General features: G+C 72.0%; 41 protein-coding genes, 1 pseudogene and 1 riboswitch. Of the genes and pseudogenes, 18 read left to right on the forward strand and 24 right to left on the reverse strand.

Annotated features, from left to right (window positions below; genetic code table 11):
* Positions 1–272 precede the first annotated feature (272 nt).
* The 4 genes from ACZ7GZ_RS16180 to ACZ7GZ_RS16195 all read right to left on the reverse strand — a co-directional run bounded on the left by ACZ7GZ_RS16180 (position 273) and on the right by ACZ7GZ_RS16195 (position 3,631).
* The gene (locus ACZ7GZ_RS16180) at positions 273–1,340 is read right to left on the reverse strand and encodes a hypothetical protein (protein ID WP_471024581.1); all 1,068 of its coding nucleotides are present in this window, start codon (positions 1,338–1,340) and stop codon (positions 273–275) included.
* Complete coding sequence (locus tag ACZ7GZ_RS16185; protein ID WP_471024583.1) at positions 1,340–2,002, reverse strand: RNA polymerase sigma factor; 663 nt, start codon at positions 2,000–2,002, stop codon at positions 1,340–1,342. The genes ACZ7GZ_RS16180 and ACZ7GZ_RS16185 overlap by 1 nt, the downstream gene beginning before the upstream one ends.
* A 531-nt stretch (positions 2,003–2,533) precedes the next feature.
* The gene (locus ACZ7GZ_RS16190) at positions 2,534–3,166 is read right to left on the reverse strand and encodes an RNA polymerase sigma factor (protein WP_471024585.1); all 633 of its coding nucleotides are present in this window, start codon (positions 3,164–3,166) and stop codon (positions 2,534–2,536) included.
* Positions 3,167–3,256: 90 nt separating this feature from the next.
* Entirely contained in the window at positions 3,257–3,631 is a 375-nt protein-coding gene (locus ACZ7GZ_RS16195) for a hypothetical protein (protein WP_471024586.1), read from the reverse strand.
* Here ACZ7GZ_RS16195 and ACZ7GZ_RS16200 point away from each other — a divergent pair.
* Positions 3,572–3,763: pseudogene (locus ACZ7GZ_RS16200) on the forward strand (hypothetical protein); the annotation flags it as partial. The gene ACZ7GZ_RS16195 and the pseudogene ACZ7GZ_RS16200 overlap by 60 nt on opposite strands.
* Positions 3,764–3,968: 205 nt before the next feature.
* Here ACZ7GZ_RS16200 and ACZ7GZ_RS16205 read toward each other — a convergent pair.
* The 3 genes from ACZ7GZ_RS16205 to ACZ7GZ_RS16215 form a co-directional block, all read right to left on the reverse strand.
* Positions 3,969–4,355, reverse strand: coding sequence for a hypothetical protein (locus ACZ7GZ_RS16205; RefSeq protein WP_471024587.1), 387 nt, complete (start codon positions 4,353–4,355; stop codon positions 3,969–3,971).
* Between the two features lie 169 nt (positions 4,356–4,524).
* The gene (locus tag ACZ7GZ_RS16210; protein ID WP_471024589.1) at positions 4,525–5,094 is read right to left on the reverse strand and encodes a hypothetical protein; all 570 of its coding nucleotides are present in this window, start codon (positions 5,092–5,094) and stop codon (positions 4,525–4,527) included.
* Positions 5,095–5,186: 92 nt separating this feature from the next.
* Positions 5,187–6,848: a beta-N-acetylhexosaminidase gene (locus ACZ7GZ_RS16215; protein WP_471024590.1), complete on the reverse strand. Its 1,662-nt coding sequence runs from the start codon at positions 6,846–6,848 to the stop codon at positions 5,187–5,189.
* 154 nt (positions 6,849–7,002) lie between these two features.
* On the opposite strand from ACZ7GZ_RS16215, the gene ACZ7GZ_RS16220 reads away from it, so the two are divergent.
* The 7 genes from ACZ7GZ_RS16220 to ACZ7GZ_RS16250 all read left to right on the forward strand — a co-directional run bounded on the left by ACZ7GZ_RS16220 (position 7,003) and on the right by ACZ7GZ_RS16250 (position 12,581).
* Positions 7,003–7,575, forward strand: coding sequence for a 2-oxo-4-hydroxy-4-carboxy-5-ureidoimidazoline decarboxylase (locus ACZ7GZ_RS16220; protein WP_471024592.1), 573 nt, complete (start codon positions 7,003–7,005; stop codon positions 7,573–7,575).
* 193 nt (positions 7,576–7,768) lie between these two features.
* Positions 7,769–8,149, forward strand: coding sequence for a succinate dehydrogenase, cytochrome b556 subunit (gene sdhC, locus ACZ7GZ_RS16225; protein ID WP_076087831.1), 381 nt, complete (start codon positions 7,769–7,771; stop codon positions 8,147–8,149).
* Between the two features lie 5 nt (positions 8,150–8,154).
* Positions 8,155–8,634 (forward strand): succinate dehydrogenase hydrophobic membrane anchor subunit, encoded by a 480-nt coding sequence (locus ACZ7GZ_RS16230; protein ID WP_471024594.1) that lies wholly within the window; start codon positions 8,155–8,157, stop codon positions 8,632–8,634.
* Between the two features lie 19 nt (positions 8,635–8,653).
* On the forward strand, positions 8,654–10,408 hold the full coding sequence (gene sdhA / locus ACZ7GZ_RS16235) for a succinate dehydrogenase flavoprotein subunit (protein WP_471024596.1): 1,755 nt from the start codon (positions 8,654–8,656) through the stop codon (positions 10,406–10,408).
* Positions 10,408–11,187: a succinate dehydrogenase iron-sulfur subunit gene (locus ACZ7GZ_RS16240; protein ID WP_360081380.1), complete on the forward strand. Its 780-nt coding sequence runs from the start codon at positions 10,408–10,410 to the stop codon at positions 11,185–11,187. Before sdhA ends, ACZ7GZ_RS16240 begins: the two co-directional genes overlap by 1 nt.
* Before the next feature lie 111 nt (positions 11,188–11,298).
* A complete protein-coding gene (locus tag ACZ7GZ_RS16245) occupies positions 11,299–11,709 on the forward strand; it encodes a VOC family protein (RefSeq protein ID WP_471024597.1) in 411 nt (136 codons plus the stop codon).
* A 131-nt stretch (positions 11,710–11,840) separates the two neighbouring features.
* Positions 11,841–12,581, forward strand: coding sequence for a TetR/AcrR family transcriptional regulator (locus tag ACZ7GZ_RS16250; protein WP_471024599.1), 741 nt, complete (start codon positions 11,841–11,843; stop codon positions 12,579–12,581).
* 73 nt (positions 12,582–12,654) lie between these two features.
* On the opposite strand, the gene ACZ7GZ_RS16255 is transcribed toward ACZ7GZ_RS16250, so the two are convergent.
* Positions 12,655–14,199: an ABC transporter substrate-binding protein gene (locus tag ACZ7GZ_RS16255; RefSeq protein ID WP_471024600.1), complete on the reverse strand. Its 1,545-nt coding sequence runs from the start codon at positions 14,197–14,199 to the stop codon at positions 12,655–12,657.
* A 786-nt stretch (positions 14,200–14,985) separates the two neighbouring features.
* Positions 14,986–15,225 carry an SCO4848 family membrane protein gene (locus tag ACZ7GZ_RS16260; protein WP_061920469.1) on the reverse strand — a complete coding sequence of 80 codons (240 nt, stop codon included), beginning with the start codon at positions 15,223–15,225 and terminating at the stop codon, positions 14,986–14,988.
* 91 nt (positions 15,226–15,316) lie between these two features.
* Here ACZ7GZ_RS16260 and ACZ7GZ_RS16265 point away from each other — a divergent pair, with 91 nt between their 5' ends.
* Positions 15,317–16,564 (forward strand): D-alanyl-D-alanine carboxypeptidase family protein, encoded by a 1,248-nt coding sequence (locus ACZ7GZ_RS16265; protein ID WP_471024601.1) that lies wholly within the window; start codon positions 15,317–15,319, stop codon positions 16,562–16,564.
* Here ACZ7GZ_RS16265 and ACZ7GZ_RS16270 read toward each other — a convergent pair.
* Complete coding sequence (locus ACZ7GZ_RS16270) at positions 16,512–17,432, reverse strand: YihY/virulence factor BrkB family protein (RefSeq protein ID WP_471024603.1); 921 nt, start codon at positions 17,430–17,432, stop codon at positions 16,512–16,514. The two genes, ACZ7GZ_RS16265 and ACZ7GZ_RS16270, sit on opposite strands and share 53 nt — an antisense overlap.
* Positions 17,433–17,548: 116 nt before the next feature.
* On the opposite strand from ACZ7GZ_RS16270, the gene ACZ7GZ_RS16275 reads away from it, so the two are divergent.
* Complete coding sequence (locus ACZ7GZ_RS16275; RefSeq protein ID WP_471024605.1) at positions 17,549–18,904, forward strand: FAD-binding protein; 1,356 nt, start codon at positions 17,549–17,551, stop codon at positions 18,902–18,904.
* 29 nt (positions 18,905–18,933) lie between these two features.
* On the forward strand, positions 18,934–19,686 hold the full coding sequence (locus ACZ7GZ_RS16280) for an SDR family NAD(P)-dependent oxidoreductase (RefSeq protein ID WP_471024607.1): 753 nt from the start codon (positions 18,934–18,936) through the stop codon (positions 19,684–19,686).
* A gap of 6 nt (positions 19,687–19,692) precedes the next feature.
* Here ACZ7GZ_RS16280 and ACZ7GZ_RS16285 read toward each other — a convergent pair whose 3' ends face one another.
* From ACZ7GZ_RS16285 to ACZ7GZ_RS16295, 3 genes are all read right to left on the reverse strand, one after another.
* Positions 19,693–20,277: a 2'-5' RNA ligase family protein gene (locus ACZ7GZ_RS16285; protein WP_471024608.1), complete on the reverse strand. Its 585-nt coding sequence runs from the start codon at positions 20,275–20,277 to the stop codon at positions 19,693–19,695.
* A 188-nt stretch (positions 20,278–20,465) separates the two neighbouring features.
* Entirely contained in the window at positions 20,466–21,482 is a 1,017-nt protein-coding gene (gene trpS, locus ACZ7GZ_RS16290; protein ID WP_471024610.1) for a tryptophan--tRNA ligase, read from the reverse strand.
* Between the two features lie 142 nt (positions 21,483–21,624).
* Positions 21,625–23,076 carry a glycine hydroxymethyltransferase gene (locus ACZ7GZ_RS16295; protein ID WP_471024612.1) on the reverse strand — a complete coding sequence of 484 codons (1,452 nt, stop codon included), beginning with the start codon at positions 23,074–23,076 and terminating at the stop codon, positions 21,625–21,627.
* 32 nt (positions 23,077–23,108) lie between these two features.
* Positions 23,109–23,198, reverse strand: a riboswitch (ZMP/ZTP riboswitch).
* 114 nt (positions 23,199–23,312) lie between these two features.
* Between ACZ7GZ_RS16295 and rocD the strand changes: the two genes are divergently transcribed.
* The gene (gene rocD, locus ACZ7GZ_RS16300; RefSeq protein ID WP_471024613.1) at positions 23,313–24,518 is read left to right on the forward strand and encodes an ornithine--oxo-acid transaminase; all 1,206 of its coding nucleotides are present in this window, start codon (positions 23,313–23,315) and stop codon (positions 24,516–24,518) included.
* Positions 24,519–24,560: 42 nt separating this feature from the next.
* Here the strand turns inward: rocD and ACZ7GZ_RS16305 are convergent, their stop codons facing one another.
* Together ACZ7GZ_RS16305 and ACZ7GZ_RS16310 are read right to left on the reverse strand one after the other, a co-directional pair.
* Complete coding sequence (locus ACZ7GZ_RS16305; protein WP_471024615.1) at positions 24,561–25,745, reverse strand: glutathionylspermidine synthase family protein; 1,185 nt, start codon at positions 25,743–25,745, stop codon at positions 24,561–24,563.
* Positions 25,746–25,771: 26 nt separating this feature from the next.
* On the reverse strand, positions 25,772–26,128 hold the full coding sequence (locus ACZ7GZ_RS16310; RefSeq protein ID WP_471024616.1) for a hypothetical protein: 357 nt from the start codon (positions 26,126–26,128) through the stop codon (positions 25,772–25,774).
* A gap of 116 nt (positions 26,129–26,244) precedes the next feature.
* Here ACZ7GZ_RS16310 and ACZ7GZ_RS16315 point away from each other — a divergent pair, with 116 nt between their 5' ends.
* A complete protein-coding gene (locus tag ACZ7GZ_RS16315) occupies positions 26,245–27,072 on the forward strand; it encodes a DMT family transporter (RefSeq protein WP_471024618.1) in 828 nt (275 codons plus the stop codon).
* 226 nt (positions 27,073–27,298) lie between these two features.
* On the opposite strand, the gene pdxR is transcribed toward ACZ7GZ_RS16315, so the two are convergent.
* Positions 27,299–28,693 (reverse strand): MocR-like pyridoxine biosynthesis transcription factor PdxR, encoded by a 1,395-nt coding sequence (gene pdxR, locus ACZ7GZ_RS16320; RefSeq protein ID WP_471024619.1) that lies wholly within the window; start codon positions 28,691–28,693, stop codon positions 27,299–27,301.
* Positions 28,694–28,740: 47 nt separating this feature from the next.
* On the opposite strand from pdxR, the gene ACZ7GZ_RS16325 reads away from it, so the two are divergent.
* Genes ACZ7GZ_RS16325 through ACZ7GZ_RS16335 form a run of 3 tightly spaced genes read left to right on the forward strand, consistent with a single transcriptional unit; the run spans position 28,741 to position 30,435 of the window.
* Positions 28,741–29,250 carry a carboxymuconolactone decarboxylase family protein gene (locus ACZ7GZ_RS16325; protein WP_471024620.1) on the forward strand — a complete coding sequence of 170 codons (510 nt, stop codon included), beginning with the start codon at positions 28,741–28,743 and terminating at the stop codon, positions 29,248–29,250.
* Positions 29,247–29,690, forward strand: coding sequence for a carboxymuconolactone decarboxylase family protein (locus ACZ7GZ_RS16330; RefSeq protein WP_471024621.1), 444 nt, complete (start codon positions 29,247–29,249; stop codon positions 29,688–29,690). Before ACZ7GZ_RS16325 ends, ACZ7GZ_RS16330 begins: the two co-directional genes overlap by 4 nt.
* A gap of 22 nt (positions 29,691–29,712) precedes the next feature.
* A complete protein-coding gene (locus tag ACZ7GZ_RS16335) occupies positions 29,713–30,435 on the forward strand; it encodes an isocitrate lyase/PEP mutase family protein (RefSeq protein ID WP_471024622.1) in 723 nt (240 codons plus the stop codon).
* A 6-nt stretch (positions 30,436–30,441) separates the two neighbouring features.
* On the opposite strand, the gene ACZ7GZ_RS16340 is transcribed toward ACZ7GZ_RS16335, so the two are convergent.
* From ACZ7GZ_RS16340 to ACZ7GZ_RS16360, 5 genes are all read right to left on the reverse strand, one after another.
* Complete coding sequence (locus tag ACZ7GZ_RS16340) at positions 30,442–31,404, reverse strand: ABC transporter substrate-binding protein (RefSeq protein ID WP_471024623.1); 963 nt, start codon at positions 31,402–31,404, stop codon at positions 30,442–30,444.
* Between the two features lies 1 nt (position 31,405).
* Positions 31,406–33,364 carry an ABC transporter permease gene (locus tag ACZ7GZ_RS16345; protein ID WP_471024624.1) on the reverse strand — a complete coding sequence of 653 codons (1,959 nt, stop codon included), beginning with the start codon at positions 33,362–33,364 and terminating at the stop codon, positions 31,406–31,408.
* On the reverse strand, positions 33,364–34,638 hold the full coding sequence (locus ACZ7GZ_RS16350) for a quaternary amine ABC transporter ATP-binding protein (protein WP_471024625.1): 1,275 nt from the start codon (positions 34,636–34,638) through the stop codon (positions 33,364–33,366). Before ACZ7GZ_RS16350 ends, ACZ7GZ_RS16345 begins: the two co-directional genes overlap by 1 nt.
* Positions 34,638–36,167, reverse strand: coding sequence for a GMC family oxidoreductase (locus ACZ7GZ_RS16355; RefSeq protein ID WP_471024626.1), 1,530 nt, complete (start codon positions 36,165–36,167; stop codon positions 34,638–34,640). The genes ACZ7GZ_RS16350 and ACZ7GZ_RS16355 overlap by 1 nt, the downstream gene beginning before the upstream one ends.
* Positions 36,168–36,254: 87 nt before the next feature.
* Positions 36,255–37,775, reverse strand: coding sequence for an aldehyde dehydrogenase family protein (locus ACZ7GZ_RS16360; RefSeq protein WP_471024627.1), 1,521 nt, complete (start codon positions 37,773–37,775; stop codon positions 36,255–36,257).
* A gap of 231 nt (positions 37,776–38,006) precedes the next feature.
* Between ACZ7GZ_RS16360 and ACZ7GZ_RS16365 the strand changes: the two genes are divergently transcribed.
* Positions 38,007–38,897: a GNAT family N-acetyltransferase gene (locus ACZ7GZ_RS16365; RefSeq protein WP_471024629.1), complete on the forward strand. Its 891-nt coding sequence runs from the start codon at positions 38,007–38,009 to the stop codon at positions 38,895–38,897.
* On the opposite strand, the gene ACZ7GZ_RS16370 is transcribed toward ACZ7GZ_RS16365, so the two are convergent.
* Positions 38,886–39,809: a LysR family transcriptional regulator gene (locus ACZ7GZ_RS16370; protein WP_471024631.1), complete on the reverse strand. Its 924-nt coding sequence runs from the start codon at positions 39,807–39,809 to the stop codon at positions 38,886–38,888. The two genes, ACZ7GZ_RS16365 and ACZ7GZ_RS16370, sit on opposite strands and share 12 nt — an antisense overlap.
* Before the next feature lie 102 nt (positions 39,810–39,911).
* Between ACZ7GZ_RS16370 and ACZ7GZ_RS16375 the strand changes: the two genes are divergently transcribed.
* Positions 39,912–41,306: an MFS transporter gene (locus tag ACZ7GZ_RS16375; RefSeq protein ID WP_471024633.1), complete on the forward strand. Its 1,395-nt coding sequence runs from the start codon at positions 39,912–39,914 to the stop codon at positions 41,304–41,306.
* Positions 41,307–41,408: 102 nt separating this feature from the next.
* Here ACZ7GZ_RS16375 and ACZ7GZ_RS16380 read toward each other — a convergent pair whose 3' ends face one another.
* Positions 41,409–42,398: a malate dehydrogenase gene (locus tag ACZ7GZ_RS16380; protein WP_471024634.1), complete on the reverse strand. Its 990-nt coding sequence runs from the start codon at positions 42,396–42,398 to the stop codon at positions 41,409–41,411.
* A 321-nt stretch (positions 42,399–42,719) separates the two neighbouring features.
* Positions 42,720–44,225 carry a helix-turn-helix domain-containing protein gene (locus ACZ7GZ_RS16385; RefSeq protein WP_471024636.1) on the reverse strand — a complete coding sequence of 502 codons (1,506 nt, stop codon included), beginning with the start codon at positions 44,223–44,225 and terminating at the stop codon, positions 42,720–42,722.
* Positions 44,226–44,524 lie beyond the last annotated feature (299 nt).

Raw genomic sequence — 44,524 nt, forward strand, 5'->3', positions numbered from 1 at the left:
ACCGCGCCCTCCCCTCTCCTTGCACATGCGGGCGCGGGCCCTCACTCCCCCTCCCCCCTCCGCCCCCACGTGGTGCGTAGCCCGCCCCCCCCCCCCCCCCCCCCCCCCCCCCCCCCCCCCCCCCCCCGCCAGGTGCACGAGCCGTGGGTACGGGGGGAACCCCGGCTCAGTGCGACGGCCGATGACCAGTCGGCTCACTCAGTACTGCGTACCGGGCTCCGAAAACGTCACACCTTGCGCCAAGAAATTTTCGCGCACCACGAAACCGCAGGTCACAGGCGGTTCGCCGAGGTCGGCTTCGGGGCTGGAACGGACACGGCGCCGTCGCCGTGCCGGGCCGTGACGCGGGCACCGCCCGTGCCGGGGTGACCGCCGCCGCCCCCCTTGCCCGGGTGACCGGGGCGGCCCCGGCCGGGGTGGCCGTCGTCGTCGCCCCCGTCCTTGCCCCCGCCTTTGCCCTTGGCCTTCCCGCCGTCGCCGCCCTCGTCACCCTTGCCGCCGCTCTTCGTGCCGTCGGCCAGGTCGGCGACGGACAGGACGACCTTGCAGTACCGGCTCACCCGCGCGCTGCCGCCCGCGAGGTTCTCCAGCGCGCGCCGGCGGCCGGCCTCCAGTTCCCTGCCGTCCCGGAGGTCCCGGCAGGCCGCGGCCGCGTCCTTCCACCGGCGGCCGGGGGTGCCGGAGGGTTCACCGGCACCCGGGGCGTGGCTCCTGCCCGTGTGGTCGCGCGGTCCCGCGGCCTCGCTGGAGCCGCCGGGGCGCGCGCCCTGGCTGCCGCTCGGCGCGCCCGGACCCTGATTCGTGCCCGAGGTGCCCGGGGACGGGACCGGGGCGAACGGCGCCGTGGAGGTCGCGTCGGCGGAGACGGAGGCGGCGGGGCCGGGCTTCTCGGGCCCGAACGGCGTACGCAGCATCCCGCTCCCGGCGGCCATGGCGACGCCGCCGAGCGTGCCCGCGGCCACCACGGCGGCGAGCGCCAGGCGCACCGGGCGGCCCCAGCGGGACCGGCGGGCCGGGGTTCCGGTACGGCCCGGGGCACCGATGCGGATCAGGCCCGCGTCGGCACCGGGCACGGGCCGCCGGGAGGTGCCGCCGGCGGGGGCGGGGGCGGTCCGTTCGGCCCCGGCGGCCTCGCGGGCCTTGCGGAACGCGGCCAGGGCGGCCTGTTCACCGGGGAGTTCACCGCTGGCGGGGGCCGCCTTCGCGGCCAGCGCGCCGAGTGCCTGGGAGAGGCGTTCGGCCTGGTCACGGGCGGGCGCGTCGACGGCTTCCAGCGACTCACCGCGCAGCAGGCGTTCCGCGGTCTCACGGTTCAGCCACTTGTCCTGCTCGTCGGCCATCACATGTCCTTCTGCGTCCGCGTACGCGTATGCGTCACAGTTGCGGACGACACCGCGCGACCGCGCGGTTCTCGCTGGGGCGGGAGCGCGTCGAGCACGCCCGCCGATTCCGGATCCTCGCCGATCAGCTCCGCGAGCCGCTTCAGACCGCGGTGCGCCGCGGTGCGCACGGCACCGGCGCGTTTGCCGAGGGTCTCGGCGGCGCTCTTCGCGTCGAGGCCGACGACGACCCGCAGGACGACCGCCTCGGCCTGGTCCTGGGGGAGCCGCGCGATGAGGGAGAGGGTGCCGTCGGTGGCCAGGGCCTCGATGGCCTCGCCGGCCGTGTCGGACTCGGCGGCCCGGCCGGTCAGCTCCGTCTCGTCGCCGCCTATGGCAGGGCGGCGACCGCGCATGCGTATGTGGTCCAGAGCACGGTTGCGGGCGATCCGCGCGGCCCAGCCGCGGAAACGGTCGGCGTCTCCGCTGAACCGGTCCAGGTCGCGGGCGATCTGCAGCCAGGCCTCGGACGCGACGTCCTCGGCGTCCGGATCCCCGACCAGTGTCCGCACGTATCCGAGCAGCCGTGGCTGCACGGAGCGGTACACCGTACGGAACGCGGTCTCGTCTCCGTCCTGTGCCGCACGCACCGCGGCGGTCAGCTCCGCGTCGTCCCCCAGCACCGCACTCCCTTTACGCCTGGTTGCCGGTCGGCGCGAAAGGCACGTTACGGCGTGAAACCGCTCCCCGTCCATGTCTGTAGAAGATGCAACTAACTCGTGACCGGGTGCGGGTGTGCGCAGGGTGAGGGGCGACCGGGTCGGGGTGTGACAGAAACCGCACTCCTGACGCTGAAGGAAGTACGGGCCGCGCGCGGCCCGTCCGCGCGACGGCCGGGGCCTCTCCTGTGGGGGGTGGCGGCCCCGGCCGTTCGCACTGCACGAGGGCGCCAGGTGACGAGGTTCACTTCCTCCCGGCGGTCTTACGTGCCGAATCGTCGCCGCTTCCCGCGTTCTCGCCGCTCTTCTTCCCCTGCATCGGCTGATTCCCCCGCTTCCCCTGAGGCGCATGAAGGGGCCCCGGCCGCCGTGCCGTTCACCCATGCCTGTTCCCGTCCTCGTCCGGCGCGCCGGAGACCGGCGGCTTCCCGTGGCACGCACGGGCCCCGGGGCCGACGGCTCCCATGTGTCCGTACGGCCCACGATCGGCGCTGTTCACATCGACTCACCCAGCGTCCGGGGGCCGTCATCCGTCATGCCCGCGCCCGCCGCGCTCCCGGCGCCCAGGTGCCGGGCGAGACGCTTCAGCCCGCGGTGCGCGGCCGTGCGGACGGCGCCGGGGCGCTTGCCGAGGACGCGCGCGGCGGCCGGGCCGTCCAGGCCGACGACCACCCGCAGCAGCACCGCCTCGGCCTGGTCGCGCGGCAGTCCGCGCACCAGCTCCAGCGCCCGCTGCGTGGACAGCGACTCCAGGGCCTCGTCGTGGGTGCTGTGCCGGCCGGGCAGCTCCAGCGCGTCCTGTTCCAGCGGCGCGGCCCGGGGCCGTACCCGCCGGCGGCGCAGGTGGTCGAGGGCGCGGTACCGGGCGATGGTCGCGGTCCAGCCGCGGAAGCCGGCGCCGTCGCCCTTGAACCGTCCGAGGTCGCGGGCGATCTCCAGCCAGGCGTCGGCGGCCACGTCCTCCGCGTCCTCGCCGACGAGGCCGCGGAGACAGCCCAGCAGGCCGGGCTGCACGATCCGGTAGGCCACCGCGAAGGCGGTCTCGTCGCCCTGCTGGGCGCGCGCGACGGCCTCGCCCAGCTCCCCGTCCCGCGGCTGCGGGCGCCGGGGTCGCCCTCCCTGGCCCAAGACGTCCTCGTGGCTCGTCCCTCACGGTCCGACACGCTCAGGCCGTGTCTCCGCCTTCCGCGAGGATCAGCGCCGCGCCGCACAGAAATGTCACAGCGTCCGTGGCGCCGGACCGCCCGCACCCGGCGCCGCCCCGGTCAGCCGATGGTGATCCGCGGATGCGCGCCGGGCCGTGTTCGCGGCCGGTGCGGGCCAGGGCGGCGACTTCAGCATCCGGCTGACCGGCGGCGCCACCGCGCCCGGCACCTGACCACGGCCACCGGTTCCGTCACCTACCTGGGCGCCGCGACCGGCGACTTCAACCGGGACGGATACGCCGATGCCGCCCTCGACCACCGCGATACGGGCGGCGCTTCCCGGGTGGTCCGGTTCGCCGGCTCGGCGAGCGGACTGACCGGAGCGGGCGTGCTCGGCGTCAGGGGCGGCCGGTCCGCCGCCGCGGCCGACTTCGACTTCGACGGCCACGACGACCTGGTCATCGGCCAGCCGTACGCGGACACCGGCGGGGTGCCGGGTGCGGCCGAGGACGGTGACGCCATGGACCGGTCGGTCGCGGCCGGCGACTACAACGGCGACGGCTACCCCGACGTCCTGACCGGTGTTCCCGGCGAGGACCTCACCCGCGACGGTGTGAACCGCGTCAACGCCTCGGGCGTGCCCGGCGCCACCGAGAGCGGCGACCAGCTCGGCACGGCGGTGTCGCTGACCGACCTGTCCGGGTACGGGCGGGCCGATCCGGTCTCCGGCGCGGGCGGCGAGGACGGTGGCGACGGCATTCTGACGTACCTGCCGGGCAACACGGTCAGCGGGAGCCCGTCGCGTCCCGGCACAGCAGGCGCAGCGAGCCGCCGCCGCCGTAGACGCGCCGGGCCTCGTCGATGGGGTCCCAGAGCCTGCCGTCGGGGGTGCGCACCCAGTGGTCGCCGCCGGCCGCCCACCACTCGGCGCCGGTCTGGCGGACGATCACCTCACCGGCGTAGGCGCCGAAGCCGCGCAGCACGCCCTCGACGGCGGCGTACGGCGGTCCCTCGCGGCTTATCTCCTCGATCATCCGGTCGACCCGCCACAGGCTCTGCGCCGAGTAGTCGAGCCGTACCCGGGCGCCCTCGCGCATCGCCGCCACGGCGTCCGCGGCCCACCGCACGGGCTTCGCCGCGGCGTGCGGCCTGGTCTCCTGCTGTGCTGTCACGTACTGGGTCGTCACACAGGGGACAGCGATCCGCTCCGCTTCGGCGTCACAGGGTTCGGAAGCGTTTCACCAACCGTCGCGGAACCGGCTCAAGCCCACCGCAGGATGCTTACAGGACTCGTGCAGCCAGGGCGTTTGAGCGCCCACCCGCCATGGCGCGCCGCGTTTCTCAGGCGCCGGCTCCGGACTCGGTGCGTGCCCGCCGGGACACCACCGCCCGCAGCACCCGGCGCCCCTCGATCGACAGGTCCAGCGCGCGGCGCAGGCCGTGCGGGCCGTGCTCGGCCAGGAGTTCCAGTACCGCCGTCTGCCGACGCAGCTCCGCCGCGACCAGCGGAGGCAGGTCAGCCGTGTCTCCCGCGCGCCCGGCGTCCAGGCCGTCCCCGACCGCCGCACCGTCCGCCGCCGGATCCAGCAGCCGGTGTATCCGCAGCGAGGCGACCGAGCAGGCGTCGGCCCAGGGCCGCACCGCGTCGGTGGTGCGCTCGGCCGGAGCCGCCTGCAGCATCCGGCGGACCAGCCGCACGACCTCGTCGTCGCCGGCCCTCTCCACGCCGAGCGCCCCCCGGGCCTTCTCCAGGCTCGCGCCCCAGCCGGAACCGTCGGCGAGGCTCGCCCACAGGGGCCGCAGCAGCTCGTCGTCGGCGCCGAGCAGAGGCAGGCACCGGTCGAGACAAGCCAGCCCGCTGGCGGCCAGTCCGCGGTCGTCGGCCTGTCCGATCAGTTCCACCAGGCTCATGAAATGTCTCCCTCGCCAGGGCGCCGCCCCATACGGAGCCCGCACTTCCCCTTACTGCGTGCAACGGCGCGGGAGTGTCACAGCAGATGTTTTCAGCCAAGTCGGTCCGCGAGATTCCGGAAGTCGGTCCAGGACAACGCGGGCCTGCCCGGGTCCCACAGTTTCTGCGCGGTGGCCCGCAGCGGCATCCGGATCCCGGCCGCGACCTGCGCCTGCGTCTGCGCGTTCGGGAAGTCGGACCACACCGCGAACGAACCGCCGAGGATCTGCCCGTCGTAGCCCGCCGGTACGGCGCTCGTGCCGCGCAGCACCCGCGGGTTCCACTGCTCGTAGATCCGCTGCCCGGTCGGATAGACGAAGGTCTGCGGCTGGCCGAGGACGTAGTAGAGGAACTCGTCGTTGTAGTTGAGCACCTTCCGCCCCGCGCTCAGGTACTCCGCGGGCTGCCGGGCGCCGATCTCCTTGCCGGTCCAGTAGGCGGCCTGGAGGTCCTTCGCGGCCTGCACGGAGGTCCCGCGGTAGAAGCCGTCGTTCCAGGCCCGCATGGTCCTGCCGTGGGCGCGGACGGTGGCGGCGCGGTCGTTCAGCCAGCCGGTGGCGAGGTCGGCGACGGTGCCGCCGGAGCCGTACTTCTGCCGGGCGGCGGCGGCCAGCTGCGGATAGGAGGCCTGCGCGTTCTTCACGGTCAGCGCCTGGTACTCGTCGCCGCCGAGGTGCCACTGGCCGCCGGGGAACAGCCCCGCGTACTCGTTCAGCAGATCGTCGACGATCTTGGCGGAGGCGGGCTTGGAGATGTCGATCGCGCCCTTGGTGGCGATCCCGGCGGCGTTGCGCAGCTGGAGGTCGGGGTGGGCGGCGAGGACGGCGCCCAGGTGCCCGGGCGAGTCGATCTCGGGGACGACGGTGATGTGCCGGCTGTTCGCCAGGTCCACGATCCGCCTGACCTGTGCCTTGGTCAGATGGTCCGGGGAGACGATCTCGGGATGGCTGCTGGACTCGATCCGGAACGCCTGGTCGTCGGAGAAGTGCAGCCCCAGCTCGTTGAACTTCAGGTCCCCCAGCTCCCGTATTCGGTCCTCGATCCAGGACTCGGAGTACGGTTTGCGCGCGATGTCCAGCATGAACCCGCGCACCGGCTTGGCCGGCTCGTCCCGCACGGCCCCCTCCGGCGCCGTACCGCCGCCGTGGACCTCCTGCTTCAGCGTGCGGCTGCCGTAGAAGACACCGGCCTCACCGGGACCGCTGATGTCCACCCGCCCGTCGCGGACGGTCATCGTGTACGACTCCTGGTTCCCGCCCCCGCCGCCGAGCGCGAGCCGGACGTCCCCCGCCCGTACGTCGTCCTTCTGGCCCGCGTAGCCGATCCCCAGCTCCCCGGCTATCAGCCGCCCCTCGTCGGCCAGCTCCCCGTCGCTGATCACCACCCGGTCCGCCTTCTGCGGCTTCCAGCCGGGCCCGCGCGCCGGAGTGTGCGAGCGCACCGCGGGTATCGTGCGCGGCGCCTGCGACAGCGGATAGGACCGGCTGGGCCGCGGACTCGCCGAGGGCTTGGCCGCCTCGCTGGAGGCGCTGCCGGCCACCCGGCCGGACGGCGACTGCTGCCGCGCGCCCCCTTCCGGCTGCCCGCCGCCCCCGCTGGAGGCCCACACGCCGACGCCCGTGCCGAGCGCGACGGTCCCGACGAACGCGGCGGCCACCACCGCCCGCTTCCGTATCACCTGCTGCGCCGAAGCACGGCGCTTGTGCTGGGTCACCCTGCCAACGTACGACCGATCGGGGTTTCCTTCGTCATCGAGGTGTTCTGAAACTCTGCCGTCCGAGTGAATTCCGGGCATCACAGGGACACACAGTGACCACTCTCGATAACCTGACGACACACCTTTCACAGCATCCCCTGCCACGCCACATGTGACGCGAGGACCCACGCTGCCCGCCCACCGTCTCCCGTATCTCCCCACGCCCCTCGACGCCTTCAACACCGCCCCCGGCGACGAGGCCCGCGCCCTCCTGCTGCACTGCCTCGACAGCCTGCGCTGGTCCCATCGCATCGCAGACCACCGCCCCTACCCCGACCTGGAGTCCCTCCTGGCCGCGGCGGACGAGGCGGCGTACGACCTGTCGCCGGCGGATCTGGCGGAGGCCCTGGCCGGGGAGTCGCTGCTCGAGCTGCCCGAGGACACCTACTCCGCCGCATCCATGGCCCTGAGCGCCGCTCATGCCGCCTACGAAGCCCGGTTCGGACACGCGTTCGTCATCTACCTGGGCAACATCCCCCCGGACGAGGCCCTCGATCACACCCTCGAAGCCATCCGATCACGATTGACGAACGATCCGGAGGAGGAACGGGTCATAGCGGCGGAGGAGCTGCGGCGCCTTGCAAGAGGGCGGCTACTGGACCAGCTCAGGGGCGCGGGGCCGCATCCGTCAGCGGCTCCGCCACGGGGCGCGACCAGCCACAACGCACCGGCAGTCGGCAAATAACAGGACACACCACCCCCCATAGCCACAAGCCCCCTAACCCATCCGGTGCCAGTTTGATCACACCGGTAGGCCCCCCGTAAGGCACGGCGCAGCGTCTCGCTACGATGCTGGGGGCCGGTGGACCGTACCCGGCCGGGCCCGACCGACACCGAAGCCGGCGCGGCCCTAATCCCCGCTCCCGGAGGGTTCTTCCGTGCCGGCTGGAACGCTGTACCGCGGCCGGGAAGGAATGTGGTCCTGGGTGGCTCACCGAGTCACCGGCGTCCTCATCTTCTTCTTCCTGTTCGTTCACGTGCTGGACACCGCTCTCGTGCGTGTCTCCCCCGAGGACTACGACAAGGTCGTAGCCACGTACAAGACGCCGATCGTCGCGCTGCTGGAGTACGGCCTCGTCGCCGCCATCCTCTTCCACGCGCTCAACGGCCTGCGCGTCATCGCCGTCGATTTCTGGTCGAAGGGCCCGCGCTACCAGAAGCAGATGTTCTGGACCGTCATGGGGGTCTGGGTCGTCCTGATGGCCGGCGCGATCTACCCCGTGCTCGGCCACGCCGCTCGTGTCCTGTTCGGGAGCTGACGCCGATGTCCACGACTGAAACCACCGCATCCGGCGTCGGCCCCGTCGAGGGCGCCGCCTACGACGTCGACAACCCGGCCCCGCTGATCGAGGCGCCGCGCAAGCGCACCAAGAAGTCCCCGAAGTCGACCCGGGGCAACTTCGAGCTGGCGGCCTGGCTGTTCATGCGCCTGTCCGGCATCGTGCTGGTCGTCCTGGTCCTCGGCCACCTGCTGATCCAGCTCGTGCTGGACGGCGGTGTCTCCAAGATCGGCTTCGCCTTCGTGGCCGGCCGCTGGGCGTCCCCCTGGTGGCAGGTCTGGGACCTGCTGATGCTCTGGCTCGCGATGCTGCACGGCGCCAACGGCCTGCGCACGGTCATCAACGACTACGCGGAGCGCGCGAGCTCCCGCATGTGGCTGAAGGCCCTGCTGTACACCGCCACGGTGTGGACCATCCTGCTGGGCACGCTGGTGATCTTCACCTTCGACCCGAACATCCGCTAGGCACGGGGCTGCGAGAATCATGAAGATCCACAAGTACGACACCGTCATCGTCGGCGCCGGCGGCGCGGGCATGCGTGCCGCCATCGAGGCGACGAAGCGCAGCCGCACCGCCGTGCTGACCAAGCTCTACCCCACCCGCTCCCACACGGGCGCCGCGCAGGGCGGCATGGCCGCCGCGCTGGCCAACGTGGAGGAGGACAACTGGGAGTGGCACACCTTCGACACGGTCAAGGGCGGTGACTACCTGGTCGACCAGGACGCCGCCGAGATCCTGGCGAAGGAGGCCATCGACGCCGTCCTCGACCTGGAGAAGATGGGCCTGCCGTTCAACCGCACCAAGGACGGCACCATCGACCAGCGCCGCTTCGGCGGTCACAGCCGCAACCACGGCGAGGCCCCGGTCCGCCGGTCCTGCTACGCCGCGGACCGCACCGGCCACATGATCCTCCAGACGCTGTACCAGAACTGCGTCAAGGAGGGCGTGGAGTTCTTCAACGAGTTCTACGTCCTGGACCAGCTGATCACCGAGGTCGACGGCGTCAAGCACTCGGCCGGTGTCGTCGCCTACGAGCTGGCGACCGGCGAGATCCACATCTTCCAGGCGAAGGCCGTCATCTACGCCTCCGGCGGCTGCGGCAAGTTCTTCAAGGTGACCTCCAACGCGCACACCCTCACCGGTGACGGCCAGGCCGCCGTCTACCGCCGGGGTCTGCCGCTGGAGGACATGGAGTTCTTCCAGTTCCACCCCACCGGCATCTGGCGCATGGGCATCCTGCTCACCGAGGGTGCCCGCGGCGAGGGCGGCATCCTGCGCAACAAGGACGGCGAGCGCTTCATGGAGAAGTACGCTCCCGTCATGAAGGACCTGGCGTCCCGTGACGTCGTGTCCCGCTCCATCTACACCGAGATCCGCGAGGGCCGCGGCTGCGGTCCCGAGGGCGACCACGTCTACCTGGACCTCACCCACCTGCCGCCGGAGCAGCTGGACGCCAAGCTCCCGGACATCACCGAGTTCGCGCGCACGTACCTCGGTATCGAGCCGTACACGGACCCGATCCCGATCCAGCCGACCGCGCACTACGCGATGGGCGGCATCCCGACGAACGTCGAGGGCGAGGTCCTGTCGGACAACACCACGGTCGTCCCGGGTCTGTACGCGGCCGGCGAGGTCGCCTGTGTCTCCGTGCACGGCGCCAACCGCCTCGGCACCAACTCGCTGCTGGACATCAACGTCTTCGGCCGCCGCGCGGGCATCGCCGCCGCCGAGTACTCGGCGAAGGCCGACTTCGTCGAGCTGCCGGAGAACCCGGAGACGTTGGTCGTCGAGCAGATCGAGCAGCTGCGCAACTCCACCGGCAACGAGCGGGTGGCGACCCTGCGCCGTGAGCTGCAGGAGACCATGGACGCCAACGTCATGGTGTTCCGCACCGAGCAGACGATCAAGACGGCGGTCGAGAAGATCGCCGAGCTGCGCGAGCGCTACAAGAACGTGGCGGTCCAGGACAAGGGCAAGCGGTTCAACACGGACCTGCTGGAGGCCATCGAGCTGGGCAACCTGCTGGACCTGGCCGAGGTCATGGCGGTGTCCGCCCTGGCGCGCAAGGAGTCCCGCGGCGGTCACTACCGCGAGGACTACCCGAACCGCGACGACGTCAACTTCATGCGCCACACCATGGCGTACCGCGAGGTCGGCGCCGACGGCTCGGAAACCGTCCGTCTCGACTACAAGCCGGTCGTCCAGACCCGCTACCAGCCGATGGAGCGTAAGTACTGATGGGTACCCCTGTTCTGGACAAGGCGGACGCGGCCGGCCAGCCCGAGCCCGGCTTCGCCGACTCCCCCTACATCACGGTCACCTTCCGCGTCCGCCGGTTCAACCCGGAGGTCTCGGCGGAGGCGGCCTGGGAAGACTTCCAGCTGGAGATCGACCCGAAGGAGCGTGTCCTCGACGGCCTCCACAAGATCAAGTGGGACGTCGACGGCACCCTCACCTTCCGCCGCTCGTGCGCGCACGGCATCTGCGGCTCGGACGCGATGCGGATCAACGGCAAGAACCGCCTTGCCTGCAAGACGCTGATCAAGGACATCAACCCCGAGAAGCCCATCACGATCGAGCCCATCAAGGGCCTGACGGTCCTGAAGGACCTGGTCGTGGACATGGAGCCGTTCTTCCAGGCGTACCGGGACGTCATGCCGTTCCTGGTCACCAAGGACACGAACGAGCCGACGCGGGAGCGGCTGCAGTCCGCCGAGGACCGCGAGCGCTTCGACGACACGACGAAGTGCATCCTCTGCGCGGCCTGCACCTCCTCCTGCCCGGTGTTCTGGAACGACGGCCAGTACTTCGGTCCGGCCGCGATCGTGAACGCCCACCGCTTCATCTTCGACAGCCGTGACGAGGCGGGCGAGCAGCGCCTGGAGATCCTCAACGACCGTGACGGCGTGTGGCGTTGCCGTACGACCTTCAACTGCACGGACGCCTGCCCGCGCGGTATCGAGGTCACCAAGGCGATCCAGGAAGTGAAGCGCGCGCTCATCACGCGCCGCTACTGATCTTCCCGGTCAACCGCATCCGGCCCGAGGGCCCCGCTTCCGATCCTCCGGAAGCGGGGCCCTCGGGCGTTTTTGTCGGATTTCGCCGACCCGCGGTTCTAATCTGACGACATGTCAGACAAAGAGTCGTACGAACTGCTCGGTTTCGACAACGTGCTGCTGCCCGTCGGTGACCTCGGCGAGGCCGTCGACTTCTACGAGCGGGCCGGGTTCACCGTGGGGTTCCGGTTCGACGAGGCCGGGATCGCGCTGCTGAGGGTCGGCGCGGAAACCCCCGGGCTCCTGCTGCGCGCCGAGGAGGCAGTGGGGCACCGGACACCGCCCTGGCCCTCGCCGCGCATCTGGCTGGAGGTGCCGGACGCGCGGGCGGCGGCACGGGAGCTGGCCGCGGCCGGCATCAGGACGCTGGACGAGGTGTTCCGGGTGGTCACCGGCTGGACCGTGGAGATCGCCGACCCCTGGGGCAACGTCCTCGGGTTCACGGACTACACCAAGCGCCCGGAACTGGGCCGCAGAAACTGACGTGGACGCCCCGAAGGGGCGCGGCCGTGTCCGATACGCACTACCGCCGCGGGCGCGACCAGCCACGACGGCGCCACAGACGGCCGACAGCCCATCACGGACTCCCGGCGGAGCGCATAGGCTCTTCTACCGTGCCCGCGAAGAACGACGGTCCCGAGACGGCCGGTTCCCCCAGCAGCAAGTCCGAGCAGACCCGCGCGCTGATCCTGGAGACCGCGATGCGGTTGTTCCAGGAGCGCGGGTACGACAAGACCACCATGCGGGCCATCGCCAAGGAGGCCGGGGTCTCCGTCGGCAACGCCTACTACTACTTCGAGGGCAAGGAGCACCTGATCCAGGGCTTCTACGACCGGATCGCCGCCGAGCACCAGGCGGCGGTCCGCGAGATCCTGGACCGGGAGACCGACCTGGAGGCGCGGCTCGCCGGCGTGCTGACCCGCTGGCTCGACATCGCCCGGCCGTACCACGAGTTCGCCGTGCAGTTCTTCAAGAACGCCGCCGACCCCGACAGCCCGCTCAGCCCCTTCTCACCGGAGAGCGAGCACGCCCGCGAGCAGGCCATCAGCGTCCACCGGGAGGTGCTGGCCGGCTCGAAGTCCAAGGTCGCCCCCGAACTGCGGGACATCCTCCCCGAGTTGATGTGGCTCTCCCAGATGGGACTGGTCCTGTACTGGGTCTTCGACCGCACCGAGGGCCGCGAGCGCAGTTACCGGCTGGCGCGGCGGGGGGCGCGACTGACCGCGCGCGGCGTGTCCCTGGCCCGCTTCCGGGTGCTGCGCCCGCTGGTCCTGGAGGTCCACGAGCTGTTCACGGACTTCCTGCCGGGGATGACGAAGGTGCTGCCGGATCCGGAGCGCAAACGGGCCGAGTGATCACGGTTGCACGGCGCGGAAAGCAACGTCGTCCAGGGTGTTCATCAGGGCCGGGCAGACGAAGGCCGACTGGTCAGATCCAGTTCAGACGCCACAGGCGGAACACGCCCGTGCCGTCGTCCAGGTACTGGCTGCCGCCGACGTCCTCGGTGCTGACCACGTACTCCTTGCTCTGCCACAGCGGGATCAGCGGGACGTCCTGGGCGACGTCCGCCTGGATGTCCTTGAAGTCGCTTGCGGCCCGGCCGCGGTCGGGGTACTGCTGGCTGTCCAGGACGAGCTGGTCGACCAGCTTGTTGCTGTATCCGGTGCTCATCGTGGAGCCGGTGCCGACGAGCGCGGCGCCGAAGGTGTCCGGGTCGGGATAGTCGGCCACCCAGCCGACCGCCCACGCGTCCATCTTCCCGGTGGCCCAGCGCTTCTGGAAGTCGGTCCACTCGTACCCCTGGACGTCCACCTTGAACAGGCCGCCCGCCTCCAGCTGCTTCTTCAGCGCCGCGGCCTCCTCCTCACCGGCGCCCCGGTTCCTGCCGTAGCCGAAGGTGAAGTGCACCGGCAGGCTCACCCCGGCCTGGGTGAGCAGCTCACGCGCCTTCTGGACGCTCTGCGTCGGGTAGTCGTCGAAGAAGGAGGTGGTGTGGCCGGTGATGCCGGCCGGGATCAGCGAGTAGAGCGGGTCGACCGTGCCCTCGTAGACCGTCGCGGCCAGCTTCTCGCGGTCGACCAGCCAGGCCATCGCGCGGCGCACCCGTACGTCGTGCAGCGGGGAGGACGCGCGGGTGTTGAGGTACAGGTTGCGGGTTTCGGCGCTGTCGGACTCGGTGACGCGCTGCCTGGGGTCGCTCGGGTTGAGCTGGGAGAGCACGTGCGGCGGCAGGTCCCGGGTGGCGACGTCCACCCGGCCCGCCTTCCAGGCGCTGTCGAGTTTCGCCGAGTCGGCGTAGTAGCGCAGCTCGACCGGGCGGCCGGTGCCGCCGAGGTAGCCCTTGTACCGCCCGTTCGGCCTCAGTTCGGCCTGCCGGCCCTTGGTGTACGAGGCCAGGGTGTACGGGCCCGTGCCGTCGACCGCGGTACCGGTGCGCAGGGAGTGGGCCGGGTAGGTGTCCTTGTCCACGATCGACCCGGCGCCCGTGGCGACCTTCAGCGGGAAGGTGGCGTCGGGGGACGACAGGTGGAAGGTGACGGTCGTGGCGCCGTCGGTGGTCACCGAGGCGAGCGTGGAGAACAGCGACGACGGTCCGACGTCGGAGTTGATCTTCTTGACGCGGTCGAAGGAGTACTTCACGTCCTCGGCCGTCATCGCGCGCCCGCTCGGGAAGGTGATCCCGGACCGCAGCGTGCACTGGTACGTCCGCAGGCCGCCGCCCTGGAAGGCACAGCTCTTCGCCGCGTCCGGGACCGGCTCGACACCGCCCGGCTCGAACGTCAGCAGCGACTGGAAGACATTGCTGAACAGGGCCCAGGAACCGGCGTCGTAGGCACCGGCCGGGTCGAGGTTCGTGACGGCGTCCGTCGTCCCGACCGTGATGGTCTTGTTGTTGTCCCCCTGCGACGGCAGCAACTGCCAGCCGCCGATTCCCACGACCGCGAGCACGAGCAGTGTCATGAGAACGCGCATGCGAACAGATCGCATGGTGGTGCCCTCCCCCAGGCCTGCGAAGGCCCTACCCCTGGCCCAGCACGATTCCGCCACTCCCCTAAGTGACGCGGCTCACCTAATCACAGGAGTTTCACCGGGGGGAAGGGCTTTCTGACCAGTTGTGGCAAGAACGCGCCGAGGCGCTGCGAACCGGGATCGGCGCGTTCCTCTTCCGTTCTCCAGTGCTCTAGGTGTTGGCGCAGACAGCGACGAGTTGCAGCGTAAGGGGGGAGGTCTGGTTGTTTTCCACTCCCACTTCCCAGCCAGTGCCGCCCGCCGATGGTTCGGATGTCCGGACGTCTACCGCGTTGCCCTGGCCCCCACCACTGAGCTGAGTCGAGTACCCTCCGCCCAGGACGTGCTTCCCAGCCGGGCACGGCAGCTGGAAGAAGGCGCTGGAGCCCGGGGGTTGCGTCTGGGGAGTGCTGGTCACCACCTGGTAACCGCTGATCGGCCGAGCCGGGGGGTCTACCGGCGGGTCTGCTGGTGGCTGCGCAGCGCTCTGGTTGCAGGCGGCCCTCTGACATGGTGCAGCGGCGTCGGACTGGGCCACAGCGTCAGTCGCCCACGTGACGACCGCCAGCACGGCGCCTGCCACTGCCACGGCGATTTTCCTCGTCTTCATGCTCGTCGCTCCTAACGGTGACCGAGAGTGACCCCACCTAACTACTCCCTCGGTACCGACCCGCGTCCGCCACTCATAACGTGGTAGCAAGATCCACCCGTTGAGCGCACGAGCCACTTCTCACCCATGCCCGTGCGCCGCTATGACGTCCGGCGCAGTGCGCGCAGGCCGCGCAACCCGATGACTCCGATGACCGTCCCCAATACGAAGGAAACGACCGCCAGCAGCAGGTGCACCCAGAAGTACGCGGTCGGGTGGCCGTGGTCGAAGGCGAGCCCGCTGCTGTCCTTGACCAGGTTCTTGACGAAAGTGACCCAGATGACCCAGGACCACACCCCGAAAGCGAGCAGGAACCAGGAGACCGGGCGGCTGAGCTTCATGGCACCAGTATCACCGCCCGCTGTCCGGTTCCCCGTCGGGGGTGACCTGGGTCATGGGACTTCACGGCCGACAAAAGGTACGTTCTCGACCGTGCCCGCACCGAAGAAGACCGGCCGGCGTTCCCTGCTGGTCACCTCCACCGCTCTGCTGTCCCTGTCCGTCAGCGCGCCCGCCGCCCTCGCCGCCCCGACCCCGCCGGCGAGTCCGCCGGCGAGTCCGTCGGCGACGCCCCCGGCCCGCATGTCCACCGTGGGCGGGGAGCGGCTCGGGCAGCCCGGCACGCAGGTGAACCTGGCCCCGGGTGTCCCCGTGCTGCCGAAGGACCTCACCGCCCGCTCCTGGATCGTCTCCGACGCCGAGTCCGGCGAGGTGCTCGCCGCGCACAACGCGCACTGGCGGCTGCCCCCGGCCAGCACACTGAAGATGCTGTTCGCGGACACCCTGCTGCCCAGGTTCCCCCGGGCCATGGAGCACAAGGTGGCGCCGGCCGACCTCGCGGGCGTGGGCGCCGGCTCCAGCGTGGTCGGGATAACGGAGGGCCACACCTACACCGTGCAGGACCTGTGGCTCGGCGTCTTCCTGCGCTCGGGCAACGACGCCGTGCACGTGCTGTCCGCGATGAACGACGGTGTCGAGCAGACCGTCAGGGACATGCAAAGCCACGCCGACGAGCTCCAGGCCCTGGACACCCACGTCGTCTCCCCCGACGGCTACGACGAGCCGGGACAGGTGTCGTCGGCGTACGACCTGACGCTGTTCGCCCGGTCCGGGCTGCAGAAGAAGGACTTCCGCGACTACTGCTCGACCGTCAGCGCGAAGTTCGAGTCCCGTGAGATCCGCAACACCAACCGGCTGCTGAGCGGCGACACCGACGTGCCCGTCTACCAGGGCATCGCCGGCGTGAAGAACGGCAACACCACCAACGCGGGCGCCACGTTCACCGGCGTCGCCGAGCGGAACGGCAAGGTGCTGCTGGTCACGGTGATGAATCCGCAGAAGCACGAGCACAACGAGGTCTACAAGGAGGCCGCACGGTTGTTCGACTGGGGCTTCCGGGCGGTCGGCAAGGTCAACGCGGTGGGCGAGCTGGTGCCGCCGAAGAACGCCGTGCCGAGCCCCGCGCAGTCCGGGCCCGGCGCCTCCGCCGGACCGTCCGCGGGGTCCGGCGGCCCCGGCTCCAGGCCAGTGGCCGGTGCCACCACCGGCTCGGGCTCCCGCGGCGTCGGTGTCGCCGCGGCCATCGCGGGCGGAGCGCTGGTGCTGCTCGCGGGCGCGGCGTTCCTGATCAACCGCCGGTGGCCACTGCCGGACCTGATGCGCCGGCGCACCCGTCCGTGACCTCGGCGGGTACGGCCTCCGCGCTCCGCGTCGCCGTCCAGGAGGCGCAGAACAGGATGAGCTTCGCGGTGAAGTTGATCCACAGCAGCAGCGCCACGGGCACGCCGAACGCGCCGTACATGCTCTTCGCGGCCACGCCCTGGATATAGCCGCTGAGCAGCAGCTTCAGTAGTTCGAAGCCGACCGCGCCGAGCAGCGCGGCCACCAGCAGGCGGCGGCGTGGCGGCTCGACCCCGGGCAGCAGGGTCAGGACGTAGAGCAGGACCAGGAAGTCGCCGAGCACGGCGACGGCGAACGCCGCGATCCGCAGCAGCACACTGCCCCAGCCCCGCTCGGCCAGGCCCAGCTCACGCGAGACCAGGCCGACGGCGGCCGAGGCGAGGGTGGACGCGGCGAGGGTGACGAGCAGCGCGCCGCCGAGGCCGAGGAGGATGCCGGCGTCCTTGGCCTTGGCCACCAGCGGGTTCTGCTGCTGGTCCGGCAGCTCCCACACCGCCCGCAGGCAGTCCCGCGTCTGCCCGACCCAGCCGATGCCGGTGAGCAGCAGCACGGCGCCCGCGATGACGCCGACGGTGCCCGCGTTGTCGACCAGCGAGGTGAGGTCCAGCCGGCTGGAGACGACGCCCGGGAACTGTTCGGCGATCTTGTGCTCGACGGTCTTCTGCCGGGCCGGGCTGAGCGTGGCGGCGCTGACCGCGGCGGCCACGGTCAGCAGCGGGAACAGCGCCACGAAGCTGACGAACGTCATGGCGGCGGCCAGCCGCGTCCACTTCACCCGGTCCAGCCGTTGGTAGCAGCGCCACGCGTGCGTGGCCATCAGGCGCGTGACGGCCGGCCCGACGCCGGGGAGTCTCTTCAGCCAGTCCATGATCCGCCCCTGCCCCTGCCGGCACGCTCGTATGACATCCCACTAATCCCCCATTGTGCGGAGCGGGCGAATGTTCCGTAACTAACCACGCATACCAGGGCGCTACGGTCAGCGACATGCCTGGAGACACGGTTTCCGTCATCCGTCCGCGGACGTACGAGGAGGCCGCGGCAGCCGTCCGCGCCTGCGGGGCGGGCGGCGCCGTCGCCCGGGGCGGCCCGGGACGGCCGTACGGGGACGCGGCACGGAACGCCGGCGGCACCGTCCTCGACATGACCGGCCTCGACCGCGTCCACGTCGTCGACGCCGACGAGGGCATCGTCCTGTGCGGCGCCGGCGTCCCGCTGCACCGGCTTGCCGAACTCCTGCTCCCCCTCGGGTGGTTCGTGCCGGTCGGCCCCGCCACCGGCCCCGTGACCGTCGGCGGGGCGATCGGCGCCGACATCCACGGCGGCAGCCACCCCGTCTCCGGGTCCTTCTCCCGCCATGTGCTCTCCCTTGAGCTGCTCACCGCCGACGGCGAGGTCCACGCGGTCACGCCGGACACCGAGCTGTTCCGGGCGACCGCCGGCGGCATGGGCCTGACCGGGGTGATCCTCACGGCCACGATCCGGCTGCTGCCGGTGCAGACGGCGTATCTGACCGTCGCCACCGAACGCGCCACCGACCTCGACGACCTGATGGCCCGGCTGACCGCCGGCGGCCACCGCACGCGCTACTGCGCCGCCCGGATCGACCTCATGGCCCGGGGCGCGGCCACCGGACGCGCCGTCCTCACCCGTGCCGACCACACCCCGCTCGGCGGCCTGCGCACGGGCACGCGCGCGTGGCGGCATCCGCTGTCCCACCGCCCCCGCCTCCTCCCGGCGCCCCCCGCCCTCGTCCACTCCCTCGTCCCCGCCCTCGTCCCCGGCGGCCTGCTCGGCCGCACCGCCGCCGGCCTGCTGGGCGGGATCCGGTACCGCACGGCGGCGCCACGCGCGCGTACCGGTCAACTCCGGCGCCTGTCCGCCGCGTTCGGCCCCGCGGACACCCTCCCGTACGTCGCGTTCGGGAATCGCCCGCGCGGCCATGCCGGCTGTGTGCGCTACGAGTTCGCCGTCGGCCACGGCCAGGAGGAGACCCTGCACCGGATCGTGCGGCGCCTCGCCGCACACCGCTGCCCGTCCTTCCACGCCGTACTCCAGCCCCTCGGGGACGCGGACGCCGGCTGGCTCTCCTTCCCCCTGCCCGGCTGGACCCTCGCCCTGGACGTCCCGGCCGCGCTGCCCGGACTCGCCGCCCTCCTCGACGGCCTGGACGAGGAGATCGCCGCCGCCGGCGGCCGCGTCCGCCTCGCCGGGGACGCGCGGCTCCGCCCCGGCCTGCTCACCACCATGTACCCGCGCGCGGCCGACTTCCGCGCCCTGCGCACCCGGCTGGACCCGCGCGGAGTGTTCGTCTCCGACCTCGCCCGCCGCCTCGGCCTCTAGCCCCCGCCGCCAGATCTCCAGGAGCTGATGTGAAGGACGCCTTCGGTCTCCCCCGGTCCCTGCTCGTCCTCGGCGGCACGTCCGGGATCGCGCTGGCCACCGCGCGCCGGCTGATCGCCCGCCGCACCCGCACGGTGTGGCTGGCGGGCCGCCCCTCGCCGGGCCTGGAACAGGCCGCCGAGGGCCTGCGCGCGCTCGGCGCGGACGTCCGCACCGTCGCCTTCGACGCCCTCGACCCCGAGTCCCACGAGACCGTCATCGGCAAGGTCTTCGCCGAGGGCGGCATCGACCTGGTGCTGCTCGCCTTCGGCATCCCCGGCGACCAGGCCCACGACGAGCGCGACCCGGTACGCGCCGTCCAGGTCGCCCAGACCAACTACACCGGAGCCGTCTGTGCCGGCCTGGTCGCCGCCCGCGCCCTGCAGGGCCAGGGCCACGGCTCCCTCGTGGTCCTGACCTCGGTCGCCGGCGAGCGGGCCCGCCGCGCCGACTTCATCTACGGCTCCAGCAAGGCCGGCCTCGACACCTTCGCCCAGGGCCTCGGCGACGCGCTGCACGGCACGGGGGTGCACGTGATGGTCGTACGGCCCGGAGATGTCCGGGCGGCGGGGGCGGAGGAGCCCGGGGGACTCCTCACGACGACCCCGGAGGCGGTGGCCACGGCCATCGAACTGGGCCTGCGCAGACGGTCGGAGGTGGTGTGGGTACCGGGAGCGCTACGGCTGGTGATGTCCGCGTTGAGGCACACGCCGAGGGCGCTTTTCAGGAGACTGCCACGGTGACCGCCGCTACGACACCGCGCTACTGCGCCCCAGCCCACGGAGCGCACCGGCCTGGGGCGGAACCACGGACCCGCCGAACGTGAACTCCCGCAGCTTCCGCCACACCCCGTCCGCACCCTGCTCGTACAGAGCGAAACCCGTGCACGGCCACTGTGCGTCGAAGCCGGCCAGCTCCTCGAAGGCCCGGTCCATCGCCGCCTCGTCGATCCCGTGCGCGACGGTGACATGCGGGTGGTACGGGAACTGCAGGTCGCGCGCGACCGGCCCGGACGCGTCCCGCACCCGCTGCTGCAGCAGGGTGCAGTCCTCGTCGCCCTGGACGACGCGGACGTAGACCACCGGGGACAGCGGACGGAACGTGCCGGTGCCGGACAGCCGCATCGGGAACGGCCGGCCCACCGCGGCCACTTCGGTGAGGTGCGCCTCGACGGCCGGCAGCGCCGCCTCGTCGACCTCCGTCGGCGGCAGCAGTGTGACGTGCGTGGGGATGCCGTGAGCCGCGGCGTCGCCGAAGCCCGCGCGCCGCTCCTGGAGCAGGCTGCCGTAGGGCTCCGGGACCGCGATCGACACGCCGATCGTTACGGTCCCCACGTCGTCTCCTGTCGTCGTGCCCGTGTTCCCGTGTCTGTTTTCTGCTCAGCCGCCGGATTCTTCTCTGCCGTCGGCTATCGACTGTACGGCCATGACTGTCCTGTGGGCAGGCGCACCGGAAGTGATGTGCAGCGCTCTGCCCGGTCGGACGGGTGTGCGGTCGTACGCCTGGGTGCGCCCGGCGCTCGTCAGTGCTTCGCCGGCAGGAAACCCACCCGCTCGTAGGCCTGCGCGAGCGTCTCCGCGGCGACCGCGCGCGCCTTCTCCGCGCCCTTGGCCAGGATCGAGTCGAGGGTCTCGGAGTCGTCCAGGTACTGCTGGGTGCGCTCGCGGAACGGCGTCACGAAATCGACCATGATCTCGGCGAGGTCGGTCTTGAGGGCGCCGTACATCTTGCCCTCGTAGTCGCGCTCCAGCTCCGCGACCGACTGGCCGGTGAGGGTCGAGTAGATGGTGAGCAGGTTGCTGACGCCCGGCTTGCTCTCCACGTCGTAGCGGATCACGGTGTCGGTGTCGGTGACGGCGCTCTTGACCTTCTTGGCCGTGGTCTTCGGCTCGTCGAGCAGGTTGATCAGGCCCTTCGGCGTGGACGCCGACTTGCTCATCTTGATCGACGGGTCCTGGAGGTCGTAGATCTTCGCCGTCTCCTTGAGGATGTACGGCGACGGGATCACGAAGGTCTCACCGAAGCGGCCGTTGAAGCGCTCGGCCAGGTCACGGGTCAGCTCGATGTGCTGGCGCTGGTCCTCGCCGACCGGCACCTCGTTCGCCTGGTACAGCAGGATGTCGGCGACCTGCAGGACCGGGTACGTGAAGAGGCCGACGGAGGCGCGGTCGGCGCCCTGCTTGGCGGACTTGTCCTTGAACTGGGTCATGCGGCTCGCCTCGCCGAAACCGGTGAGGCAGTTCATGACCCACGCGAGCTGGGCGTGCTCGGGCACGTGGCTCTGGACGAAGAGGGTGCAGCGGTCCGGGTCCAGACCGGCGGCCAGCAGCTGGGCCGCGGCGAGCCGGGTGTTGGCACGCAGGTCCTTCGGGTCCTGCGGGACCGTGATCGCGTGCAGGTCGACGACCATGTAGAACGCGTCGTGGGACTCCTGCAGGGCCACCCACTGACGGACGGCACCGAGGTAGTTGCCGAGGTGGAACGAGCCGGCGGTGGGCTGGATACCGGAGAGCACGCGGGGGCGATCAGCAGTGGCCATGTTGCCCATTCTCTCATCGGCTGAGGGTGCGATCGGCCGGTGAGGTGGGGGATGGTTACGGGGCGCGGCGGACTGCGGGTCGTCTGCGGTTGCTCGCGCAGTTCCCCGCGCCCCTTCGGGTTGGCTGTCCCTTGCGGAGTTGTCAGCCGAGGTCGACCTGCGGATACAGCGGGAAGCCGGCGACCAGGTCCGTGGCCCGCTGGGCGATCTCCTGGGCGACCTTCTCGTCCAGTACGTGAGCCGCCTTGGAGGGGGCGCCCGACTTGGTGGTGCCCGGCTCGGTGGTGGTGAGGACGCGGTCGATGAGGCCGGCGACCTCGTCCATCTCGGCGGTGCCCAGGCCCCGGGTGGTCAGGGCGGGGGTGCCGATGCGGATGCCGGAGGTGTACCAGGCGCCGTTGGGGTCGGCCGGGATGGCGTTGCGGTTGGTGACGATCCCGGAGTCCAGGAGGGCCGCTTCGGCCTGGCGGCCGGTGAGGCCGTAGGAGGTGGCCACGTCGATCAGGTTGAGGTGGTTGTCCGTACCGCCGGTGACCAGGGTGGCACCGCGCCGCATGAGGCCCTCGGCCAGGGCGCGGGAGTTGTCGACGATCCGCTGGGCGTAGTCCTGGAAGGCGGGCTGCCGCGCCTCGGCGAGGGCGACGGCCTTGGCGGCCATGACGTGCGGCAGCGGCCCGCCGAGGACCATCGGACAGCCGCGGTCGACCTGGTCCCTGAGGGAGTCGTCGCACAGGACCATGCCGCCGCGCGGGCCGCGCAGCGACTTGTGGGTGGTCGTGGTGACGATCTGGGCGTGCGGGACCGGGTCGAAGTCGCCGGTGAGGACCTTGCCGGCGACGAGGCCCGCGAAGTGGGCCATGTCGACCATCAGGGTCGCTCCGACCTCGTCGGCGATCTCGCGCATGATCCGGAAGTTCACCAGCCGCGGGTAGGCGGAGTAGCCGGCGACGATGATCAGCGGCTTGAACTCGCGGGCCTGGCCGCGCAGGGCCTCGTAGTCGATGAGGCCGGTGGCCGGGTCGGTGCCGTAGGAGCGCTGGTCGAACATCTTGCCGGAGATGTTCGGGCGGAAGCCGTGGGTGAGGTGGCCGCCGGCGTCCAGGGACATGCCGAGCATGCGCTGGTTGCCGAAGGCCTGGCGCAGCTCGGCCCAGTCGGCCTCGGAGAGGTCGTTGACCTGGCGGACGCCGGTCTTCTCCAGGAAGGGGACCTCGACCCGGTCGGCGAGGACGGCCCAGAAGGCGACGAGGTTGGCGTCGATGCCGGAGTGCGGCTGGACGTAGGCGTGGCGGGCGCCGAAGAGTTCACGGGCGTGCTCGGCGGCCAGCGACTCCACGGTGTCGACGTTGCGGCAGCCGGCGTAGAAGCGGCGGCCGACGGTGCCCTCGGCGTACTTGTCGCTGAACCAGTTGCCCATCGCCAGGAGGGTGGCCGGGGAGGCGTAGTTCTCGGAGGCGATCAGCTTGAGCATCTCGCGCTGGTCGTGGACCTCCTGGCCGATGGCATCCGCGACCCGGGGTTCGACGGCGCGGATGACGTCAAGGGCGGCACGGAAGGCGGTGGACTCGGTGGAGAGGGGCTGCTGCTCTGGCATGAGGACCTCCGGACGGCGTGCGTACAGCGTTCACGTTCGGCCCAGGCGCACGGCACTCTTTCCCGCTAGGGCCGCTCCCCGATGGTCCGTCCCATCCCAGCGCGCCAGTCACGGCCCGCTGATCAGCCTACCGGGCGCGCCGTGGGGCGCAGATCCCGCGTCCACCATGCGAGCGACGGTAGGAAGGAGGCCACCGTCGTGTCCCCGTCGTGTTGTCGTCGTCTCCGGGAGAGGCCATGACCGCTGCAGAAGACCACATCGCCGCCGCCGAAGCGCACTGTGCGCCCACCTACCGTCCGCTGCCGGTCGTCGTGGCCACGGCGGAGGGGGCGTGGATGACGGATGTGGAGGGGCGGCGGTATCTGGATCTGCTGGCCGGTTACTCGGCGCTCAACTTCGGGCACGGCAACCGGCGGCTGATCGAGGCGGCGAAGGCGCAGCTGGAGCGGGTGACGCTGACGTCCCGCACCTTCCTGCACGACCGGTTCGCGGCGTTCTGCACGGAGCTCGCCGAGCTGTGCGGGATGGAGATGGTGCTGCCGATGAACACCGGCGTGGAGGCGGTGGAGAGTGCGGTGAAGACGGCCCGGAAGTGGGGGTACCGGGTGAAGGGGGTGCCCGGGGAGATGGCGAAGATCGTGGTCGCGGGCGGCAATTTCCACGGGCGGACGACGACGGTCATCAGTTTCTCGACCGACCCGGAGGCCCGGGCCGACTTCGGGCCGTACACGCCGGGGTTCCAGATCGTGCCGTACGGCGATCTGACCGCGATGCGGGAGGCGCTGACGGAGAACACCGTCGCGGTGCTGCTGGAGCCGATCCAGGGGGAGAACGGGGTGATCGTGCCGCCGGCCGGCTATCTGCCGGCCGTCCGGGAGCTGACGCGCGAGCGGAACGTGCTCTTCGTCGCCGACGAGATCCAGTCCGGTCTCGGCCGGACCGGGCGGACCTTCGCGTGCGAGCACGAGGGGGTGGTGCCGGACATGTACGTGCTGGGCAAGGCGCTGGGCGGGGGGATCGTGCCCGTGTCGGCGGTGGTGTCGAGCGCGGAGGTGCTCGGGGTGTTCCGGCCGGGCGAGCACGGGTCGACGTTCGGCGGGAATCCGCTGGCCTGTGCGGTGGCGCTGGAGGTGATCGGGATGCTGCGGACGGGCGAGTTCCAGGCGCGGGCGGCCCGGCTCGGCGAGCGGATGCACCGGGCGCTGGCGGCGCTGCCGGCCACGGGCGCGGTGACGGCGGTGCGCGGGCGCGGGCTGTGGGCGGGCGTGGACATCGCGCCGAGGGCCGGTACGGGCCGGGAGGTGTCGGAGCGGCTGATGGACCGCGGGGTGCTGGTGAAGGACGCCCACGGCCACACGGTACGGATCGCTCCGCCGCTGGTGATCGGTGAGGACGACCTGGACTGGGGGCTGGAGCAGCTCAGGGCGGTGCTGAACGTCTGATTCCCCGGGAGGAGGAGGCTGTCCGGGAGGAGGGGCCCGGGACTAGAGGATCACGTGGGGCAGAAAGCGGGCGTACCCGTCGGTGATCAGGCCGGAGGACTCGCGGATGCCGAGGCCGGCCGGCTCCTTGTGGACGACCCAGGCGCCGAGGACGACGTGGTTGCCGTCGAAGGCGGGCAGCGGGGCGAGTTGCTGGTAGCAGCAGGGCTCGTCGCGGAGCAGGGCCGGGGCGCCCGGCTGGTGCACGGTGACGCCCTCGCCCTCGCGGCCGAGGAGGGGTTTGGCGACGTAACCGGGTGAGGAGGCCAGCTCGCGGGGGCCGTCGAGGTAGGCGGGCAGGAGGTTGGGGTGGCCGGGGTACAGCTCCCAGAGGACGGCCAGCAGGGCCTTGTTGCTGAGCAGCATCTTCCAGGCGGGTTCGATCCACAGGGTGCTGCCGGTGCCGCCGCCGTTGTCGAGGGTGTCCAGGACGTGCCCGCCGAAGGCGTCGGTGGTGAGCCACTCCCAGGGGTAGAGCTTGAAGATGCTGCGGATGAACCGGAGCTGGTTGTCGACGAAGCGGCCGGAGAGGCCGTCCCAGCCGATCTCCTCCATGGAGAGCCAGTCGGTGTCGAGGCCGGCCTGTTCGGCGGTCTCCTTGAGATAGGCGACCGTCATCAGGTCCTCGCCGAGTTCGTCGGCCGAGGAGTGCGCGAAGTGCAGGGGGCTGCCCGGTGGGAGCAGCGCGGCCTGCGTCCGCCAGCCCTCGACGAGGCGTTCGTGCAGGGAGTTCCACTGGTCGGCGCCGGGGAAGCGGTCCTCCATCCAGAACCACTGGGGCGAGGCGGCCTCGACCAGTGAGGTCGGGGTGTCGGCGTTGTACTCCAGGAGCTTGGCCGGGCCGGTGCCGTCGTAGCGCAGGTCGAACCGGCCGTAGAGGGAGGGGAGTTCGGCGCGGCGCTGCCAGGCCTCGGTGACTGCGGCGGCCAGGCGCGGGTCGGTGATGCCGAGGTCGGCGAGCCGGTCCTGCGCGACGATGTGCTCGGCGGCCGCGAGGCACATGCGGTGCAGTTCCTCGACGGTCTCCTCCAGCGCCTCGATCTCGTCCAGGGTGAAGACGTAGTAGGCGCTCTCGTCCCAGTAGGGGCGCAGGGAACCGTCGGGGTGGCGGGTGAGGGGGTAGACGAGTCCCTGTTCCTCGACGGTGTGCTGCCAGCCCGGGCGGGGGGTGGTGGTGAGGCGTTCCATACGGCGGTCTCCGGTCCGGTGGCCGGTCAGCCGCCGGAGCTGCCGTGGCCGCTGCCGCCGAAGCCGCCGCGGTGGACCCCGGTGCCGCCGCCGGAGGAGCCGCCGGAGCCGGAGCCCTTGCGGGGCTTGGTGAAGGAACCGCCGTCCACCCAGGAGCCCTTCTTCGTGCCGCCGTAGTACCAGGCGCCGTTCACGGACGCCTTGGCCGACTTGCAGTTCCTGTCGGAGACGATCTTGTATCCCTTGGCGAGGTTGTAGCTGCCGCGGTCGACGCAGCGCTTGTCCGGTTCGGACGAACAGGCGGTCAGGGCGGCGGCCAGCAGACCCACTCCGCCCAGGACGACCGTGCCGGAGCGCAGCCGGCGGCGCGAGTTCTCCCTCATGACGTCTCCCCCATGTGCTCATCTGACTGTCGGTTCAGACTAGAGAACGGTAAGAGGGGGGACCGCAGTGGGTGTCCGGGTCGGCCCTCTCCTAGAGTCCCTTTGTGCTCTTTGGAATGGTGTGCGCCCTTGGCGCGGCGGTCTGCTTCGGCACCGCGACGGTGTTGCAGGCAGTGGCCACGCGAGAGGCCGGTACAGGTGGGGGTGGCGAGGCGGCACTGCTGCTGCGTGCGCTCAGGCAGTGGCGGTACATGGCCGGACTCGCGCTGGACGGGCTCGGCTTCGTCTTCCAGATCGCCGCGCTGCGGTCCCTTCCGATCTACGCGGTCGGCGCGGCCCTGGCGTCGAGTCTGGCGGTGACCGCGGTGGTGGCGGCGCGCCTTCTGCGGGTGCGGCTGAGCGGCACCGAGTGGAGCGCGGTGGCCGTGGTGTGCGCCGGGCTGGCGATGCTGGGGCTGGCGTCCGGGCCGGAGGGCGAGGAGGGGGGCTCGGAGGCGTTGGCTTACGTGATGCTCGCCGTGGCGGCCGGGATACTGCTGCTCGCCTTCGCGGGCGGTCGGCTGAGCGGGCCGGGGCGGGCACTGGTACTCGGACTCGGGGCCGGATGCGGGTTCGGGGTCGTGGAGGTCTCGGTCCGCCTGATCGACAGCCTGGCCCCCGCGAAGCTGCTCACCAACCCGGCGTCCTACGCCCTGCTGATCGGCGGAGGCGCCGCCTTCATCCTGCTGACCTCGGCCCTCCAGCGGGGGTCCGTGACGACCGCCACCGCCGGCCTGGTGATCGGCGAGACGATCGGCCCGGCGGCGGTCGGCGTGGTGTGGCTCGGCGACCGCACGCGGGAGGGGCTGACCTGGCTGGCGTTGCTCGGGTTCGCTGTGGCCGTGGCGGGGGCACTGCTGCTGGCGCGGTTCGGTGAGGCGCCGGTGGTGGCCGAGGAAGGCTGAGGTCGCCTCCTGGAGCACCCGACGCGGAAGGCCCCCACCCGGGGATTCCTCCGGGAGGAAGGCGAGTCCCTTCTCCCGGCCGTCGACCCGCACCAGGTCATCGGCGCCCTCTACCGTGCGAAGGACTCCCGTCTGAGCGTCGCCCTGGAGCACTTCGAGGGATGGCGCGACGACCTCGCGCCCTGGATGCCGTCGGCGTGAACCGGACGCGACACGGGCCGGTGTCCTACGGCAACACCCTGCACAACGCGTCCAGGGCCCCCGCCCACGCGCTGTCCGGCGGTGTCGCGTAGCCCACGACCAGGGCGTCCAGTGGGTCGGCGACGGCCTCGGGGTGGCGGTGGAGGGACAGGCCGTGGAGGGCGAGGCCCTGCCAGGCCGCGGCCTGGATCACCGACCGTTCCATGCCCGCGGGCAACCGCAGCAGCGCGTGGAGGCCGGCGGCGATACCGGTGACCGTCACCTCGGGCGCGCGGGCGGTCACGGACGCGGCGAGGGCGTCGCGGCGGCGCCGGTAACGCAGCCGGGACGAGCGGACGTGCCGGTCGTACGCGCCGGAGGTGATGAACTCGGCGAGAGTGAGCTGTTCGAGCGCCCCCACGGTGTCGGTGCCGCCCTTGGCCGAGGCCGCCTCCTCCGCGAGGGCCGGCGGCAGCACCGTCCAGCCCAGCCGCAGTCCGGGGGCCAGGGACTTGCTGGCGGTGCCGAAGTAGATCACACGGTCGGGGTCGAGGCCCTGGAGGGCGCCGACGGGCTGGCGGTCGTAGCGGAACTCGCCGTCGTAGTCGTCCTCCAGGATCACGGCGTCGGTGCGCCGCGCCCAGTCGATCACGGCGGCCCGCCGTTCGGGGTGCAGGGGTGTGCCCATGGGGAACTGGTGGGCGGGGGTCAGCAGCACCGCGCCGGCGCCGTCCGGCACCCGGGGGTCCGTGCCGAGTCCGTCGTAGGGGAGGGCGGGTGTGGTGAGGCCGGACCGCTGGAGCAGACTCCGGTAGGCGTCGAGGCCGTACGACTCGACCGCCACCGTGCGCACCCCGCGCGCCGCGAGGACCGCGCCGACGATGCGCAGGGCGTGCGCGAAGCCGGAGGTGATCAGCACGGTCTCGGGGTCGGCGCGGACGCCGCGCACCCGTGCGAGGTATCCGGCGAGGGCGGTGCGCAGTTCGGGCCGGCCGCGCGGGTCGCCGTAGCCGAGGGCGTGGTACGGGGCGGTCGTCAGGGCGCGACGGGCGGCCTTGAGCCACTCGGTGCGCGGGAAGGCGGCGAGGTCGGGGGCGCCGGGCAGGAGGCTGTACGTCGGACGGGCGGGTTCCGGGTGACGGGGCCCCGCGCCCCTGCCGGGGGGCGGGGTCGCCGCCAGCTCCGCCACCCGGGTGCCGGAGCCCTGCCGGGCGGTGAGCCAGCCCTCCGCCACCAGGTCCGTGTAGGCCTCGGCGACGGTGTTGCGGGCGATGCCGAGGTCGGCGGCGAGAGAGCGGGAGGAGGGCAGCCGGGTGCCGGCGGCGAGGCGGCCGGTGCGGACGGCCTCCCGCAGGGCGTCGGTCAGGCCCCGGCGCAGACCGCCCGCGCCGGCCGGTTCGAGATGCAGGTCGACGCCCAGAGTGGCCCAGGATTCCACCATGGGAATGGACCATACTCCTGGGCTGCCTCGCTCCTAGGGTCGAGGGCATGAGCACAGACGTCAGCACCCGGAAGACCGATGAGTACGCACCCGAGCACGCCCCCCGCATGCGGTGGGCCCAGCACGCCCCCGAGGTCTACAAGGCGATGATCCGGCTCGACGCGGCGGCCGGGCAGGGCCTGGACCCCAAGCTGTACGAGCTGGTGAGGATCCGCGCCTCGCAGATCAACCACTGCGCGATCTGCCTCGACATGCACACCAAGGACGCGCTGGCGGCCGGCGAGAGCGTCCAGCGGATCGTGCAGCTCAGCGCCTGGGAGGAGTCGAAGCACTTCTACACCGAGAAGGAGCTGGCGGCGATCGAGCTGACCGAGGCGATCACCGTGCTCACGGAGGGCTTCGTGCCGGACGAGGTGTACGAGAAGGCCGCCAGGCACTTCGAGGAGGCCGAGCTGGCGCAGCTGATCGCCGGGATCACGGTGATCAACGCCTGGAACCGGTTCGGTGTGACCACCCGCGCGGTGCCCGGCCACTACCAGGCGGGGCAGCACAAGTGAGCCGTACCCAGCTGCTGGACCGCGAGGTCGGACAGGCGATGTCCGCGCTCAGCGCGGCCGCGAAGAAGGGGCTAGGTGATCCGGTACTCGCCGAGCTGGTCATGATCCGCGCCTCGCAGATCAACCACTGCGCCTTCTGTCTCGACATGCATCTGAAGGCGGCCCGGAAGAACGGGGAGCCGGAGGACCGGATCCAGCTCCTCAACGCCTGGGAGGAGGCCGAGGACCTCTACAGCGAACGGGAGCGCGCCGCGCTGGCGCTGACCGAGGCGGTCACCGTTTTGTCGGAGGGCTTTGTGCCCGACGAGGTGTACGACCGCGCCGCCAAGGTCTTCGACGAGTCCGAACTCGCCCATCTCATCGGCCTGATCACCGTCATCAACTCCTGGAACCGCCTGATGGTCAGCCGCCGTGTTCCTCCAGGGGGGTACCAGCCGTGAACGAGCCTGGAGGTCACCGGTCGTGAGGAACGTGGACGTTTTCCGTGCGCTGCATCTGCGGCGCCCCCAGGGCGATCCGCTCGTCCTGCCCGGCCCCTGGGACGCGGCGAGTGCGCGCGTCTTCGCGGAGGCCGGGTTCCCGGCGCTGGCCACGCCGAGCGCCGGGGTGGCCGCCTCGCTCGGGTACGCGGACGGGGCCACCCCGGCCGACGAGATGTTCGCCGCGGTCGCCCGGATCACGCGGGCGGTGGACGTGCCGGTGTCGGCGGACGTCGAGGGCGGGTACGGGCTTCCGCCGAAGGAGCTGGTGGAACGGCTGCTGGAGGCGGGCGCCGTCGGCTGCAACCTTGAGGACTCCGACGGGGGTGTCCTCAAGGACCCGCGCGAGCAGGCCGAGTTCCTCGCCGAGGTGCGCGCGGCCGCCGCCGACCTGCTGTTCGTCAACGCCCGCGTCGACATCTTCGTGCACGGCGACAAGGACCCCGAACGGGCCATCGAGCGGGCAGCGTTGTATGTGGCGGCGGGCGCCGACTGCGTCTACCCGATCCTCGCCCCGACGGACGTGCTGCCCCTGCTGCGGGCCGGGATCCAGGGCCCGCTGAACGCGTTCGCCCGCCTGGACGCGGGCGGCCCCTCACCCGCCGAACTCGGCGAACTCGGGGCCACCCGCATCACGTTCGGACCGGGACTGCAGCGCAGGGCGACCGCCGCACTGACGGAGATCGCCGGCTCCCTCACACAGTGAGAGCGTTCAGGACAGCCACCGCTTCCACACGGAGGGGTGGCTGTCCACCCACTTCTTCGCCGCGTCCTGGGGCGACAGCTTCTGGTCGGCGATCATCAGGGAGACCTCGTTCTGGTCCTCGGTCGTCCACCTGAACTTCTTCAGGAAGGCCGCCGCCTTGCCGCCGGATCTGGCGAAGTCCGCGTTGAGGTACTTCTGCAGCGGGGTGTGCGGGTAGGAGCAGGCGACCTTCGCCGCGTCCGCGTCGCAGCCGTCCTTGTACGGCGGCAGCTTCACCTCCGTCATGGGGACCTTCTCGAACAGCCACTGGGGTGCGTACCAGTAGGTCAGGAAGGGCTTCTTCTCCTTGGCGAACTGCTTCATCTGGGTGATCTGCGCCGCCTCGGAACCGGCGAAGACGACCTGGTAGTCCAGCTTCAGGTTGTTCACCAGGGCCTTGTCGTTGGTGACGTACGACGGGGAGCCGTCCATCAGCTGGCCCTTGCCGCCGCTCTCCGCGGTGCGGAAGAGGGAGGCGTACTTGTTGAGGTTCTGCCAGTTCGTGATGTCGGGGTGCTGCTTGGCGAGGTACGTCGGCACGAACCAGCCGATGTGACCGGTCACGCCGAGGTCGCCGCCGTGGGCGATGGTCTTCTTGTCCTCGACGTACCGCTTCTCCTGGTCCGGATGCCCCCAGTCCTCCATGATGGCGTCGACCCGGCCCTGGCTGAGCGCGTCCCAGGCGGGCACCTCGTCGACCTGGACGGTGTCCACGCGGTAGCCCAGCTTGTGTTCCAGCAGGTACTGGGCGACGGCCACGTTGGACTGCGCGCCCACCCAGGACTGCACGGACAGCGTGACCGTCTTCGAGCCCCGGGCGTTGGCGAACGGGCTGGCCTGCTTGGTCATGTCGGCGGCGCCGCAGCCGGTGAGCAGCGCCAGCGAGCCCGCTACGGCGGTCGCGGTCAGGACGGTCGTACGACGTCGCATGTCAGGCTCCCTTCCTCGTGCGTCGTTCCGTCGGCTGGGTCACCCGGTCGAGCATCAGGCCCAGGCAGACGATCGCGGCACCGCCCACCAGACCGGTCGCCAGGTCGCCCTGGGCGAGTCCGAAGGCGACGTTGTAGCCGAGGGCGCCGCCGCCGACCAGGCCGCCGATGATGACGACGGCGAGGACCAGGACCACGCCCTGGTTGACGGCGAGCAGCAGCGACCGCCTGGCGAGCGGCAGCTGCACCTGCCACAGCTGCTGGCGTCCGGTCGCGCCGAGCGAGCGCGCCGACTCCAGCGCGGCCGGGTCGACCTGGCGCAGACCCTGCGCGGTGATCCGGACGACGGCCGGCAGGGCGTAGACGACGGCCGCGGCGACGGCGGGGGCACGGCCCACGCCGAACAGGGCGACGACCGGGATCAGGTACACGAACTGGGGCATGGTCTGGAACACGTCCATGACCGGGCGCAGGGCGCGTTCGACGCGGTCGCTGCGGGCGGCGGCGATGCCGGTCGCGAACCCGAGGACCAGGGTGACGGCGACCGCGGCCAGCACCTGGGAGAGCGTGTCGAGGGCCGGTCCCCACACCCCGAGCACACCGATCGCGGCCATGGCGAGTACGGCGGTCAGGGCGGTGCGCCAGGTGCCGATCGACCAGGCCAGGGCGGCGACGATCAGCAGCACCGACCACCAGGGCAGCCACTGCAGGCCGCCGCGGACGGGGTCCAGGACCCAGGTGGTGAAGTGGCCCGCCCAGTCGGCCGTACCCCCGATGACCGGGACGCCGGAGTAGAGGTGGTTGGTCATCCAGTCGACGGCGCGGTCGACCGGTTCGGCGATGTTCACGGTCCAGCCGGTGGGCCAGTCGAGGCGGCCGAGGAGACGGGCGGCCAGGGCGACGGCCACGGTGACGGCGAGGGCGTAGGGCCAGCCGACGGCGCGGGTGCGCGTGCCCCCGCTGCCGCCGGCCGCTCCGCCGGCCCCGGCGGCTGCGGTCACCCGGTCCAGCACGATCGCCAGCAGCACGATCGGGATGCCGGCGGCGAGGGCCTGGCCCACGTCGACCGAGGAGAGCGCCTGGTAGACGCGGTCGCCGAGGCCGCCGGCGCCGATGACCGAGGCGATGACGGCCATGGACAGCGCCATCATGATCGTCTGGTTGAGGCCGAGGAGGAGTTCTCCACGGGCCAGGGGGATACGGGCGGTCAGCAGCCGCTGGCGTCGGGTCGCGCCGAGCGACTCCACGGCCTCCAGGACCTCGGGGTCGGCGCCGCGCAGGCCGAGCGCGGTGAGACGGGCCATCGGCGGGGCGGCGTACACGACGGTGGCGAGCACGGCCGCGGGAACGCCGATGCCGAAGACCAGGACGACGGGAAGGAGGTAGGCGAAGGCCGGGAGCACCTGCATCGTGTCCAGGACCGGGCGCAGGGCGCGGTCCAGGCGGTCGGAGAGGCCGGCGGCGAGACCGAGCAGCGCGCCGACGACCACCGAGGCGAGGACCGCCACGACCATCAGCGCGAGGGTCTGCATGGTCGGGACCCACATGCCCAGGGCGCCGCAGGCCAGGAAGGCGATCGCCGTGCCGGCGGCCAGGCGGGGGCCGGCGACGCGCCAGGCGACCAGGGCGCCGAATGCCGTGACGCCGGTCCAGCCCGCGGCGAGCAGGGTGACGTAGACGGCTCGTACGGACAGGACGACCGCGTTGCTGATGTAGCCGAAGAAGTAGAGGAACAGCGGGTGGCTGTCCCGGTTGTCGATGACCCAGTCGCTGGCCGTGGCGAGGGGTTTGTCGAGGCTGACGGTCAGCGCGTGGGGCCAGCTGGCGCCGGGCCAGTGGGTGGCGGCCCAGGGGGCCAGGATCGCGGCGAAGAGGGCGAGCAGGAGGAGTTTGCCCGCGGCTCGGCTCTTGAGGAGGCCGGGTTTGCCGGTACCGGCGGTCGGGAGACTGAGGGTTGCCATCAGACGGCCTCCGGGCTGGTGCGGGGGCCCTCCGGGCGGGGGCGGGCGTCCTCCGGGCCGGTACCGGGTTCTTCCGGGCTGGTGCGGGGGGCGGGTGGATTCGCTGGCCGGCGCTTGCCGGGTGCCGCTGCCGGCGGGACGGGCGCCGCCCCAGCGGCACGACTGCCCGCAGAGCCGGCGGGTACGCCGGCTCCGTCATCGTCCGCCGTCGCTACGGTCGTTCCCGCGACCACTCCCAGAAGCGCATCCGAGTCCACCACGCCGAGGCAGCGGCCCTCGTCCATCACGCGGGCCGGTTCGCCGGCCCGGGCCACCGCCTCGATCGCCTCGGCCACCGTGGCTTCCGGACGGACCGCCGGGCCGTTCGCCGTGTCCTCCGCGGAGGCGGGGCGCATGGCCGTGCGGCAGGTCATCACCTGTTCGCGCGGCACGTCCCGGACGAACTCGCGGACGTAGTCGTCGGCCGGGGAGCCGACGATCTCCTCCGGGGTGCCGAGCTGGACGACCCGGCCGTCGCGCATCAGGGCGATGCGGTCGCCGAGTTTCAGGGCCTCGGTGAGGTCGTGGGTGATGAAGACCATCGTGCGGCCCTCCTCGCGGTGCAGGCGGACCACCTCGTCCTGCATGTCGCGCCGGATGAGCGGGTCAAGGGCGCTGAACGGCTCGTCGAAGAGGAGGACCTCGGGGTCGACGGCCAGGGCGCGGGCCAGGCCCACGCGCTGGCGCTGGCCGCCCGACAGCTGGCCGGGACGGCGGTGCTCCATGCCCTCCAGGCCGACCTTGGCGACGATCCGGGCGGCCCGTTCGCGCCGTTCGGCCTTGCCGACCCCCTGGATCTCCAGACCGTAGGCCACGTTGTCGAGGACCGTGCGGTGCGGGAGCAGGCCGAAGTGCTGGAAGACCATGGCGGTCCGGTGCCGGCGCAGTTCGCGCAGGCGGGCCTTGTCCATCGCGCGGACGTCCTCGCCGTCGATGGCGATGGTGCCGGCGGTGGGTTCGATGAGGCGGGTGAGGCAGCGGACGAGGGTGGACTTGCCGGAGCCGGACAGGCCCATGACCACGAAGACCTCGCCCTTGCGGACGTCGAAGGAGACGTCCCGGACGGCCGCCGTGCAGCCCGTGCGGGCGCGCAGGTCGGCCGGGTCCAGCGTGCTGAGGTCAGGGTCGGCGGGAATCCGCTCCGGCTTGGGGCCGAAGACCTTCCACAGGCCGGACACGGAGAAGACGGGCTCGGTCGTGGTGGGCGGCTTGCGGGTGGGAACAGTGAGCGCCATCAGGCGTCACCTCCGATCAGTTCGACGGCCTTCTCCCCGACCATGAGCACCCCGATCATCGGGTTCACGGCGGGCATGGTCGGGAACACGGACGCGTCGGCGATGCGGATGCCGTCGAGGCCGCGGATCTTCAACTCAGGGTCGACGACGGCGAGTTCGTCGTCGGTGGCACCCATCTTGCAGGTGCCGGCCGGGTGGTAGACGGTGTGCGCGACCTTGCGGGCGTACTCGCTCAGCTCGGCGTCGCCGAGGACCTCGGGGCCGGGGCAGACCTCGCGCTTGAGCCAGCCGGCGAGGGGCTCGGTCTTCGCGATCTCACGGGCGATGCGGATGCCGTCGACGAGGGTCCGGCCGTCGTGGTCATCCTCGTCGGTGAAGTACCGGAAGTCCAGGGCGGGTTTCACGGACGGGTCGGCGCTGGTCAGGTACAGCCGGCCGCGGCTCTTCGGCTTGGGGATGTTCGGGGTCATGGACACCCCGAACTCCGGCCGCTCGTAGCCCAGTCGCTCGGGGTTGTCCGTGAACGGGATCTGGTAGAAGTGGAACATCAGGTCCGGGCCCGGGCTCTCGGGGTCGCGGCGCACGAACAGACCGGCGTCGGAGTCCATCGCGGAGTTCTCCGGGATCGGGCCGTGGGTCTCCCAGACGATGACCGACTCGGGGTGGTCGAGCAGGTTCTCGCCGACGCCCGGCAGGTCGTGCACGACGGGGATGCCGAGGGCCTCCAGGTCCTCGCGCGGGCCGATGCCCGAGTGCAGCAGCAGGCGCGGGGAGTCGACGGCGCCCGCGCACAGCACGACCTCGCTGCGGGCGCGGATCAGCAGTTCCCCGCCGTCCTTGGTGCGCACGTGGACGCCCTCGGCGCGGGTGCCGTTCAGCTCCAGCTTGTACGCCCAGGTCTCCAGCAGGATGGTCAGGTTGGGCCGCTCGTCCATCACCGGGTGCAGATACGCCACCGACGCCGAGGACCGCTTGTTGTTCTCGGGGTGGTAGGCGAGGTCGAAGAAGCCGGCGCCCTCGGTGAACGGCTTGCGGTTGAAGCCCTCGACGCGGGGTACCCCGAGTGCCGACTGGGCCGCGTCGACGAAGTCGCGGGCGATGGCGTTCCGGTCCTTCTCGTCGACGGAGACGATGTTGTTCTTCAGGCGGGCGAAGTAGGCCTCCATGGGGACGGCACCCCAGCCCTTGGCGCCGGCCTCCTCCCACTCGTCCCAGTCGGACGGCAGCGGCTTGAAGGAGATGAGGGTGTTGTGCGAGGAGCAGCCGCCGAGAACGCGGGCGCGGCTGTGCCGGATGTGGGAGTTGCCGCGCGGCTGCTCCACCGTCGGGTAGTCGTAGTCGAGTTCGCCGCCGAGCAGGCCCATCCAGCGGCGCAGGGTGAGGACGTCGTCGCGGCCGACGTCGCTCGGCCCGCCCTCGATGACGGCGACGGTGACGTCGGGGTTCTCGGTGAGGCGGGAGGCGATGACGGAGCCTGCGGTGCCGCCGCCGATGACGACGTAGTCGTAGACGTGAGGGGTGTGGGACATGGGGGTACTACTCCAGAGGGGTGGAAACCACGGCGTGGGACGGGCGTGGGAACAGAGGCGGGGCTCAGCCGGCGCGAGGGATGAGGCTCAGCCGGCGAACCAGCGCACCGGCTTGGGCGCGAGGTTCTGGTAGACGTGCTTGGTCTCGCGGTACTCGGCGAGTCCTGCGGGCCCCAGTTCGCGGCCGGTGCCGCTCTTGCCGAAGCCGCCCCACTCCGCCTGTGGCAGGTAGGGGTGGAAGTCGTTGATCCAGACGGTGCCGTGGCGCAGCCGGCCGGCGACGCGGCGGGCCCTGCCGGGGTCGGTGGTCCACACGGCGCCGGCGAGGCCGTACTCGGTGTCGTTGGCGAGGAACACCGCCTCCTCCTCCGTGCGGAAGGTCTCGACGGTGAGGACCGGGCCGAACACCTCCTCGCGTACGACGGTCATCTCGCGGTGGCAGGCGTCGAGGACGGTCGGTTCGTAGAAGTAGCCGGACTCGGGGCGCTCGGGTGACGGCTCGGGGCGCTTGCCGCCGCAGCGCAGGACGGCGCCCTCCTCGAGCGCGCCGGCGACGTGCGCCTCGACCTTGGCGCGCTGCTGCTCGGAGACGAGCGGACCGCACTCGACGCCGTCCTCGGTGCCCCGACCGAGCCTGATCCGCTGTGCCCGGCGGGCGAGTTCGGCGACGAAGCGCTCCCGGACCGACTCCTCGACGATGAGCCGGGCGCCGGCGGAGCAGACCTGGCCGCTGTGGATGAAGGCGGCGTTGAGGGCCTGGTCGACGGCGGTGTCGAAGCCCTCCTCGGTGGCGCAGGCGTCGGCGAAGACGACGTTGGGGTTCTTGCCGCCGAGTTCGAGGGCGACCTTCTTCACGGTCGGGGCGGCGGCCTGGGCCACCTTGGTGCCGCTGACCAGGCCACCGGTGAAGGAGACCAGGTCGACGCCGGGGTGTTCGGCGAGCCGGGCGCCGACGGTGTGGCCGGGGCCGGTGACGATGTTGGCCACCCCGGCGGGCAGGCCCGCCTCGGCCAGCAGCTCGATCAGCGCGATGGTGGTCATCGGGGTGATCTCGCTGGGCTTGATCACGAAGGTGTTGCCGGCGGCGAGCGCCGGGGCGATCTTCCAGCTGGCCTGGAGGAGGGGGTAGTTCCAGGGGGTGATCAGCGCGCAGACGCCGACCGGTTCGTGGACGACGACGCTGTGGACGTCGGGCGAGCCGGCGTCGACCACCCGGCCCGGGGCCTCGGCGGCGACCAGGTCGGCGAAGTAGCGGAAGGCGTCGGCGACACAGTCGATGTCGACCCGGCCCTCCTCGGCGGTCTTGCCCGCGTCCCGGCTCTCCAGCAGGCCCAGGTCGTCGCGGTCGCGTACGAGGAGGTCGGCGACGCGGCGCAGCAGCGCGGCGCGCTCGGCGACGGGGGTGCCGGGCCAGGGGCCGTGGTCGAAGGCCTGCCGCGCGGCGCCCACGGCACGCTCGGCATCCTTCTCGTCGCCCTCGGCGACCACGGCGAACGGCCGGGCGTCCGCGGGGTCGAGGATCTCGCGCGTCGCGCCGGAGATCGCTTCCAGCCACTCGCCTCCCGCGTGGATGGTCGCCTGGGCCTGTCGTTCGGTTCTGTCCGCCATGATCGGTATTGCCTTCCGTTCCTGTTCAGCACCCCTGTGTCACAGACGTGTCACGGTCGGGGACCGTCACCGCCTGCCCCGGGGCCTCCGGTCGCATGCGCAATCGATGGCCGAAAGTGCGCCGCATCACTGAAAAGACGGCCGAAAAACGGACAAACCCCTCGGCGAGTGCCGGGCGCGAGGATCAGGAAGCCATGGACCTCTTCCCGTTCCTTTGACTAAAGTCAAAGGATGACTGAGTCGGCGTCGGCGGAGGAGGTCGCGGCCTTCCGCCGTTTCAACCGCTGTTTCACGCGCCGTATCGGCGCACTGGACGACCACTGCCCGGGCCGGGACCGGCCGCTCGGCGAAGCCCGGCTGCTGTCCGAGATCGGCGAGGGTGTCTCCCTGCGGGAGCTCCGCAGCCGGCTCGGGCTGGACGCCGGGTACCTCAGCCGGATGGCGAAGACGCTGCAGGCGCAGGGGATGGTCCGGGTCGCCGTGCCGCCGCACGACAACCGGCTGCGGAGGGTGGAGCTGACCCCGGCCGGCCGCGCCGAGGTCGATGAGCAGAACCGGCGGGCCGACGCTCTCGCCGCCGGCCTCCTCGACAGGCTCACCCCGGACCAGCGGACCGAGCTGACCGCTGCGCTGGCCACCGCGCAGCGCCTGCTGCGGCTGGCCGGAATCACGGTGGAGGCCGTCGACGGGGGCTCGCCCGACGCCCGGCAGTGCCTGCAGGCGTACGCGGCCGACATCGAGGCACGCTTCCCGGAGGGCTTCGACCCGGGCTCCCTGGTCCGCCCCGAGGAGGTGACCGGGGACGCCGGCGCCTTCCTGGTCGCGTACGAGGAGGGCCGGCCGGTGGGCTGCGGGGCCCTGAGGCGACTGGAGCCGGGGACGGGCGAGATCCGGCATGTGTGGGTGCGCCCGGAAGCCCGGCGGCTGGGCCTGGCGCGCCGGCTGCTCGACGGACTGGAGCGGGAGGCCCGGAAGCGCGGCCTGGGCGTCGTACGCCTGGACACGTACGACGTGCTCACCGAGGCGCGGGCGATGTACCGGGCGTGCGGGTACACCGAGATGCCGCGCTACGACGACAACGTCCACGCCGCCCACTGGTTCGAGAAGCGGCTAGCCGGCTGACGCCGCCGACGCCTCGGTCATCAACTCCCGTACGCAGTCGCGCAGCCAGGCGTGGGCGGGGTCGGCGTCGTGGCGCGGGTGCCAGGCGAACCCCACCCTGGCCGCGGGGAGTTCGAGCGGGACCTCGAAGGTGACCAGGCCGAGGGTGTCGGCCATCGGGCGGCCGTAGGAGGTGATCAGCCCGATCAGGTCGGTCTCGCGCAGCACGAACAGCGAGGCCGGGTAGGTGCCGACACTGCCCACCACGCGCCGGGCCAGGCCCAGTTCGGCCAGCGCGTCGTCGATGGGCCCGTGCTGCCTGCCGCGCCGGGAGACGATCAGGTGTCCCGCCTCCCCGGCGAACCGCTCGGGCGTCAGCTCCCCGCCGAGCAGCGGGTGTCCCGGCCGTACGACACCCAGCAGGCGCTCCTCGTAGACCGTCTCCACATGCACCTCGGGCGCGGTCGTGTCGATCACCCCGACCTCCAGGTCGGCGGTGCCCTGACGCAGGAACGGGGCGTCCACATGGCTCTCGGAGAGAAAGCGCAGCCGGATGCCGGGGGCCTCGCGGGCCGCGCGGGCGAAGAGGGCGGCGCCGTGGGTGGCGGCGATCGCGTCGTGACCGAGGATCGTGAACGTGCGGGCCACCGTGCGCAGATCGGTGTCCCGGCCCGGCGCGAACAGCGCCCGCGCCCGCTCCACCACCGCGCTCACCTCGGCCCGCACGGCCAGGGCGTGCGGGGTGGGCACCATCCGGCGTCCGGCGCGCACCAGGACCGGGTCGCCAAGCGCCTTGCGGATCCGGCCGAGCGTGCGGCTCATGGCGGGCTCCGACAGATGCAGCCGGTGGGCGGCGCCCTGCACGCTCTGCTCCTCCAGCAGGACGTCCAGCGCGACCAGCAGATTCAGGTCCAGGCCGCTGGATTGCGTCATGTGCAGGTATCCCTTGCAAAGGTTGCACTGGAAAGCAGGTCACCGGCGAGCCTACGGTGAGAGCGCATCCCACACCACCCACCGAAGCTCCCGGGAGGAGCCGTGCCCGCGCACGCCCTGAAACGCCCCACCCTGCTCGCGCTGTGCGCCTGCGTCCTGGTCGCCCAGAGCATGGTCGCCGCCATCAACCTCCTCATCCCGCAGCTGGGTTCCTCGTCCCTGCACCCCTCGCACACCGAGATCCTGTGGACGGTCGACGCCTACGTCATCGTCTTCGCGGGCCTGCTCGTCCCGGCCGGCGCGCTCGGCGACCGGTACGGCCGCAAGGGCGCCCTGCTCACCGGGCTCGCCCTGTTCGCGGCGGGCGCCGCCACCAGCGCGCTCGCGACCGGTCCGGCCGTGCTGATAGCCGGGCGGGGCCTGTCCGGCGCCGGAGCCGCACTGATCACACCCGCCACCCTCTCGATCCTGATGCACCTGTCCGCACCCGAGCACCGGGCCCGTTCCATGGGCGCCTGGACGCTGTCGATCGGCCTGGGCGGCGCGGCGGGCAATCTGGGCGGCGGCCTGGCCGGCCAGTTCCTCACCTGGCGCGCCCTGTTCGCGGTGATGGTCCCGCTCGCCGTCGTCCTGGCGGTGGCCGCCTCGGTCACGGTCCCGCGCACCGAACGCTCCGCCCGCAGCAACCCGGACCCGGTCGGCACGCTGCTCCTTACGGCGGGCCTGGTCGCGGTCCTGTTCGGCATCATCGAGGGCCCGGCCTACGGCTGGACCTCCGCCCGCATCCTCGGCGCCTTCGCGGCGGGCGCCCTGCTCGTCGCCGCCTTCACCCGGCACGCCCTGCGCTCCCCCGCCCCGCTGTTCGACCCGCGCGTCTTCGGCTCCGCCCGCCTGCGCGCGGCCTCCCTCGGCACGGCCACCGGCTTCTTCGGCCTGTTCTCGCTGTTCTTCGTCAACTCGCAGTACCTGCAGGGCGTGAAGGGCTTCGGGGCCGCCGTCACCGGGGTGGCGATCCTGCCGCTGGTGTTCGGGATGGCCGCCGCCCAGAAGCTGGCGACCCGCTGGTCAGACCGGCCCCGGACGGTCATCGGCGCCGGTCTCACTCTGATCGGTCTCGGCCTGCTCGGCGCGTCCACGGCCGGCGCGGACACCCCCTACGCGGTGTTCGTCTGCTGGCTCCTGGTCATCTCCGCCGGCGCCGGACTGTCCATGCCGGCCCTGACCCTGGGCGTGGTGACGTCCCTCCCGCCCCACCAGGCGGGCCTGGGCTCGGGCCTCGGCACGACAGCCCGGGAAACCGGGGCCGCGCTGGGTGTCGCCGTCACCGGTACGGTCCTGTCCGCCCACACCGACCTGGTGCACGGCATGGGGCCGGCACTGCGGACGGCGGGGCTCGTGGTGCTGGCTGCCACGGCGCTGGTGGCGGCGGGGTACGGCTCGCCGGCCCGCACCGGCGGGGTGCCGCTCTGTGAAGCAGACGGCACGGCAACCCCCTAGGGCGCGGGGAACTGCGTGACCAGCCACGACGGACCCGCATACGGCGAACGCCCGGCACCCCGCAGCGGGATGCCGAGCGTTTGCTGCTCTGTCTAGGGAACCTCAGATGAGGCCCAGGGAGCGAACCGCCTCGCGCTCCTCCTCCAGCTCCTTGACGGAGGCGTCGATGCGCGCGCGGGAGAACTCGTTGATGTCCAGGCCCTGGACGATCTCGTACCTGCCGTCCTTGGTGGTGACCGGGAACGAGGAGATCAGGCCCTCCGGGACGCCGTAGGAACCGTCCGACGGGACACCCATGGAGGCCCAGTCGCCCTCGGCGGTGCCGTTGACCCACGTGTACACGTGGTCGATCGCGGCGTTGGCGGCGGAGGCGGCCGACGAGGCACCGCGGGCCTCGATGATCGCGGCACCGCGCTTGGCGACGGTCGGGATGAAGTCCTCGGCCAGCCACTTCTCGTCGTTCACGGCCTCGGCCGCGTTCTTGCCGGCGACGGTGGCGTGGAAGATGTCCGGGTACTGGGTGGCGGAGTGGTTGCCCCAGATGGTCAGCCGCTTGATGTCGGCGACCGTCGAACCCGTCTTCTTCGCGAGCTGCGTGAGCGCGCGGTTGTGGTCCAGGCGGGTCATCGCGGTGAAGCGCTCGGCCGGCACGTCCGGCGCGGCGGCCTGGGCGATGAGGGCGTTGGTGTTGGCCGGGTTGCCGACGACGAGGACCTTGATGTCGTCCGCGGCGTGGTCGTTGATGGCCTTGCCCTGCGGCTTGAAGATACCGCCGTTGGCCTCCAGCAGGTCGCCGCGCTCCATGCCCTTGGTGCGCGGGCGGGCGCCCACCAGGAGGGCTACGTTGGCGCCGTCGAAGGCGACGTTCGGGTCGTCGCTGATGTCGATGCCCTGCAGCAGCGGGAAGGCGCAGTCGTCCAGCTCCATGGCCGTGCCCTCGGCGGCCTTGAGCGCCGGGGTGATCTCCAGCAGGCGCAGCTTGACCGGCACGTCCGCGCCGAGCAGCTGGCCGGAGGCGATGCGGAAGAGCAGGGCGTAACCGATCTGGCCGGCCGCGCCGGTGACGGTGACGTTCACGGGAGTGCGGGTCATGGCGTTCTCCGTATGACAGCTGGCGGTGGGGCGTCCCTGCCCCGGGCGGATGATCGATCTCTTGGCGTCAAGAGAGATCCAGCGGTCAGGCTATCGCGCATCCGGCATGCGAGACGTCCGGGGCCGTGTGGATCAGCCCACAGGTCGGACACGGGCCGAACGAAGTGGCGGCCGCCCGTCCGGGAGAGGGAGAGAGGACGGAGCGGCCGCCAGTGGGGGTACCGATTGCCGGACTCCCGTGGGGGTACTCCTCGCGTGCCCAGGATCGGCCCCGCCATGCGCCCGCCTCCGGAAATTCACCCGCCTGCTTCGCGCACCCCGTTACTTGGTGCACCCCGTCCGCCCGGAGGCGAGGAACGCGCAGGCCTTGGCCTCCGCTGCGGTCTTCACGGCGACCATCGGGGTGTAGGCGATGGTGTCGCCGACGGTGGTGGTCTCTCCGCTCTGCCGGACCTTGCCGGCGGTGATCTGGACCTTGTCGCCCTGGGCGGCGCCGGTGATCCGGCCCCAGGCGGTGCCGCAGGCCTTGCTGTAGCGGACCTCCAGGGTGGTGGTGCCGACGGTGACGGTCCGGGCGGTGGTGACCAGGTCGCCGCTGCACCCCATGGCCTCGGCGTCCTTGCCCGTGCAGGCGGAACCGGTGCACTTGACGCCGGGCGGCGTGCTCGCGTTCGTGGTGGCGCTCGGGGACGGCCGCTTGGCGGCGTTCCCGTGCCGGGCGCCGCCCCGGTGGGTGAAGAAGAAGACGGCCGCGATGACGACGAGCACGCCGACGAGCCCGGCGGTGAACATGATCACCCGCTGCCGCCCGGCGTTCGCCGGGGCCGGGGCGCCGCCGCCGGGCCGGGGGGCCGCTACCTGGGGCTGCCGCCCGCCGTACGGGGTCGGCGTGTCCGGGGTCCGGTCGGCGCCGCCGGGTGAGGCGGCGGGCAGCGAACCGTTCGCGTCGGCGGCGCCGGCACCCGCGCGCCCCCCGGTTCCGGGACGGGCGCTCGTCGGGGACGGCCCCTGATACCCGGCGAGTTTCCATGAGTTGCCGCCGGATGTCCCCCCACGCCCGGTCCCGTCACCGTCGACCGGACCGCGGCCGGTCCCATCACCGTCGACCGGACCACGCCCCGCACCGTCACCATCGACCGGACCACGCCCCGCACCGTCACCATCGACCGGACCACGCCCCGCACCGTCACCGTCGACCGGACCACGCCCCGCACCGTCACCGTCGACCGGACGGCGGCCCGCGCCGTCCCGCTCGGCCGGACCACGCCCGGTCCCGTCGCGGCCGGCCGGACCACGCCCCGCACCGTCACGGTCAGCCGGCCCACGCCCCGCACCGCCCCGGGCGACGCGGTCCCGGGCGTCGGCGTCAGGGGCCGTCGGCTGTGGGGGAATCGTCGGGGAGACGCCCGCCGGGCCGGCGATGCCCATGGCCGGGCCGAGGCTCCCGCCCCCGCGGCCGGACGGGCCGCCGGTCGCCTCCGCCGCCCCGAACTCGCCGAGCGCGGCGCGCGCCTGGGAGATGCGGATCGCCTCCATGGTGCGGTCGTGCCGCATCTCCGCCCGGCTCCAGGCGCGTTCGGCCAGCTCCCACATCGTGGTCAGATGCACGGGGCTGGTGCCGGTGACCTCGGCGAGCGCGACGACCGCGCCCTTGGGCGCGAGAAGCCTGCCGCCCAGGTAACGCTCCCAGGACGTCTTGCTGTAGCCCGTGCGGTCGGCGAGTGCCGCGACGCTCATGCCACTGCGGTCCACGAGCCGCCGCACCTGGCTGGTGAACTCCTTGATCTGCGGGTCCAGTTCCTCGGGCAGGTCTTTCCAACGAGGCATCGCTTCCCCCCTTGCTCTCCCCCGACATTCCCCGTCCTGGCTACCCACAAGGATGCACTGCCTGAGGATCCCAGTTCCCGGAGCGGGGGCGCGCGGGAGCATGAACGGCGCGCGCGGACACCGTAGCGGAACGGTCACTTCCGTGCCACAGCGCACGGACAGGCGTTGAACAGGCGGTTCACGGGCGGAAGGCTGAGGAACGGCGGGGGGGGGGGGGGGGGGGGGGGGGGGGGGGGGGGGGGGGGGGGGGGGGGGGGGGGGGGGGGGGGGGGGGGGGGGGGGGGGGGGGGGGTGGGGGG

It is taken from the genome of Streptomyces sp. NPDC037288 (genome assembly GCF_055603265.1).

What these genes read in the sequence shown, in the direction of transcription:
- ACZ7GZ_RS16180 (WP_471024581.1), bottom strand. Translation starts at nt 1,340, where the DNA reads ATGGCCGACGAGCAGGACAAGTGGCTGAACCGTGAGACCGCGGAACGC.
- ACZ7GZ_RS16210 (WP_471024589.1), bottom strand. Translation starts at nt 5,094, where the DNA reads ATGAGCCTGGTGGAACTGATCGGACAGGCCGACGACCGCGGACTGGCC.
- ACZ7GZ_RS16230 (WP_471024594.1), top strand. Translation starts at nt 8,155, where the DNA reads ATGTCCACGACTGAAACCACCGCATCCGGCGTCGGCCCCGTCGAGGGC.
- sdhA (WP_471024596.1), top strand. Translation starts at nt 8,654, where the DNA reads ATGAAGATCCACAAGTACGACACCGTCATCGTCGGCGCCGGCGGCGCG.
- ACZ7GZ_RS16240 (WP_360081380.1), top strand. Translation starts at nt 10,408, where the DNA reads ATGGGTACCCCTGTTCTGGACAAGGCGGACGCGGCCGGCCAGCCCGAG.
- ACZ7GZ_RS16245 (WP_471024597.1), top strand. Translation starts at nt 11,299, where the DNA reads ATGTCAGACAAAGAGTCGTACGAACTGCTCGGTTTCGACAACGTGCTG.
- ACZ7GZ_RS16255 (WP_471024600.1), bottom strand. Translation starts at nt 14,199, where the DNA reads ATGCGCGTTCTCATGACACTGCTCGTGCTCGCGGTCGTGGGAATCGGC.
- ACZ7GZ_RS16260 (WP_061920469.1), bottom strand. Translation starts at nt 15,225, where the DNA reads ATGAAGCTCAGCCGCCCGGTCTCCTGGTTCCTGCTCGCTTTCGGGGTG.
- ACZ7GZ_RS16270 (WP_471024603.1), bottom strand. Translation starts at nt 17,432, where the DNA reads ATGGACTGGCTGAAGAGACTCCCCGGCGTCGGGCCGGCCGTCACGCGC.
- ACZ7GZ_RS16275 (WP_471024605.1), top strand. Translation starts at nt 17,549, where the DNA reads ATGCCTGGAGACACGGTTTCCGTCATCCGTCCGCGGACGTACGAGGAG.
- trpS (WP_471024610.1), bottom strand. Translation starts at nt 21,482, where the DNA reads ATGGCCACTGCTGATCGCCCCCGCGTGCTCTCCGGTATCCAGCCCACC.
- ACZ7GZ_RS16295 (WP_471024612.1), bottom strand. Translation starts at nt 23,076, where the DNA reads ATGCCAGAGCAGCAGCCCCTCTCCACCGAGTCCACCGCCTTCCGTGCC.
- rocD (WP_471024613.1), top strand. Translation starts at nt 23,313, where the DNA reads ATGACCGCTGCAGAAGACCACATCGCCGCCGCCGAAGCGCACTGTGCG.
- ACZ7GZ_RS16305 (WP_471024615.1), bottom strand. Translation starts at nt 25,745, where the DNA reads ATGGAACGCCTCACCACCACCCCCCGCCCGGGCTGGCAGCACACCGTC.
- ACZ7GZ_RS16310 (WP_471024616.1), bottom strand. Translation starts at nt 26,128, where the DNA reads ATGAGGGAGAACTCGCGCCGCCGGCTGCGCTCCGGCACGGTCGTCCTG.
- ACZ7GZ_RS16315 (WP_471024618.1), top strand. Translation starts at nt 26,245, where the DNA reads ATGGTGTGCGCCCTTGGCGCGGCGGTCTGCTTCGGCACCGCGACGGTG.
- pdxR (WP_471024619.1), bottom strand. Translation starts at nt 28,693, where the DNA reads ATGGTGGAATCCTGGGCCACTCTGGGCGTCGACCTGCATCTCGAACCG.
- ACZ7GZ_RS16325 (WP_471024620.1), top strand. Translation starts at nt 28,741, where the DNA reads ATGAGCACAGACGTCAGCACCCGGAAGACCGATGAGTACGCACCCGAG.
- ACZ7GZ_RS16340 (WP_471024623.1), bottom strand. Translation starts at nt 31,404, where the DNA reads ATGCGACGTCGTACGACCGTCCTGACCGCGACCGCCGTAGCGGGCTCG.
- ACZ7GZ_RS16345 (WP_471024624.1), bottom strand. Translation starts at nt 33,364, where the DNA reads ATGGCAACCCTCAGTCTCCCGACCGCCGGTACCGGCAAACCCGGCCTC.
- ACZ7GZ_RS16350 (WP_471024625.1), bottom strand. Translation starts at nt 34,638, where the DNA reads ATGGCGCTCACTGTTCCCACCCGCAAGCCGCCCACCACGACCGAGCCC.
- ACZ7GZ_RS16355 (WP_471024626.1), bottom strand. Translation starts at nt 36,167, where the DNA reads ATGTCCCACACCCCTCACGTCTACGACTACGTCGTCATCGGCGGCGGC.
- ACZ7GZ_RS16360 (WP_471024627.1), bottom strand. Translation starts at nt 37,775, where the DNA reads ATGGCGGACAGAACCGAACGACAGGCCCAGGCGACCATCCACGCGGGA.
- ACZ7GZ_RS16365 (WP_471024629.1), top strand. Translation starts at nt 38,007, where the DNA reads ATGACTGAGTCGGCGTCGGCGGAGGAGGTCGCGGCCTTCCGCCGTTTC.
- ACZ7GZ_RS16370 (WP_471024631.1), bottom strand. Translation starts at nt 39,809, where the DNA reads ATGACGCAATCCAGCGGCCTGGACCTGAATCTGCTGGTCGCGCTGGAC.
- ACZ7GZ_RS16380 (WP_471024634.1), bottom strand. Translation starts at nt 42,398, where the DNA reads ATGACCCGCACTCCCGTGAACGTCACCGTCACCGGCGCGGCCGGCCAG.
- ACZ7GZ_RS16385 (WP_471024636.1), bottom strand. Translation starts at nt 44,225, where the DNA reads ATGCCTCGTTGGAAAGACCTGCCCGAGGAACTGGACCCGCAGATCAAG.